This window comes from Pseudomonas sp. Q2-TVG4-2 (genome assembly GCF_013620795.1).
Taxonomy (GTDB): domain Bacteria; phylum Pseudomonadota; class Gammaproteobacteria; order Pseudomonadales; family Pseudomonadaceae; genus Stutzerimonas.
The window spans coordinates 340,467-396,850 of the sequence record NZ_LGLW01000004.1 but is presented as its reverse complement, the minus strand read 5'-3'; the positions used below and the strand labels follow the sequence as shown (position 1 = coordinate 396,850).

The following is a 56,384-nucleotide window of genomic DNA, read 5'->3' as shown; positions in this document are numbered from 1 at the left end:
ACGCGGATGATATCGTTCGAGGAAATCTGCACGCTGGCCACCAACGACAGGATGGTGTCCTGGAAGATCAGCATCAGCACCGCCGCCATGGCACCAAGCCCGGACAGCAGAATCAGCGGCGAGCGGTCGATCAGCGTGGCGATGATGAGGATGGTGGCGATTGCGTAGACCACGATCTTGACGACCTGCAGGTAGCCCTTGATCGGGTGCACATGCGCATCGGCCCGGCGCTGGTACATCAGGTTGATGATATCCAGCAGCGCGCCCAGGGCTAACGCGATGGTGAGGACGATGAAACCGCCACAGACGTTGCGCACCACGGTCACCGCCGCCTCGGGCAGGCCGGGAACGGCGTTCACACCGATTGACAGCACCAGCGCCGGGACAATGTTGGACAGCCGGCGGATGATCCCGAAGTCTTGCAGCTCGGTTTCACGGGCGTGGCGCAGCACCTTGTAGAGGCCACGCACCAGGATTCGCTTGACCACCCAGTTCGCAAACCAGGCGGCGAACACCAGCGCGGCGCTGGCCACCAGTGTCTGCAGCTCGGCGTGCTCGCTCAGCCATTCCAGCCAGACGTTCCATTCTTCCTGCATTGCGGCTCTCCGTCAGTTGGCAGTGGGCAGCAGCTGCCCTGGAACATCTGTATCAGCGGATGAACTCGCGACTGATACTGCGAAACAGCTCGGTCCCGGCCTGCTCCATCCATTCGAAGGCGACCATCTCTCGCGAGACGATGCAGGCCCCGGCCTGCTGCATGCGCGCCAGGCCCAGCGCCTTGTCGCTGGAGCGCCGCGAGCCGACGGCTTCTTCGACGACGAACACTTGATTGCCGCGGGCCAGCAGGTCGAGCACGGTCTGCAACACGCAGATGTGGGTTTCGATGCCGCTGACAACGAATTGCTTGCGTTCGCCACCGGGGCGCTTGAACAGTTCGCCGTCGCGCGCCGCAGAGAAGTGCAGTTTCTCGATAATCACCTCGTCGGCCATGCCGCCGCGCAGCGAGGCGATCGTCGGGCCCAGCCCCTTGCTGTACTGCTCGGTGAGGAGCACCGGAACGCCGACACGCTGGGCGATGTGCATCAGCCAGGCGCTGTGCTCGGCCAACGCCGTGTGACCCTCGATGGCGGGAAACAGGCGCTCCTGGATGTCGATGATGAGGAGGGTGGATTCCCTTACATTGATGAGCATGTCGTTTCCTTGAAGGACTGAAATCAGGGTTTGAACGCACCGATGAAGATCGACGGGTCGATGCGCGCGTCGTTGAGGCTGACGTTCCAGTGCAGATGAGGGCCAGTGGCCCGGCCTGTTGAACCGACTTTGCCCAGCACGGCTCCACGCGAAAGCTCGTCGCCAATCTTCACGTCTATCTGCGAGAGGTGACAGAACATGCTGACTAGCCCTTGACCGTGGTCGACGAACACTGTGTTGCCGTTGAAGAAATAGTTGCCGGTCAGGATCACTTTACCGGCCGCCGGAGCCTTGATCGGCGTGCCGGCCGGGACGGCGAAATCCAAGCCGGAGTGCGGATTGCGCTCCTCTCCGTTGAAGAAGCGGCGCAGTCCGAACGGTGACGAGAGCGGACCTTCGACCGGCTTGTCGAACAGGAGATTGCTCGGCTGCCGGGAACTGAACTGACGGTAGGCCCGGGTCTGCTCGTCCAGCTCGCGCTGGATGCGCTTGAGATCGGCGGGGTTGGGGTTGACCTGCCGCTTGTTCTTCAGGGTTATGCGCTGTTCGCGATAGGTACGGGGCTCCACACGGAAGCGCTTGGATTGGCCATCGACATCTAGCGACTGCTGGCCGGCTTTCACCGTTAGTGGAATCCCGACAATGGCAATCCAGCGTTGATCGTCCTCGCGCACCACCAGCACAGGCTTGCCGTCATAACGCGCCCTCGGCGCGCTGGCATCGTTGCCCAGGTCGATCACGACTACGCCACCTGGCACAGGTTTGTTCAGCAGGCGAGTGAGAAAGCCTTCGGCATGGGCGGGGAGTGTCAGGCAGAGGAGCAGGGCAAGGGCGAAGCGCATGGGAATCCTGAGTAAGGGGTGGGTCAGTCCAGCAATGACAAGGTGACTGGCGTCTGGTGATTGTCTTCGACCCGCACGTCCAGCTCGCCGTTTCCCAGACGCGCCTTCAGGCGCTGGCCGGGTTGGGTCTGGTCGGCTCGGCGAATCGCCTGGCCGCGCTCATCAAGCAGAATGCTGTAGCCGCGTGACAGCGTGGCGAGCGGGCTGACCACGTTCAGCGTCTGCGCCAGATTCTGAAGCTGGTAGCGATGGCCTTTTAATCTGTCCTGTATGGCGCGCGGTAGCCTGCTGGATAAATGCTCGAGGCGCTGGCGCAGCAAGTGCAGCGTTCTGCCCGGGTGTTGTCCCGCAAGCCGGGTATCGAGGCGCGCCAGGCGTTCCTGGCCGGCGCAAAGCCGACGATCGATACCGCGCAGCAGCCGCTGCTCCAGATCGTCGATGCGCTGCGCCTGCTGTTGCAATCGCTCGCCGGGATGACGCAGGCGCCGGGTCAGACCGTCCAGGCGCGCGGCATCGCGATGCAGGCGATCCCGTATGCGCAACAACAACCGCTGGCGCAGGCCCTGCAGGCGCTGGTGCACATCGGCACTGCTGGGGGCCAGTAGCTCGGCCGCGGCGGAAGGGGTTGGTGCGCGAACGTCGGCGACGAAATCGGCGATGGACACATCGGTTTCATGGCCGACGGCACAGACGATTGGCGTTTCACAGGCGGCAACGGCGCGCGCGACCACTTCTTCGTTGAAGCACCAGAGATCTTCCAGCGAGCCGCCGCCGCGCGCCAGAATCAACGCATCGAAGCCGCCACGATCGGCCAATTCCAGCGCGCGGACGATCTGTGCGGTCGCTTCGCGGCCTTGGACCGGCGTCGGCACCAAGGTCAGGGCTACGTGCGGCGCACGACGGCGGAACACTGAAATGATGTCGCGGATCACTGCGCCGGTGGGCGAACTGACGATGCCGATGCGCCGTGGATGAATGGGCAGGGCGCGCTTGCGAGCGGCATCGAACAAGCCCTCGGCGCTGAGCTTCTCTTTCAGCGCTTCAAAGGCCAGACGTAGCGAACCGTCGCCCGCTGGCTCGACATTATCGAGAATCAGCTGGTAGTCGCCACGACCTTCGAACAGCGAAACCCGTCCGCGCACCTTTACTGCCAGGCCGTCGCGCAATGCTTGGCGCACGCGCAAGGCGTTCTGCCTGAACAGCGCGCAGCGCACTTGGGCATTCTTGTCCTTGAGCGTGAAATAAATGTGGCCGGATGCTGGCTTGGCCAGGTTGGAAATCTCGCCTTCGACCCAGACCTGGGCGAACACGTCTTCGAGCAGCAGCCGCGCGCGACCGTTGAGCTGGCTGACGGTCAGCACTTCGCGGTCGAGGTTGAGGCGTTGGAAGGGATCTTTGAGCATGGCGGCGATGATAAGCCGCGTACGGCCGTGCGGGAACCGAAACTGTGGCGCGTCCGTCAGGCGCGCTTGACCAGCTTGGGCGGGGCGCTAAGCTGCGCGGCTTTCCTTCACCTTCCGTTCGAGCCTTATGAGCCACAGCCAAGCCATCGTCGTGCCGCGTATTTCCACGTTTCCCGGCCATGAAGCCAAGGCGCGAACCATCCTGCGCTGGCTTGCCGAGCGGCGCATCATCGAGGCACTGCCAACCACCTGCGGTCGCGGAGTCGGTGGCATGGGTTATGCGGTTGCACAAGGTGCACGTCGTGTCGTATTGCATCCTGACCGGCTGCCCTTCGGCGAGGCGATCAATGGACTGGAGGTGGTGACCAAACGCTGCATCTACACGCCGACTCGGGACTTCGCTGAGGAGGCGGGCTGCCCCGAGTGTCGCCGCGAGATCGGTGAAGCGCTTTTCGAAAGTCTGGATGAGTGGATGCCTGGCCGGACCGACAATTTCACCTGCCCCGAATGCGGCTTCGAGGATGATATCAACGGCTTTTTGTTCATCCCCGCCTGTGGGTTCTCCAATCTTGGCTTTATCTTCAATGGCTGGGCAGACGCATGTTTTCAACCGGCATTTCTCGATGAGTTCGCTGAGCGCCTAGGCTTCGCGGTAGCGTTGGTGGCTGATCGCGTCTGACCGGCTGGTCATTTCTCGGCGCCTTGTTCGATCGGGCGCGCGATAGCTCGCACAACCGCATTGAGCGCAAGGGCCCCCGTGGGTATAATGCCGCGCTTCCTTTTTCCCGCCTGGGAGCCCCCGCCATGCTGCGTATCAGCCAAGAAGCCCTGACTTTCGATGATGTTCTCCTGATCCCGGGATATTCCGAGGTCCTGCCGAAGGATGTCAGCCTCAAGACCCGCCTGACCCGCGAAATCGAGCTGAACATTCCCCTCGTTTCGGCGGCAATGGACACCGTCACCGAAGCCCGCCTGGCCATCGCCATGGCGCAGGAAGGCGGCATCGGCATCATTCACAAGAATATGAATGTCGAGCAGCAGGCTGCCGAAGTGCGCAAGGTCAAACGCCACGAAACGGCGATCGTTCACGATCCAGTGACGGTCACCCCTGAAACCAAGATCAGCGAGCTGCTGCGCAAGGCCAACGAGCTAGGCTTCTCCGGATTCCCTGTGGTGTCGGGCAAGGAGCTGGTCGGCATCGTCACCGGCCGTGACCTGCGGTTCACGCCGAACGCTGGTGATTCCGTGGCTGCGATCATGACGCCCAAGGAAGAGCTGGTCACCGTTCAGGAAGGCACCGGGCTCGAAGAAATCAAAACCAAACTCTACGAGCACCGCATCGAAAAGATGCTGGTGGTCGATGGCAATTTCCATCTGCGAGGCCTGGTCACCTTCCGCGATATCGAGAAAGCCAAGACTTACCCGCTGGCATCCAAGGATGATCAGGGTCGCCTACGCGTCGGTGCCGCCGTCGGTACTGGTGCCGATACCGCCGAACGTGTCGAGGCGCTTGCAGCGGCCGGCGTCGATGTCATCGTCGTCGACACCGCTCACGGCCATTCGCGCGGCGTGCTCGATCGCGTGCGCTGGGTCAAAGACAACTTCCCGCACGTGCAGGTGATCGGTGGCAACATCGCGACGGCCGAAGCCGCGCTGGACCTGGTCAAGGCTGGCGCCGATGCGGTCAAGGTCGGTATCGGCCCGGGCTCGATCTGCACCACGCGCATCGTCGCCGGTGTTGGCGTACCGCAGATTTCCGCCATCGCCAATGTCTCCGCCGCGCTGGAAGGCACCGGCGTCCCGATGATCGCCGACGGGGGCATTCGCTTCTCCGGTGACCTGTCCAAGGCCATCGTCGCTGGCGCCAACGCCGTGATGATGGGTTCGATGTTCGCTGGTACCGAAGAAGCCCCAGGCGAGATCGAGCTGTTCCAGGGCCGCTCCTACAAGGCCTACCGCGGCATGGGCTCGCTGGGTGCGATGTCCCAGGCGCAGGGCTCTTCGGACCGCTATTTCCAGGATTCCTCTGCCGGCGCCGAGAAGCTGGTGCCCGAAGGGATCGAAGGGCGGGTGCCGTACAAGGGCTCGCTGGCAGCGATCATTCACCAGCTGATGGGCGGCCTGCGTGCCTCCATGGGCTATACCGGCAGCGCCACCATCGACCACATGCGGACCCATCCGCAGTTTGTACGTATTACCGGTGCCGGCATGGCCGAGTCGCACGTACATGACGTGCAGATCACCAAGGAAGCGCCGAACTACCGGGTCGGCTGAAAATCGATCTGACGCTGCTGGGCTAGGTCATGCTGCGTTGGAGAAAACTTGACACTGGCTTGCCAGTGAACGTCTGAGATGACGGCTCGGAGGGCGAACGAAGTGGGTCAATGCTCGTTTGCTCCGGCAAACTCCGCTTTCTCGTTTCTCTCCGCCTTGCCTGCCGGTCGCTTGCGATGCGGCAAATCGATTTTTGAAGTATGAACAACGGGGCTGTTCGATCAGCCCCGTGTCATTTGTGACTACCACGAGAGATGCCCACATGGCTCATCCTGACATTCATGCTCACCGCATCCTGATCCTGGATTTCGGTTCGCAGTACACGCAGCTGATCGCCCGTCGCGTCCGTGAAATCGGCGTCTACTGCGAGCTGCACCCGTTCGACATGAGCGATGAGGACATCCGCGCCTTCAATCCGCGCGGCGTTATCCTCGCTGGCGGCCCGGAGTCAGTGCATGCCGAGGGCAGCCCACGCGCACCGCAGGCGGTATTCGATCTGGGCGTGCCACTGTTCGGCATCTGCTACGGCATGCAGACCATGTCCGAGCAGCTCGGTGGCAAGGTCCAGGGCTCGGATGAGCGCGAATTCGGCTATGCGCGCGTCGATCTGGTTGGCAAATCCAAGCTGTTCGACGGGATCGAAGACCATATGGACGACGACGGCGTGTTCGGCCTCGACGTCTGGATGAGCCACGGCGACAAAGTGACGAATCTGCCGGAAGGTTTCCACATCCTCGCTAGCACCCCGAGCTGCCCCATCGCCGCCATGGGCGACGATGATCGTCGCTACTACGGTGTGCAGTTCCATCCGGAAGTGACTCACACCCGTCAGGGTGGACGCATCCTGTCGCGCTTCCTGCTGGAGATCTGCGGCTGCGAAGCGCTGTGGACGCCGTCCAATATCGTCGACGATCTGGTCGAGCAGGTGCGCACTCAAGTAGGTTCGGCCAACGTGCTGCTGGGCCTGTCCGGCGGTGTCGATTCCTCAGTGGTCGCGGCGCTGCTGCACAAAGCCATCGGCGATCAGCTGACCTGCGTGTTCGTTGATAACGGCCTGCTGCGCCTGCACGAAGGCGACCAGGTGATGGCGATGTTCGCCGAGAACATGGGTGTCAAGGTTATCCGCGCCGACGCCGAGGCGCAGTTTCTTGAGAACCTGGCGGGCGAAGCCGACCCGGAGAAGAAGCGGAAGATCATCGGCCGCACCTTCATCGACGTCTTCGATGCCCAGGCCAGCAAGCTCGACAATATTCAGTTCCTCGCTCAAGGCACCATTTACCCGGACGTCATCGAGTCCGCCGGTGCCAAGAGCGGCAAGGCCCACGTGATCAAGTCACACCACAACGTCGGTGGCCTGCCGGAGGAGATGAATCTCAAGCTGGTCGAGCCGCTGCGCGAGCTGTTCAAGGACGAGGTCCGCAAGATCGGTCTGGAGCTCGGCCTGCCCTACGATATGGTCTATCGCCATCCGTTCCCGGGGCCCGGTCTGGGCGTGCGGATCCTCGGCGAGGTGAAAAAGGAATATGCCGACCTGCTGCGTCGTGCTGACCACATCTTCATCCAGGAGCTGCGCAACTTCGACTGGTACCACAAGACCAGCCAGGCCTTCGTTGTGTTCCAGCCGGTCAAATCGGTGGGTGTGGTCGGCGATGGCCGCCGCTACGCCTGGGTCGTTGCACTGCGCGCCGTGGAAACAATCGATTTCATGACCGCACGCTGGGCGCACCTGCCCTACGAGCTGCTGGAGAAAGTCTCCAACCGCATCATCAACGAGATCGAAGGCATTTCGCGCGTCACCTACGACGTATCGAGCAAGCCACCAGCGACGATCGAGTGGGAGTAACTGACGCCCGATAGATCAAAAAGCCCCGGTTATACCGGGGCTTCGTCTTGTTGGGTGCCGGCTAATGCATGACTGCGGGCATATCGATACGGCGCCAAATCGCTTCGGAGAAGCTGTAGACGGCGAAGGCGACCAATCCGAGACCAACCAGTGAAAGCCAGAAGGTTCCAAATGGCAGGCTTTGCAGCGCGTTCAGCGCATCTTCCAGGCTGGGTGGATCGGTGGGTTTGTAGCGCGCGCCGCCGCTGAAGAGCATGCCGGCAACAATCAGGAAGGCGATGCCTCGTGCAATCAGACCTGCGCGTGAAATCGGCCGCACCCAGCGCATGACATCTTCGGAGGCATAGAAATACTTTTCGAACTTGGCTTTCCAGCCTTTGACGATATGCGCGATACCCACGCCAAGCGGAACGAGAGCGACCAGGTAGACCAGATAGTTCGAATACTCCCAGCCGAGCAGACCTGTAAGGAAGTCACTACCGCCGGAGCCACCTCCACCACCGGCGGACTCGCCGATCGAGCTGCCAAGCAGGCCAAGGGTGAACAGCGCCAGAAGGGTATAGGCAACGGCGCTGCCGATCAGTCCCGCTCTAATCAACAGGCCTTTGGCGTCGGTGCCATGCCCCTCTGGGTCGGTAATCGCCTGCGTCAGGCGCCAGGCCATATAAGCCGCCAGGCCAACGACCATGATCCAGAGCAAGGTTTCACCGAAGGGTTGCCCCAACAATTGCTGGATGGCGCCCTTGGTTCCAACGGTTTCACCGCTGCCGATGCCGGCCAAGAACGCGAACGCACCGACTATCAGATAAACGACACCTCGCGCGGCGTAGCCGCTGCGGGCGAGCCAGACGATGCCTCTGCTGACTTCGCCTTTGGCGTGGGCTGCAGTGGTCTGCATGGAGGCCTCCTGTTGATTCGTATGGGTGTCACTTCAGTAGACGAGTGTCGGCCAGGAGGGTTCGTTCCGATTTACGGATGGCTTGGAAGGTGCGGCAGAGATGTTCGATGCGGCGGGAAGCTGTAGCATGTCGCAAATGCGAGCTATTCCTTTTTAGCCGAAGGCCGGCTCGTAGCCGTTTTTTATGGGATTCACGATGACATTTAGCCGAAGAGAAATACTGACGGGCCTGGCCGGTTTGGGTGTGCTGGGCTTGATCGGTGGTGGCGCGCGCTACTGGCTCGGACGCCCGGCCGATCCGACCACGCACGATTACGAGCTGATTGCCGCACCGCACGACGTGGAGCTGATCGCCGGGCATCAGACGCCCGCCTGGTGCTACGGCGGACAGGCGCCCGGCTTCGAGCTGCGCGCGCGGCAGGGTGATTGGCTGCGGGTGCGCTTTATCAATCATCTACCGGAACCTACCACCATTCATTGGCATGGCATCCGCCTGCCTTTGAACATGGACGGGGTGCCCTATGTGTCGCAGTTGCCGGTGCTGCCAGGCGAGTCCTTCGACTATTTGTTCCAGGTGCCTGATGCCGGCAGTTTCTGGTATCACCCGCACACCGCCAGTGCCGAGCAGCTGGGTCGCGGTCTGGTTGGGCCTTTGATCGTCGAGGAGCGCGAGCCGAGTGGTTTCCTCCACGAACGCACACTCAGCCTGAAGAGCTGGCACGTCGATAAAGAGGGTGCTTTCACCGCCTTCAGCGTGCCACGAGAGGCCGCCCGGGGCGGGACGCCAGGGGTGCTCTCAAGCGTCAATGGCGAGCACGCACCGACGCTGGAGCTACCCGCGGGGCAGGTAGTGCGCTTACGCATCCTCAACCTCGACAACACCGTGACTTATCGACTCAATCTGCCCGGTGGCGAAGCACGCATTTATGCGCTCGATGGCAATCCGGTCAAACCGCGCCCGCTCGGCAAGAACTACTGGTTGGGTCCGGGCATGCGCGTAGACCTGGCGTTGAAGGTACCGCCAGCCGGAGAGGAATTGTCGCTGCGTAATGGCCCGTTGCGGCTAGCGACCCTGGCATCGGTGGGCGGCGGCGGGGTCGAGGGCGAATGGCCGGCACCGCTTCCAGCCAACCCGGTGGCCGAGCCAGATTTGCAGCAGGCTGAAACCCTGCGCTTTAACTTCGAGTGGGCCGGTATTTTATCCAGCGACGCGGGGCAGGGCGACGGATTCACCTTCTGGCAGATCAATGGACAGGCCTGGGACATCAACGACAAGACCTGCGCGGAGCGGCCTATCGCGACATTGAAGGAGAATGGTCACTACATTTTCGAGCTGCGTAATCTCAGCCAGTATCAGCACCCGATTCACTTGCACGGCATGACCTTCAAGGTCATCTCATCCAATCGCAGGAAAATCGAGCCCTGGTTCACCGATACTTATCTGCTAGGCAAGAATGAGACCGCCAGAATCGCCTTGGTGGCAGATAATCCAGGCGTGTGGATGTTTCATTGCCATGTGATTGACCATATGGAAACCGGGCTGATGGCCGCCATCGAAGTGGTTTGAAGGCATCTGTAGGCCGATGTCGGACGTTGATGTGGGAGAGAAGCGAATGGGGCAGCTGGAGTTGGGTCGGAAATGAAAAGACCTGTGATCATCGACCGCTCTCATGACGACGACTTCATGCGCGAAGCGCTGGCCCTGGCCGCTGAAGGGGCTCGTCTGGGGGAGGTCCCGGTGGGCGCCGTGATCGTGCAGAACGGCAAAATCATCGGCCGTGGCTTCAACTGCCCGATATCCCGTCATGACCCCAGCGCTCACGCTGAGATGGTGGCGATCCGCGATGCCGCGTTGCGAATGGAGAACTACCGGTTGCCGGGCTGCACGTTGTACGTGACCCTAGAGCCCTGCAGCATGTGCGCAGGCTTGATCGTGCACTCGCGCATTCAGCGCGTGGTGTACGGCGCTACGGAGCCCAAGGCAGGCGTTGCGATCAGTCGCGGCCAGTTTTTTTCCCAGGCGTTTCTCAATCACCACGTGCTGGTCGAGGGCGACGTGATGGCTAAAGACTGCAGCGAAGTGCTGAGTGAGTTCTTTCGGATCCGCCGCCTCAAGGCCCGCAGCGGTGATGCTTTGCGGAGCTCGGTGGATGGCTAGGCGGCGCGCCTGAGATCAAACGCTGCTGCTGTAGCGACGCACACCCGCTTCTGGCAGTTTTTCATAGGCGGCGATGCTGCCCTGCGCGGGAAATACCACCAGATGATCGGCGGCGATGGCGATGCCAACTTCCTGTCCGGTCGGGTAGTCAGCATGGCTGGGAAATATGCCTTCGAGCAGATTGCCGGTCGGCAATTGGAGGCGATACAAGGTCGAGGCACCGAGGAAAGTCTTGCCGACGATAAGCGCCTTGAGTGCGCTCTGTGGCGAATAGATGATGTCATCCGGACGCAGCAGAACATCCACTGAGCTGCCGGCCGGCATGGTGTAGGCGCGGTTACCGCGAATGACGCCGAGCTCGGTCTGTACAGTTTCCGGATCGATCAGCTGGCCGCGAATGAAATATCCTTGACCGATGAAGCTCGCCACGAACGGGGTAAGCGGCTCGTGGTAGAGATTGAAAGGCGTGTCCCACTGTTCTAGCCGTCCATCCTTGAACACGCCGACCTGATCGCTGACGGCGAAAGCCTCTTCCTGATCGTGGGTGACGAGAATGGCGCTGGTGCCGCGCTTCTTGAGAATCTCACGCACCTCATGACTCAGGCGACGCCGCAGGTCGCCATCGAGGTTGGAGAAGGGCTCGTCGAGCAACAACAGCTCCGGTTCGGGCGCGAGCGCGCGGGCGAGGGCGACGCGCTGCTGTTGACCGCCTGAGAGCTCGTGCGGGTAACGCTTGGCCAGCGGCGATAGATGCACCAGCTCGAGCATCTCGCGGACGATGCGTTGGCACTGCGGATGCTTACGTACCCCAAAGCCGATGTTTTCCGCCACCGTCAGGTGAGGGAACAGGGCATAGTCCTGGAACACCATGCCGACTCGGCGTTTCTCTGGCGCGAGGGTAAAACCGCGCCGAGACAACACGGCGTCACCCAGTTGGATCTCGCCTTCGTTGACGTGCTCGAAACCGGCGATGGCCCTTAGCGTTGTGGTCTTGCCACAGCCGGATGGCCCCAGCAGGCAGCCGATGTCACCACGATTCAGGTGCAGATTGAGGTTCTGCACGATGCTCTGGCCACCATAGCCGCAATCGAGATTACGCAGCTGCAGGAGTGCTTGGTGGCTCATGCGTGGTGGTAAGCCGGCTCGACCAGAAACTCAAGCAATGCCTTCTGTGCGTGCAATCGGTTCTCGGCCTGCTGCCAAGCCACTGCGCGCGGATCATCGAGCAGATCGTGACTGATCTCCTCGCCGCGGTGAGCTGGCAGGCAATGCATGAAGAGCACTTCGTCGGTCGCCTCGTCGAGTAAGGCCCGGTCGACCTGGTAAGGCCGGAAGGTGGCAATACGTGCCGCCACCTCATCTTCCTGGCCCATCGAAGCCCAGACGTCAGTGCTGACGAGGTGAGCCCCGTTTACCGCTTCGCGCGGGTCACGGAATATCTGCACCCGATCACCAGCCTTAGCCAGTAGCTGGCCCTTGGGCTCGTAGCCTTCAGGGCAGGCGATGCGCAGCTGGAAGTCGAACTGGATCGCCGCCTCCATATAAGAGTTGCACATGTTGTTGCCGTCACCGACCCAGGCCACCGTCTTGCCCGCGATATTGCCGCGGTGCTCATGAAAAGTCTGCATGTCGGCCATCAGCTGGCAGGGGTGCAGATCGTCGGACAAACCGTTAATAACCGGCACCGACGAGTGAGCGGCGAACTCGGTGAGTGTCGCGTGGGCAAAGGTGCGGATCATGACCGCATCGAGCATGCTGGACATGACGATGGCCGAGTCGCTGATCGGCTCGCCGCGGCCCAATTGCGTGTCGCGGGGCGAGAGAAAGATCGCCTGGCCGCCGAGCTGAATCATGCCGGCCTCGAAGGACAACCGGGTCCGCGTTGAGGCCTTTTCGAAAATCATCCCCAGAACCCGGTTCTTCAGCGGCTCGAACAGAATTCCGCGCTCGCGCAGATCCTTCAGCTCGATGCCGCGACGAACCAGGCCGAGTAGCTCCTGGGGCGTGCAGTCCATCAGTGAGAGAAAATGCCTTGCGCTCATATCAACTACCTTTATTGCCGCAGTCGAGGCCGGCGGTTTTCGAGGAAAAAAGAAGGGCCTGCGACAGCGGGGTCGCACGAGAAGCGACGAAACGGGAAAGGCGAGATCTTATCCAGAAAGCCTTCGTGGGCGCAAATCGGCCTCCGAGTGCCAGAACATGCTCCACGCGCGTGCATTCACTGACGGTTGGGGAGAAAAGCCGAGCCCCCGACTCGGCTTTTACAACGCTGTTCCTGTACAATGCGCGCCAACCGTGACTAGCCGAGGTGCCCCATGGATATCATCGAAACCATTAAAGAGCAGATCGAAAAGAACCCGGTGCTGCTGTACATGAAAGGCTCGCCCAATGCGCCGCAGTGCGGCTTCTCCGCCCGCGCGACACAGGCTGTGATGGGCTGCGGCGAGAAATTCGCTTACGTCGACATCCTGCAGAATCCCGAGATTCGCACCAACCTGCCGAAATATGCCAATTGGCCGACCTTCCCGCAATTGTGGGTCAGCGGCGAACTGGTCGGCGGCAGCGACATCATTCTGGAGATGTTCGAGAAAGGTGAGCTGCAGCCACTGATCAAGGAAGCCGTGCAGAAAGCCGGCGTCTGATCGCAAGAGTGTTCCGAACCCGCCAATTGGCGGGTTTTTTTATATGCCGATTTCCCGTTCTCTTAGGGGCATGCGATACACCCAGAAACGAAAACGGGAGCCAATGGCTCCCGTTAATGCTTCGGCCAGGCAGGCGGTCAATCATCCATCTGCGACTGCAGATAGTTTTCCATGCCCACCTTGTCTATCAGGCTCAGCTGGGTTTCCAGCCAATCGATATGTTCCTCTTCCGACTCGAGGATGTCTTCCAGCAGCTCACGACTTCCATAATCGCCAACGCTCTCGCAGTAGGCGATGGCCACCTTTAGATCCTGGACGCCGCCCTGCTCGAGCTTGAGGTCGCAATCGAGCATTTCCCGCGTGTTCTCGCCGATCAGCAGCTTGCCGAGGTCCTGCAGGTTGGGCAGGCCTTCGAGGAAGAGAATCCGCTTGATCAGTTTGTCGGCATGCTTCATCTCGTCGATGGATTCGTCGTACTCATGCTTGCCAAGCTTGCCGAGCCCCCAGTCTTCGTACATGCGTGCATGCAGGAAGTACTGGTTGATGGCGACCAGTTCGTTGGCGAGGATCTTGTTGAGGTGCTGAATAACTAACTTGTCGCCTTTCATGTCGGTGTCCTGATTCGAATTCGAATGCGTCTGATGCGATCAGTCTGGCCACGAACCACTAGGCTGTCAAACCTAAGTCATTGAATGCAAAAGGGTAAAACCGAATAAGAATACGTCTGTTCCGCGACTGGGAGGCAACGCATTGATTTGATGGCAGAAAAAAGCCGGGCATAGGCCCGGCTCGGAAAGCACTGTCTGTATTATCAGGCGGGAACAAAACTGACGGGGTAGGCGAGGGAGGCTTGGGCTCCCTGTACATTGCTTAGTGTCTCTCGAACGACCTGCTTGGCTACACATGCGCATTTGCCGCATTGGCTGGCAACACCGGTAGCTTCGCGCACCTCACGATAGCTGCAGCAGCCTTCGTAGATGGCTTCACGGATTTGACCGTCGGTAACACCCTGGCAAAGACAGACGTACATATAAACTACCCGTTGGGTCTGTGATGGTTGGGATGCTAAACAGAATGAGAATGATTGTCAAAGATCGTTCGTCGGGAAACGCTCGCTGGGTTTGAAGCCGTTCGTCGCCAGCGAGCGACTCCGCAGATCGCTCCCGGCAATGCTATGGGCAAACGAATAGGTCGTGGTGCGATGCGGTAAACTGCCTCCCCTTTTTCCGCGCCTGGAGCCGTCATGGCCCTGCAAGCCACGCCCTATAAAGTCGAAATCAACCTCACCGACCTCGATCGGCACGTTTATCAGGATTTGCGTTTTACCGTGGCCCGCCACCCATCCGAAACCGAGGAGCGTTTGGCGGCTCGGCTCATTGCCTATGTGCTTTGGTACAGCGAGCACTTGGCGTTCGGGCGAGGGTTATCGGACGTGGACGAGCCTGCTCTCTGGGAAAAAAGCCTGGACGACCGCGTGCTGCACTGGATCGAGGTTGGGCAGCCGGATGCCGAACGCATCACCTGGTGTTCCCGTCGCACCGAGCGGTTCAGCCTGGTGGCCTATGGCAACCTGCGTGTCTGGCAGACCAAGGTGCTCGACTCCGTGCGCAGCTTGAAGAAAATCAACGTGGTAGCGGTGGGGCAGGAAGCTTTGGAGCAAGTTGCGCGCGATCTGCCACGTTCGATCAACTGGAGTGTGATGGTCAGTGAAGGGGCACTCTTCATTACCGACGAGCGCGGCCAGCATGAAGTGCCTCTCGAATGGATGATCGGCGGACGCGATTAAGCCGGCCGAGGGATGGGACCCGCCGGGATGCGATTACCCCGGCAGGCGTCGACTCAGGACTGCCAGAACTGCAGCAACGCACTAAACGACAGCACCACACCCACCGCCGTGGCGACCATCGCCAACAGGCCGAACACCAGCATCCAGGTCGGGTGGCGATATTCACTGCCTACAATACTCGGCTTTTTCGCTGCCCAGAGGATGCAGCCCAGCGCCAAAGGCAATACCAGCGCATTCAGCGAGCCGGCGATGACCAGTACCTTGACTGGCTGTCCCACAAGGCTGTAGATCAGCGTCGAGCAGGCAATGAAGGCGATTACCACCCACTGGTTGTTGCGCTGGACGCTTTCATGCAGCGAGTACATGAACGTCACGCTGGTATAGGCCGCGCCGATTACCGAAGACACCGAAGCAGCCAGCAGTACCACGCCGAATATTTTGTAGCCAACCGTGCCCATCGAGTGTGAAAACACCGACGCGGCTGGGTTGCCCGGGTCCAGGCTGAGCCCCTGGCTGACGACGCCGAGCGCAGCGAGGAACAGGCAGATCCGCACGACACCCGTCGTCGCGATACCGGTTACAGCCGCGCGCGTTACCACGCCCACGTTCTGCACACCGGTGATGCCAGCTTCCACCAGGCGGTGACCGCCTGAGAACGAGATATAGCCCCCCACAGTGCCGCCGACCAGTGTCACGATCGGCAGCAACAGAATCAGCGGATCATCCGGGTTGAAGCTGCGGCTCAAGGCCTCCATGACCGGCGGGCTCGACTGCAGCATGGCGTAGCCGATCATGCACAGCATCACCAACCCGAGCACCTGCATCACGGAGTCCATGACGCCCTTGGCGTTGCGCAGCAGGAAGATGCCAATAATCAGGACTGCTGCGATCAGCGATCCGATCACCGGCGGCACGCCGAAAATCACGTTCATCGCCAGCCCGGCGCCACCGATATTGCCAATATTGAAGGCGATGCCGCCGAGCACGATGAAGGCGGAAATAAGATGGCCGACGCCAGGAATGACGCGGTTTGCCACATCCTGCCCGCGCAGGTTGGCAACGGTGATGATCCGCCAGATGTTGAGCTGGGCGCCGATGTCGATCAGCAGCGAGATGACGATGGCGAAGGCAAAGCTGGCGAGGTATTTCTCGGTGAACAGTGAGGTCTGGGTCAGAAAAGCGGGGCCAATCGACGACGTTGCCATAATAAAGATGGCGCCACGCAAGACGTTGCGTTGCGACGCTGGGGTGGCGCTGGGTGTGGGATGCATTGGAATACCTTTCTTTTATTGGCGTTGGGGCAGGTAGGAATGCAGCCGGTGTAAGCCGGACTCTCTTGTAATTGTTGTTTTTTGGTCGTCGCGTGGTTTTCTCTGGGTCCGGTCATCCTCGAGTTGTCTACGCATCACCTGTAGGGCAGCTGACGGTAGGGGGTGAGATCCGTAGATTCGCTCTGTTAGCGAGGGCGACCGACTTATTGCCAGTTGCCAAGCAACTCGCGTTGTTGGGTCTGCGCGCGTTCCAGGGAAATTGGTTTGAGCATCAGGGTTGTTCCCGGCAAGCATTGGGCCAGGCGAGCGACCGACAGCGGCGTCAGTGCGCCGAGTCGCGGATAGCCGCCGATGGTCTGCCGATCATTGAGCAGCACGATCGGCTGCCCATCCGGCGGTACCTGGATGGCCCCCAGCGGTACGCCTTCAGAAATCATCGATTGACGCGCGCCGCGCAGTATCGGTCCGACCAGGCGAACGCCCATGCGGTCGGCGCGCTGGTCCACAGTCCATTCTCGATTGAATGCGTCGAACAGACTTTGGCCGCTGAAATCGCCGATCTGCGCGCCCAATACCACGGTCAATGTATCGGGCGCGAATAGCGACAGCGCCTGCGTGGCATCGAGTGCGCGCGGCTGTGGTGCCGTGCCATGCCAGTGCAGCCGATCGCCGGAGGCCAGTGGTCGACCGTCCCCGTGCAGACCGCCCAGCGCCTCACGACGCACCGTGGCACAGCTACCGAGCAGTTGCGGCGCGGTGAAACCGCCGGGCGCGGCAAGATAGGCGCGCACCCCCTGGCGAGGCTGAGCGAAGCTCAGCCGCTGGCCCTTGCGAATATTGAAGCTGCGACCTGGCGCGACGGGCTGTTCGTCCAGTGTGGCGCCTAGGTCGGCACCGCATAGCGCCAGGCAACTGTCGGTTTCGGCGAGCAGGGCGAAATTGCCCAGGGTGATTTCCACCGTTGCGGCCCGTAGAGGGTTGCCCAACAGCCAATTGGCCCACGCCTGTGACACCCAATCTGCGGCGCCGCCTTGGGTAACGCCCAGGTGGCGAACACCGAAACGGCCGCCGTCCTGCAGGCTGGCCAGCGCGCCGCTTCGTTCTATCAGCAAGCTCATGGTGTCACCCCGAATGGGCGATCGTCGCCACCGAGACGCACGAACTCAGCGCGTTCGATCGGTTGAAAACGCACCCGGTCGCCGGGCTGCCAGATGCTGTAGCCGTCCATGTCGCGATCGAACAGCTTGATCGGACTGCGACCGATCAGGTTCCAACCGCCGGGAGAAACGAGTGGATAAATGGCGGTCTGGCGGTCGGCGATTCCCAGGCTGCCGGCGGGTACCTGTTTGCGTGGCGTCTTGAGACGGGGGCTGGCGAGAATCTCATCGACCAGCCCCATGAAGGCGAACCCTGGCGCGAACCCGAGGGCAAACACCTGATAAATGCGCGCACTGTGCCGCGCAATCACGCCCGCAGTGCCAAGGCCGCTGCGTTGGCCGAGGGCTTCGAGCTCGGGGCCGACACTCGAGTCGTACCACACCGGAATGTTCAGTTCGCGGCCCTGGCCTTCTGCATCTGGCTGCAATTCATGTAGAGCGTCGGCAATACGTTGGCGCGCCTGGCGGTCGTCAAGTTGTGCCAGGTCGTACTGCACCAGCAGCGTCGTGTAGCACGGCACCAGATCGATCAGCGCTGGGCCGAAGCTGTCGTGCAGGCACCTGGCCGCAGCGAGCAGCCAGGGCATATGGGCTTCGTCGATTTCATCGAACAGGCGCAACATCAGGCTATCGATGCCAACGACTTCGATTCGCGGGGTCATGCTGCCAGGCCCCGCAGCGCCTGGCGGATGCGTTGTACCGCAGCGATCGAGCCCGCGTTATCGCCGTGTACACAGAGGGTGTCAGCGCGCAGAACCAGCGCGCTGCCGTCGCTGGCGGTCAATGGTTCGCCTTTGGCCAGGCTGAGTGCCTGGGTAGCCACGGTGTCGGCGTCGTGATGAACCGCGCCGGGCTGCGCGCGGGGGACCAGCATGCCCGCCGCGTCATAAGCGCGGTCGGCGAATACTTCGAACCACAGCGTCACGCCGAGCTCGTCAGCCATGATCTGGCTGGCGCTGTTGTCACGCGTGGACATCAACATGAGCGGCAAGGACGAGTCGTAAGCGGTTATGGCCGTCATCACGGCGCGCAACAACTCCGGCTGACGCATCATGTCGTTGTACAGCGCGCCATGAGGTTTGACGTAGCGAACCTGGGTTCCTTCGGCGCGGCAGATGCCTTCCAGCGCGCCGATCTGGTAGAGCAGCATGTTTTCCACTTCCTTCGGACTACAGGCCATGGAGCGACGACCGAAACCGACCAGATCGGGATAGGCCGGATGCGCGCCGATCTTCACGTCATGCAGCGTCGCCAGCGCAACGGTACGCCGCATGACCTGGGGATCCGATGCATGAAAACCGCAAGCGACATTGGCGCAATCGATGAAAGGCATGACCTCGGCGTCCATACCCATGGTCCAGGCACCGAAGCTTTCGCCGATATCGCAGTTCAGGAGCAGGGCGTTCATGGAGATCCTCTTTGACGGGCGTACCGGAGCGACAGGCGAGCAAGGAATACGATGATAAATTATCGATGATTTATCAATAAATATTTTTCGTAGCCGCTCCGACCGGTCCTTTCAGTGCGCATTGCTGTATGCTTGCGAACCCGATTCACCAGGGTGGCAGCCCGCTGTCGCCCCTCATTTCCAATGGTCCGCAAGATGGTTGACGCCAAATCCCCTCGTCCGTTGCGATCGTCCATCGTGGCGTCGGCGCATCTCGCCGAGCAGTCGCAGGAACTTTCAGAACTGGAATACGGCATCATCGTCGCCAGCGCCGCGCTGATGCGCTGGATGGAGCGATGCATGAAGGCTTCCGGCGCAGTGGAAATGAATGCGCTGGATGTCATGGTCCTGCATAACCTGACTAGCCGTGGCCGTGCCAAGCGTCAGGCGGACATCTGCCTCCTGCTGAATATCGAAGACACTCACACCGTGACCTACGCGCTGAAGAAGCTCGGCAAGCTTGGGCTGGTGGCGGGCGAGAAGCAGGGCAAAGAGATGTACTACCGGACCACCGACAAGGGCCGCGAGCTGTGCCAGGAATACGCTGACATCCGTCGCGAATGCCTGATCGCCTCCTTCGAAAATCTCAATATCGACCCCGAGGAGATTCACCGCCTCGCCGGGATGCTGCGCGCCATGTCGGGGCTGTACGATCAGGCTGCGCGCGCTGCAACTTCGCTCTGAACTGCCTCACGCTACAAACCGGATAACCATCAGATGCGCATAGAACCCCGCCCGCTACCTCAAGTGCTGCCCGACCTGGGCGACTTGCCGCCACTGCTGACGCGCCTCTACGCGGCGCGCGGCGTGCAATCGGCGGCGGAGCTGGACAAGGGATTGGCGCGCTTGATCCCCTACGGCCAGCTTAAGGGAATCGATTCGGCGGTGACGTTATTGGTCGAGGCGCTGGAAAAGCGTCAGCGCATCCTCTTCGTCGGCGATTTCGATGCCGACGGCGCCACCGCCAGTACCGTTGGCGTCCTGGGCCTGCGTCAGTTGGGCGCTGCGCATGTGGACTATCTGGTGCCCAACCGCTTCGAGTACGGCTACGGGTTGACGCCTGAGATCGTCGCCGTCGCCCTGGAGCGTCAGCCCGATCTGCTGGTGACGGTCGACAATGGTATCTCCAGCGTCGATGGCGTGGCGGCGGCCAAGGCGGCCGGGCTCAAGGTGCTGGTAACCGATCACCACCTGCCCGGGCACGAACTGCCAGCGGCGGACGCCATCGTCAATCCCAACCAGCCCGAGTGCGCCTTCCCTAGCAAGTGCATCGCTGGCGTTGGCGTCATTTTCTACGTGCTGCTAGCGCTACGGGCCCGGTTGCGCGAGTCGGGCTGGTTCGCCCGAAGCGGCTGGTCGGAGCCGAACCTGGGCGAGCTGCTGGATCTGGTCGCGCTGGGCAGCGTCGCTGACGTAGTGCCGTTGGATGCAAACAACCGCATCCTGGTGCATCAGGGCTTGGCGCGAATTCGGGCCGGTCGTGCGCGACCGGGACTGCGCGCGATCCTAGAGGTCGCCGGACGTGATCATCGGCGGATCACTTCGACCGATCTCGGCTTCATTCTTGGCCCGCGGCTAAACGCGGCGGGGCGCCTGGATGACATGGCGCTGGGCATCGAGTGCCTGCTCTGCGAGGACGAAGCGCTGGCGCGCGACATGGCGGTGCAGCTGGATCAACTCAATCAGGATCGCAAGGGCATCGAGCAGGGCATGCAGCGTGAGGCGCTGGCTCAGCTTAAGGACCTGCCGCTGGATGACATGCCGTTCGGTCTCTGCCTGTTCGAGCCGGACTGGCACCAGGGCGTCATCGGCATTCTCGCTTCACGGCTGAAAGAACGTTATCACCGTCCGACCATCGCCTTCGCTGATGCCGGCGAAGGTGTGCTCAAGGGCTCTGCGCGTTCGGTGCCGGGTTTCCATATTCGTGATGCGCTGGATGCGGTCGCAGCGCGCCATCCGGGTTTGATCAGCAAGTTCGGCGGCCATGCGATGGCGGCGGGGTTGTCGCTGCCTCAAGAGAACTTCGGCGCTTTCGCGGCCGCCTTCGATGCCGAGGTTCGCCGGCAGCTCTGCGAGGACGACCTGACCGGACGTCTACTGACCGATGGCCAGTTGAGCATCGAAGAATTCCATTTGGAGCTGGCTAAGGCGCTGCGCAATGCTGGGCCTTGGGGGCAACACTTTCCCGAGCCGGTGTTTCACGGCGTATTCCAGCTAGTACAACAGCGGCTGGTCGGCGAGAAACATCTGAAAATGGTGCTCAAGAGCGAGTGCGGTTCGCTGACCCTCGATGGCATTGCGTTCAACATCGACCGCGACCTCTGGCCCAACCCCACCGTGCATTGGGCCGATCTGGCCTACAAGCTGGACGTCAACGAGTTCCGCGGTCGGGAAAGCGTGCAGCTGCTGGTGGCCCATATCGCGGCGCGCTGATCACATAGACCTACACGCGCGTACTGCCTGGAGTAAGGGAGGGCTCCGACTCCTTGCTGGTGAATCGCAACTGCGCGGTCTTGATCTTGAGCAAGCTCGCTCCTACAAGAGCGGCGGACTTCGGCCTCGGTGCCGCTAGCTGCTCGTTTCTATGGGATTTGTGTTGGCAGGGCTTATTCGCATCGCAAGATCGGCCATCTGAATCAGACCCTATTTGCCGCGACGTGATTGATTGTTGCCTGCTCTGCGCGCGCCTAGAGTGATTGGATTACAAAAACAATCCTCCGGAGCCTGCGATGAGCGAATCGACCTTGCACCACCGTGCGTGCCATCTGTGCGAGGCCATCTGTGGCCTGACCATCGAAACTCGCGATGAGCAGATCGTTTCGATCAAGGGCGATCCGCAGGACAGCTTCAGTCGCGGCCACATCTGCCCTAAGGCTGTCGCCCTGCAGGATATCCAGAATGATCCGGATCGCCTGCGTCATCCCATGCGCCGGGTCGGCAGCGAATGGCAGGCAATCGAGTGGGACGCTGCCTTCGCGCTGGTCGCTGAGCGCCTGGCCGACATTCGTGAGCGCCATGGCAATAATGCGGTGGCGGTCTATCAGGGCAACCCCAGCGTGCACAACTACGGGTTGATGACCCACAGCAACTACTTCCTCGGCCAGCTCAAGACGCGCAACCGCTTTTCCGCCACCTCGGTGGATCAGCTTCCGCATCATCTGGCCAGCCTGATGATGTACGGCCACGGTCTGCTGATCCCGATTCCAGACATTGATCACACCGATTTCATGTTGATACTCGGCGGCAACCCGCTGGCGTCCAATGGCAGCATCATGACCGTGCCGGACGTGGAAAAGCGCCTGAAAGCTTTAAGGGCGCGCGGCGGCAAGCTAGTGGTGGTAGACCCGCGACGTAGCGAAACGGCCGCCATCGCTGATCAGCACCTGTTTGTTCGCCCGGGCGAGGATGCAGCGCTTCTGTTCGGCCTGCTCAATACGCTGTTCGCCGAAGGCCTGACTCGGGCCAGCCATCTCCCGGTCGAAGGGTTGGATGAGTTGCGCGCGGCCGCCGCCCCATTCCCGGCCGAGGCCATGAGTGCGCGCTGCGGCGTGCCGGCCGAGCAGATCCGACAGCTGGCGCGCGACTTCGCGGCGGCTGACAAGGCGGTCTGCTATGGTCGCATGGGTGTGTCCACGCAAGCCTTTGGCACGCTTTGCCAGTGGCTGGTGCAATCGATCAATCTGGTCACCGGCAATCTGGATCGGGTGGGCGGTGCGCTCTGCACCGAACCGGCCGTTGATCTGGTAGCGAATACATCCGGCGGACATTTCAACCGCTGGCAGAGCCGGGTGTCGGGGCTGCCAGAATATGGCGGTGAACTACCGGTCTCGGCGCTGGCCGAGGAAATGCTCACCGAAGGGGAAGGGCAGGTGCGTGCGCTGGTTACCGTTGCTGGGAATCCTGTGCTGTCCACACCCAACGGCCGCCAGTTGGAACAGGCGCTGGACGGGCTGGAGTTCATGCTCAGCGTGGATTTCTACATCAACGAAACCACCCGCTACGCCGACCTGATCCTGCCGCCGACGGCGCCGCTTGAGCACAATCACTACGACACCACTTTCAACGTTTTCGCGGTGCGCAACGTCACCCGCTTCAATGAAGCCGTGCTCGGCAGGCCGGCGGGTGCGCTGCACGACTGGGAAATCTTCGTCGGGCTGGCCAAGGCGTTCGCGGCGCGTACCGGAGCCGATCTCAAGCCGACCATGGCGCCCGAGCAAATGATCGATATGGGCCTGCGTGCCGGCCCGTATGGTGACTGCAGCGAGTCCGCGCTGAGCCTCGCCAAGTTGCGCGATTATCCGCACGGCCTGGATCTAGGAGCGCTGCAACCGAACCTCGCCGGCCGTCTAAAAACCGCCAACCAGCAAGTTCAGGCAGCACCAGAGCTGTTTCTCGGCGACCTGGCGCGTTTCGCGTCTGCAAGGTCGCCGCAAGGGGATCAGCTGATACTGATCGGGCGTCGTCATGTGCGAAGCAATAACTCCTGGATGCACAACTACCATCGCCTGGTCAAAGGCAAACCGCGCCATCAACTGTTGATGAACCCGGCCGATCTGTGCCGTCTCGGTCTGGCTGATGGCCAGCACGTGCGGGTCCGTTCCCGGGTCGGCATGATCGAAGTGGAAGTGGCCGCCAGCGACGAGATGATGCCCGGCGTGGTTAGCCTGCCGCATGGCTGGGGGCATGCACGGCCCGGTGTGCAGATGGGTATCGCCAGCAGCCAACCCGGGGCCAGCGCTAATGACCTGACCGATGAGCGCCGGCTGGACGTGCTGTCCGGCAATGCCGCGCTCAATGGCGTGCCGGTGCAGGTGGAGGCGGCGTAGCGGTCGAATGTGCTCGTGAGTGCCCGTTGCTTGTGTGCGGGCTTTCGCCTCCCCTCACCCTAGCCTTCTCTTTTAAGGGAGAGGGTCGGGTGAGGGGCGGAAGCAAGGCGTCGCGCTGCACCCTCGTCGTGTACCGATGGAGCGACCACAGCGAGCCATTGCAGCAAACGGTCACCGAATAGGGGCAGGCACTCCCACCGCCGAGCAAAGTCATCGAAACAGTCTGTACTGAAGGATGTCCAACGCGCATCCATCGCAGTGAGGTTTCCATGACACAGCTTTTCCAGCCGCTCACCTTGCGTCAGCTGACGCTGCCCAACCGCATTGCCGTTTCGCCCATGTGCCAATACTCGGCCAAGGCCGGGATGGCCAACGACTGGCATCTGGTTCATCTGGGCAGCCGTGCCGTCGGCGGGGCGGGGCTGGTCATCATCGAAGCCACAGCGGTGACAGCCAGCGGCCGCATTTCGCCCGAAGATTTAGGCATCTGGTCCGACGAGCACGTCGAACCGTTGCGTCGTATCACGCGTTTCATTGAGTCTCAGGGCTCGGTGGCTGGCATCCAGCTGGCGCATGCCGGACGCAAGGCGAGCACTTGGCAGCCCTGGCTGGGGCGTCATGGCAGCGTGCCGATTGCGGCCGGCGGTTGGACACCGGTGGGGCCGTCCACCATTGCCTTCGATCCGGAGCATGCGGTTCCGACGGCGCTGGATGAGGCCGGTATCACCGAGGTCATCCAGGCCTTCGTGCGCGCAGCCGAGCGTTCGCTGGCGGCGGGATTCAAAGTTGCCGAGGTGCACGCGGCGCACGGCTACCTGCTGCACCAGTTCCTTTCGCCGTTATCCAATCAGCGCCAGGACGCCTATGGCGGCTCGTTCGATAACCGTATCCGGCTGCTCCTGGAAGTCACTCAGGCGGTGCGGGCGGTATGGCCGGATGAACTGCCGCTGTTCGTGCGCCTGTCGGCGACCGATTGGGTGCAGGACGGCTGGAACGCAGAGGAAACCGTCGAGCTTGCGCGGCGCTTGAAGCCCTTGGGCGTCGATCTGATCGACGTCTCCTCCGGTGGGACAGCCGTCAATGCCGAGATACCGGTTGGCCCGGGTTATCAGACCCAGTTTGCCGAGCAGGTCCGTCGCGAAGCCGGCATTGCTACCGGCACGGTGGGCATGATCACCGAGGCGGTACAGGCCGAGCACATCCTGCGCACCGGGCAGGCGGATCTGATCCTGCTGGCACGGGAGCTGCTGCGCGATCCTTACTGGCCATTGCATGCCGCCGAGGATCTACGTGACGCCTCGGTTCCGTGGCCAGCCCAGTACGTACGCGCCGCACAACGAAACACGCCTGTCCGCCAGCTCCCCGATTCACTCGATTGAATCGCCCACGAAGACATTAAAGGTAACCCCATGAAAACCAGTGGTTTGCTCGATCAGCTACTCAAGTCCGGACAAGACCTGCTGCAGAAGCAGCAAGGATCGGCGGCTCATTCGCCAACGACTCGAAGCTCCGGTTCCCTTGGCGACGTACTATCCGGCGCGGGCGGCCCGCTAGGCAGTATTCTCGGCGGTGGCGGCGCCGGCCGTGGCGCGCTGGCTACCGGCGCCCTCGGCATGTTGCTCGGTAGCAGAGGTGGGCGTCGCCTGGGCGGCAAGGCAGTGACTTATGGAGGTCTGGCTGCGCTCGGCATGCTGGCATACAAGGCCTACGGCAATTGGCAGGCGCAGCAGGCCAATGCAGGGCGGGCAAGCACCACACAGGCCGAACCGAAGACGGTCGATAGGCTGCCGCCTGATCAAGTCGAAGAGCACAGCCGCGGTATTCTCAAGGCGCTGGTCGCGGCGGCCAAATCCGACGGCCATGTGGACGATCAGGAGCGCAAGATGATCGAGGCCGAACTCAGCCAGATGACCGATGACGGTGAGCTGCAGCGCTGGCTCGAGGCGGAGCTGAACAAGCCCCTGGACCCGGTCGACGTCGCTGCATCCGCGACCACGCCGGAGATGGCCTCGGAGATGTACCTCGCCAGCGTACTGATGGTTGACGAGGAGCAGTACATGGAACGGGCGTATCTGGACGAGCTGGCTCGTCAGCTCAAGCTAGATCCGCAGCTCAAGGCCGAGCTGGAAAGTCAGGTCCGCGGCGTATCCGCCTGAAACTCATGGTTGGGGCCGGGGCCGGGGTTCCCCCGGCGCTGGCTTCTTTTGCTGGTCGCCAACCGTCGTAGCCGCGGCTGCCGATGGTCCCGCACGGGCTGTCAGGGGCTGCCTGCTGCGCTATAATCGTCGGCTTTTCGCACCGTCCGATTGAGAGCTGCCTACCTATGGAAATCAACCCGATCCTTAACAGCATCAAGGACCTGTCCGAGCGCACCCTGTCAATTCGGGGGTATCTTTGACTACGATCAGAAGCATGATCGCCTCGTCGAAGTAAACCGCGAACTCGAAGACGCTAACGTCTGGAACAATCCTGAGTATGCCCAGAATCTGGGCCGCGAGCGCGCCACCCTGGCGCAGATCGTCGAAACCATCGACGAGCTCGACGGAGGCTTGGCCGATTCCCGTGACCTGCTCGACATGGCTGTTGAAGAAGACGACCAGAGCGCAGTGGACGACGTAGCTGCCGAGCTGGACCGTCTGCGCGGCATCCTCGAAGGGCTGGAATTCCGCCGCATGTTCAGTGGCGAGATGGATCCCAACAACGCCTACCTCGACATCCAGGCCGGTTCCGGCGGCACCGAGGCTCAGGACTGGGCCAACATGCTGTTGCGCATGTATCTGCGCTGGGCTGATAAACGTGGCTTCGACGCCACCATCATGGAACTGTCCGAAGGCGAAGTCGCCGGCATCAAGGGTGCGACGCTGCACATCAAGGGTGAATATGCCTTCGGTTGGCTGCGCACCGAGATTGGCGTGCACCGCCTGGTGCGAAAAAGTCCGTTCGACTCCGGCAACCGCCGCCACACCTCGTTTACCGCGGTGTTCGTCTCGCCGGAAATCGATGACAACATCGAGATCGAGATCAATCCGGCAGACCTGCGCATCGACACCTATCGCTCCTCGGGCGCTGGCGGTCAGCACGTCAACACCACCGATTCGGCGGTACGAATCACCCACGTGCCCACCAATACCGTGGTCAGCTGCCAGAACGAACGTTCTCAGCACGCCAACAAGGACACCGCCATGAAAATGCTGCGGGCCAAGTTGTACGAGCAGGAAATGCAGAAGCGCAACGCGGCATCGCAAGCGTTGGAAGACACCAAGTCCGACATCGGCTGGGGCCACCAAATCCGCTCATACGTGCTCGACCAGTCGCGTATCAAGGACTTGCGTACCAGCGTCGAACGCAGCGATTGCGACAAGGTGCTCGATGGGGATATTGACGAGTACCTCGAAGCCAGTCTCAAGCAAGGCCTATGAGCCCATGTGAGCGTGGACCGACTGTAGGGTGGGCTTCAGCCCACCAGAAACGGCACAGTCGGACGGTGGGCTGAAGCGGAACGCCGCCCGGCCCACCCTACGCACTGCGGGAATCACCCTTTTTCGATTTATTTTTACGCGCCGGGCATTGAAAAACTATGAGCGAACAACCGCTGAACCAGCACGCCATCCACGAGGAAGAAAACAGCCTGATCCTTCAGCGCAAGGAAAAACTGGCCGCCGAGCGCGCCAAGGGCAACGTCTTCCCCAATGACTTCCGTCGCGACAGCTACTGCAACGATCTGCAGCTGAAATACGCGGACAAGACCAAGGAAGAGCTGGCCGAAGCGGCGATCCCGGTGAAGGTCGCCGGTCGCATCATGCTCAACCGCGGCGCCTTCATGGTGCTGCAGGACATGAGCGGGCGCATCCAGGTTTACGTCAACCGCAAGACACTGCCGGCCGAGACCCTGGAAGCTATCAAACACTGGGACCTGGGCGACATCATCGCCGCCGAGGGCACCCTGGCGCGCTCTGGCAAGGGTGACCTCTATGTCGAAATGACCGACGTGCGGCTGCTGACCAAGTCGCTGCGTCCGCTGCCGGATAAGCACCACGGCCTGACCGATACCGAGCAGCGCTACCGCCAGCGCTACGTCGATCTGATCGTCAACGAGGAAACCCGCCACACCTTCCGCGTGCGTTCGCAGGTGATCGGCCACATCCGCAAGTTTCTCAACGAGCGCGACTTTCTCGAAGTCGAAACGCCAATGCTGCAGACCATCCCCGGAGGTGCCGCGGCCAAGCCGTTCGAGACCCATCACAATGCCCTGGACCTGCCGATGTTCCTGCGTATCGCGCCGGAGCTTTACCTCAAGCGGCTGGTGGTTGGTGGTTTCGAGCGCGTGTTCGAGATCAACCGCAACTTCCGTAACGAAGGCGTTTCGACCCGGCACAACCCCGAATTCACCATGCTTGAGTTCTATCAGGCCTACGCCGATTACGAAGACAACATGGACCTGACCGAGGAGTTGTTCCGCGAGCTGGCGCAGCTGGTTCTCGGCAGCACCGACGTGCCTTACGGCGACAAGGTGTTCCACTTCGGCGAGCCCTTTGTGCGGCTGTCGGTGTTCGACGCCATCCTCAAGTTCAATCCGGAGATCAACGCCGCCGACCTGCAAGATGTCGACACCGCCCGCGCCATCGCCAAGAAGGCCGGGGCCAAGGTGCTCGGCTTCGAGGGGCTGGGCAAGCTGCAGGTGATGATTTTCGAGGAGCTGGTCGAGCACAAGCTGGAGCAGCCGACCTTCATTACTCGTTATCCGTTCGAGGTGTCACCGCTGGCGCGTCGCAGCAATGATGATCCGAGCGTCACCGATCGCTTCGAGCTGTTTATCGGCGGGCGTGAAATCGCCAACGCCTATTCCGAATTGAACGATGCCGAGGATCAGGCCGAGCGCTTCCATGCGCAGGTGCGCGACAAGGACGCCGGTGATGACGAAGCGATGCATTTCGATGCCGACTTCGTTCGCGCGCTGGAGTACGGCATGCCGCCGACCGCAGGCGAGGGCATCGGCATCGATCGTCTGGTGATGCTGCTGACTAATTCACCGTCGATCCGCGACGTAATCTTGTTCCCGCATATGCGCCCCGAGGTCTGACCTCATCTGGCTACCCGCTCGGTGACGCCGTGCCGAGCGGTGGCTGTTCCCGCCGCTTGCATGTGCGGTCGCGCCGGAAATGCACCGCGCCAAGTAGAGAATCTCCGTATCAGCGTATTTGCCGCATGGCCTCTGTACGCATCGTTGTCGGCTCGATGGCTTCAGATCGGGTCCCGCCTGCCGACAGAGTGTACGGCTGACGCAAGTTGTTCGTGAACCGAACACGGAAGGCGATGGCCCACTGATGTATAACTTGAAGGCTACGGATCATCACTGACGAGGTACGGATGAATACCCGTAACAATCTCGATGAGTATCAGAGCACGGTTCGTGCGTTGTCCGATCGCATCGTCGAAGCGCAAACCCCGGTGCGGGTGCTCGACGCGGTGAAGTGGGACGACAATATCCACCAGGGCTTTTTTGCCGCTGGCGGTCGCGAGCTGCCCAAGGTCGATCGCGCTTATTACGAAGGCCGCCCGCTGGGCTTCGATTCCAGCGCGAAGAAAGAAGAGTTCCAGAACATCGAGCGTGATATTACCCGGCAGCTGGGGCAGTTCAACCCGGTCGGGCAGATCATGCGGCGCATGTGCAAGGAATACCGGATGGTGATTCGCATGCTCGAGGCACGCGGCACCGCCGACTTCGGCCTGATCTCACAAGAGCTTTACGGCGCCGCATCGGATGCTTTCCACGCTGGTGACCCGACGCTCGCCGATCTCGGCTTGATGCTCTCCGATTACCTGAACAACATCGCCGACCGTGGCGATTTGAAAGATGAAGCCAAGACCCTCAGCGCGCCGCAAGCGGTGAACATGCTCCAGACGCGGCTCGATTTGGTGTTCGGCGAAGGCGAAGGCGTGATCCGCGTCTTCGAGTCCGACGGCATCCTCGCCGATGCCGCCGCGGGCGCCGACTACATCAAGATTCGCAGCGATGCGATGTTCAACGAGCGCGATGTGCGCGCGCTGGAGGTTCACGAGGGCCTGGTACATGTCGGCACCACGCTCAACGGCCAGAACCAACCCATATGCACCTTTCTCGCCAAGGGCCCGCCGTCATCCACGGTGACCCAGGAAGGCTTGGCGATCCTGATGGAAGTCATCGCTTTCGCCTCTTACCCGACGCGTCTACGCAAACTCACCAACCGCACCCGTGCCATCCACATGGCCGAGGAGGGCGCGGACTTTCTCGATGTGTTCGGTTTTTTCCGCGATCAGGGATACGCCGAAGACGAGTGCTACAGCAACGCCAGTCGGGTCTTCCGCGGGTCGATTCCAAGTGGTTTGCCTTTCACCAAGGACCTGTCCTACCTGAAGGGCTTCATCATGATTTACAACTACATCCAGCTCGCGGTGCGCAAGGGTCGGCTGGAACAGATCCCGCTGCTGTTCTGCGGCAAGACCACGCTGGAAGACATGCGCACCCTGCGCCAGTTGGTTGACGAGGGCATGGTGGTGCCGCCCAAATACCTGCCGCAGCAATTCCAGGACCTCAATGCTTTGTCGGCCTGGATGTGCTTCTCCAACTTTCTCAATCACCTGAGCCTGGACCGGATCGAAGCGGATTACGCCAATATCATTTGATAGGCGCGTATGAAAAAGCCGGAGCATCTGCTCCGGCTTTTTCGTTCCAGCTGCCTGCAATCAGAACAGGGTGTCCGGCAGGTAGGTCGCGATCTCGGGAAAGGCCATGATGATGCCCATGCCGATGATATTGACGATCACGAAGGGGATGACCGACCAGTAGATGTCTTTCATCGAGATGCCGGGCGGGACGATACCTTTGAGGTAGAACAGATTGAATCCGAAGGGCGGCGTCATGTAGCCGATTTCCATGTTGATCACGAACAGCACGCCGAACCAGATCGGATCGAAGCCGAGCGAGGCGACAATCGGCAGGAACACTGGCAGCGTGATCAGCATGATGCCGACCGGGTCGAGCAGCATGCCCATGACGAACACGATGGACATCATAAAGATGATGATTGCCCAGCGGCCGCCGGGCAGGTCCATCATCAGCCCCTCGATCAGCGACTGCGCGCCCATACCCTGGTACGCGGAGCTGAACGCATGGGCCGCGAACAGGATCCAGGCGATCATGCCGGTGAGCTTGAAGGTGCGGATAGCCGCTTCATGCAGAATCGGCCAGTTCAGCTTGCGATACACGGCGGCAGAAATCAGCGCGCCGAATACGCCCATGGCGGCGGCCTCGGTCGGTGTCGTCATCCCGCCAATGATCGAGCCGAGCACCATCACCACGATGCCGATCGGTAGCAGCACGGCTCGGACCGCCCGAAGTTTTTCGGCCCAGGTGCCGCGTTCTTCCTTCGGCAATGCCGGCGCGAGGTGTGGCTGCAGGTAGGAGCGCACAAGTACGTAGGTGACCGTCAGCGTAACCAGCAACAGGCCCGGCAGAACGCCTGCGGCGAACATCTTGCCGACCGACTGCCCGCTGATCATCGCGTAGAGGATCATCATGATGCTCGGCGGAATCAGGATGCCCCAACCGCCGCCGGTGTTGATGCAGCCGAGTACCATGCGCTTGTCGTAGCCGCGCTCGAGCATCGCTGGCAGCGCAATAGTGCCCATCGCCACCACCGCGGCGCCGCTGATGCCGACCATGGCACCAAATACCGCGCAGATACCCAGCGTGCCGATCGCCAGCCCGCCGCGCATGCCGCCGCACCACAGGTGCATCATGCGATAGAGGTCGCGCGCCACGCCCGTTCGTTCGAGCAGCATGGCCATGAACACAAACAGCGGAATGGCGACCAGGGTGAAGCTTTCCATGGTGCCCCACATCTGCGAGGCCACCATATAGAAGGCATCGACGCCCCAGGTGAAGTAGAGGAACAGTACCGAGACGCCGCCCAGCACGAAGGCCAGCGGCAGGCCGAGCACCAGGAAGAACACCAGAGTAAGGAAGAACAGCAGCGTGGTGACTTCGATGCTCATTGGGCATCCTCCGCGTGCTTGGCGTCGCTGGCTTTTTCATGGCCCAGGGCGACGAGGATGTCTTGCAGCAGCTTGGCAATGCCCTGCAACAGCAGCAGGAGAGTGCCCAGCGGAATCATCGCCTTGATTGGCCAGATCGGCGGGTTCCAGGCTGAGTAGGAGGTTTCCATGCCTTGAATCGACTCCCAGGCCATGGAACTGCCGAAGTACAGCAGCGCGGCCATGAACAGGAAGAACATGCTTGAGGTGAAAATATCGATCCAGGCGCGAGTGCGTGGGCCGAACGAGGCATACAGCAGATCCACGTTCACGTGGTCGCGGTGAACCATCACATAGCCACCTGATAGCACTACGTAAGCGCCGAACAGCATTTGTCCGAACTCGTTTGTCCAGGACGTCGGGCTCGAAAACAGATAGCGCATGAACACTTCGAGCAGCAGCAGCGCGAAGATTAGAAAAATCAGGTAGGCCACCCAGCGGCCGATGAATTCGTTGAGCCGGGTGATGCCATTGATGTAGGCATGGATCAGGCGCATGACGAGCCCCACGAGCAAGGGTTGAGCGGATCAGCCGCCCGGCGCGGATGAGCGCGTCGGACGAGCCGATCAGGCGAGGGGTTACAGGTAACCGAGATCGCTGAGGAAGGTCTTGAGCTTCTGCAGGGCTTCGGCGGCCTTATCGCTGCGCTTGCCTTCTTCTTCCCAGGACTTCTGCGCGACTTCCCGCAGACGCTTCTGCACGTCGTCCGGCAGTGTGTTGACCTGAACGCCTTGTTCGTCGATGGCCTTACGCAGGGCGATCTGCTCCTGGTACAGATACTCGTTGGTGCGGTACCAGAACTGCTCGTCGAGGATCTGTTTGACGATCTCCTGGTCGCGCTCGGATAGTTTGTCGAGCGCCTTCTGGCTGATGATGATCACATCGGTGCCGGCGATGTTGAGCGCTGGTCTGACGTGATGTTTGGCCACTTCGTAGAAGCTCATGCTCGCCGCGCCTTGCACTGCGCCCCAGTGAGCGCCGTCCACCACACCGGTATCGAGTGCCGGATAGAGCTCGCCGCCGGGCAGGTAGGTGGTCGAGGCGCCGGCCTCGTCGAGGAATTTCTGCAGGGCGCCCGATGAGCGGATTTTCAGCTTGGTGAAGTCTTCCCAGCTGTTGATTGGCTTCTTCACCACCATCTCGGTCGGGTAGACCTTGTCGGTCGACCAATAAACCCCGTGTTGCGCCGCTTCTTCCTTGAGCATGTCCTCGAAGCCCATGTGCTTATGGAAGTAAGCGGTTTCCCAGACGTTCTGGAAGGCGAACGGCAGGCCGGAGGCGATGCCGGCGAGCGTAATCTTGTCCTGTGCGTAGCCGGGGGAGATGGTGCCCATCTGGATGATGCCGCGGCTGACAGCGTTGAAAGTTTCCTGTGGTTTGAATAGCGCTCCGGACTCGAACAGCTGCAATTGTAGGCGGCCTTCGGTGCGTCGTTCGATCTCGCGCTTCAGGCGCCCGAGGCTGTCCTCGTAGGAACTGCTGGCGCTCGGCCAGTGGGATTGGACCCGCCACTTGGTAACGTCTTGCGCGGCGGCCATTTGCGGTACAACCGCAGAAACCGCCAGGGCAACCAGGCTGGCTGGAACGAGTAGCTTCTTGAGCATCGATTTCATAACGCGTCCTCTTGTTGTAATTGTCTGGCTGACGGGCTTTTGTCTAGCACTCACATCGCTTCTGTTTCGCAGAGTAAAATTGATTTTTACAAAGGTATCCGAAAACTAACATAGCGTGCAGCTTTTTCAAGCACTAGCAGAACGCTATCGCCATCTTTCTTTTCTTGGCGATATGTCGAAGCGCTTGGCTGATTAGCGCTATGGCACTTCGACATTGATCTTAGACGGTTCTGTTTGTGGGTCATCATAATTCTGCCTGATGGAACTCGATTTCGAATTGACGCATCGTTTCGGTCATGCCAGCTTCAAAAGGAAGCGGACTCGCCATAAAAACAATCGAGAGGACTGGCTATGCGGCTCGACATCGGAAACATCCGGGGGGAATCGGCTCTTACCTGGGCATCTATCTTGGCGCCTCGCTCGAATCCAGTGCGATGACGGGGCAGGACGTGGACCCGCTCACGAGCGAAACCCCAATGAATGCCCTGCCGATCAGCGGTGGCAAGGACCTGCCGGGCTTCCATCAGGTGCTTGGCTATCGCCAGGTTTCCTGGACGGAAGACGAGGCGGTGATCGAGCTGGACGTGCAGGCCTGCCACCTGAACATGGCCGGTGTGCTCCACGGCGGCGTACTGACCTCCCTGCTCGACGTGGTACTGGCCGAAGCCGGTACCTACTGCCCCTATCCGGGGCGTGTGCGCAAGGCCATCACCCTGGTGTTGAACACCACCTTCACCGGCCAATGTTCGGACGGCGTTATCCGCGCCATCGGCAAGCGGCGTGCCGGCGGTACCCGAATATTCAATAGCTCCGGGGAGGTGCGCGACCAGGACGATCGCTTACTGGCGATCGGCGAGGCGACGTTCCGCCTGCGCTCCGGTAGCGAGCACCCGCAAGGGGTGCCGCTGACATTCCCAGCACAGGACAATAAGAAGGAAAACGGCGATGTATGAACTGACCGGTAAAGCGCTACAGCTGCATGAACAACTCACGACGTTCATGGATGAACACATCTATCCCAACGAACACATCCTTCATGAGCAGATTGCCAACGCAGAAGATCGTTGGGCACCGCCGCCGATCCTCGAAGAACTCAAAGCCAAGGCGAGGGCGCAGGGGCTATGGAATCTGTTCCTTCCAGAGAGCGAGTTCGGCGCAGGGCTGACCAACTTCGAATACGCCCACCTGTGCGAAATCATGGGCCGCGCGCATGGTGCCGCCGAGGTCTTCAACTGCTCGGCTCCGGATACCGGCAACATGGAGGTGTTGGCACGCTACGGCACGCCGGAGCAGCAGGAACAGTGGCTCAAGCCTTTGCTCAACGGTGAAATACGCTCCTGCTTTTCAATGACCGAGCCAGAAGTGGCGTCTTCCGATGCCACCAACATTGCCTGTGAGATCCGTCGCGAAGGTGACGAGTATGTGATCAACGGGCGCAAGTGGTGGTCGTCCGGCGCGATGACCACTACCTGCAAAATCGCGATTGTGATGGGCAAGACCGACCCCACCGCCGAGCGCCATCGGCAGCAGTCGATGATCCTCGTGCCGCTCGACGCGCCCGGCGTGGAAATCGTCCGCGCGCTCCATGTGTTCGGCTACGACCACGCGCCCCATGGCCATGCCGAAATCAACTACAACAATGTTCGCGTCCCGGCCAGCAACATACTGCTCGGCGAAGGCCGCGGCTTCGAGATCGCCCAGGGCCGTCTCGGCCCAGGCCGCATCCACCATTGCATGCGCACCATTGGCGTGGCCGAGCGGGCCTTGCAGGCCATGTGCGAGCGCGTTCATTCGCGTGTGGCGTTCGGCAGGCCGCTGGCCGACTTCGACTCGATCCGCAAGGACATCGCCCGCTCGCGCATCGAGATCGAGCAGACCCGTCTGCTGACCCTCAAGGCAGCGCGCATGATGGACACCGTCGGCAACAAGGTAGCGCGGCAGGAGATCGCCATGATCAAGGCGGCTGCGCCGAGCATGGCGCTGCGGGTGCTGGATCGCGCGATTCAGGTGCATGGCGCCAAGGGAGTCTCCCAGGACAGCTTCCTCGCGGCGGCCTGGGCCCACCAGCGGACCCTGCGTCTGGCCGATGGCCCGGACGAGGTCCATCTGGACACCATCGCCAAGCTGGAACTGAAGAACTACTCAAGCAAGCGCTGAGCTTCCGACAAAACCAACAAGAAGGATGCAGTCAGATGACAAATCCCTTATTCGATCTGTCTGGCAAGGTGGCGCTGATCACCGGTTCCAGCCGGGGCATAGGCCGTTCCATCGCCGAGGAGATGGCCAAGTGTGGCGCTCGGGTCGTCATTTCCAGCCGCAAGGCCGACGCCTGCGAGGCGGTGGCCGCCGAGCTCAAAGCCGCAGGCCACGAGGCCATCGCGGTGCCTTGTCACGTGGGCCGCAAGGAAGACCTGCGGAGACTGGTCGACACCACCCTGCAGACGTGGGGGCGCATCGATGTGCTGGTCTGCAACGCCGCTACCAATCCGGTCTACGGTCCGACCAGCGAGCTGACCGATGATGCCTGGGACAAGATCATGGACACCAACGTCAAGGGCACCTTCTGGCTGTCCAACATGGTCCTGCCACAGATGGCCGAGCGTGGCGAAGGTGCAGTGATCATGCTTTCCAGCATCGCCGGGCTGCGTGGCAACACCGTAATCGGCACCTATGGCGTGTCCAAAGCGGCCGAAGCCGCGCTGGCGCGCAACCTGGCGGCGGAGTGGGGGCCCAAGGGCATCCGCGTTAATGCTATCGCGCCGGGACTGGTGCGCACCGATTTCGCCAAGGCGCTGCTCGATGATCCGGAGCGGGTCCGCCGCGCGGCCGAGAAGACCCCGCTGCGCCGCATTGGCGAGCCGGTGGATATCGCCGGTCTCGCGGTATTCCTGGCGGCGCCAGCCAGCGCTTACATCACTGGGCAGGTGATCGTCGCGGATGGCGGCGAAACCGCATGCTGAGGGCGCGGCGATGAACGAACCCGAGCTGATCGAGGTCTTGCCGGCGCATCGCTTCGATGAGGCTGCGCTGGCGCGGTACCTACGTCTACACCTGCCGGAGATGGAGGATGACTTGAGCATCCGGCAGTTCCAGGGTGGCCAGTCCAACCCTACCTATCTATTGGAAAGCGCCGGGCGTCGCTATGTGCTGCGCAAGAAGCCGCCGGGCAAGGTGCTGCCCTCGGCGCACATGGTCGAACGCGAATACAAGGTGATTCGCGCGCTGTCCGAGCACACCGGTGTGCCAGTGCCGCGCGTGCATCTGCTGTGCGAGGACGAAGGCATCATCGGCACCGCCTTTTATGTAATGGATCACGTGGCAGGGCGGATCTTCAGCCACCCGGCGCTAGACGGGCTGCACGTTGAGGATCGTCAGTCGATCCACTTGGCTGCCGTTGATACCCTCGCCGCGCTGCATCAGGTCGATGTCGAGGCGGTGGAGCTGGGTGACTTCGGCAAGGCCCAGGGTTATTTCGCCCGTCAAGTGAAGCGCTGGTCCGGCCAGTATCAGGCCTCCCGGACCGGTGACATGCCGGCGATGGAGAAGCTGATGCAATGGCTGCCGGAGCAGCTGCCGCAGCGCGACGAATGCGCCATCTCCCACGGCGATTACCGCCTTGGCAATCTGATCTTCGAGCCGCGGGAGGCGAGGGTGGCGGCGATTCTCGATTGGGAACTGTCGACCCTCGGCCATCCGCTGGCTGATCTCGCCTATTTCTGCCTGCCATACCACCTGCCAGCTGGAGTGGACGGGCTGCGTGGACTGATTGGCATCGATCTGCAGGCGCAGGGCATTCCCTCCGAGCGGCAGGTGTTGGAGCGTTATTGTCTACAGAGCGGGCGTGCCGACGTGGCGGACTGGCATGTCTTCGTGGCGTTTTCGCTGTTCCGACTGGCGGCGATACTGCAGGGCGTCTATGCGCGAGCGCTGCAGGGCAACGCCAGCAACGCCGACGCACTGCAGGTTGGCCAGCGTGCCGGTCTGCTCGCCGAAGCGGGCTGGCGCATCGCCCAGGGCGGCGAAGGGGGAGCATCGGCATGAGCGGTCCATTGCTTCGCCGCGTCCTGCTGACCAACGACGACGGCATCGCTGCGCCGGGGCTGGCATTGCTCGAGCAAATCGCGGCGCAACTGGCCGAGGAGGTCTGGGTGGTCGCCCCCGAGCATGACCAGAGCGGCACCGGTCAGGGCATTTCGGTGCATTCGCCGCTGCGGGTGTATCGCCATGGTGAGCGGCGCTTTGCCGTCTCCGGTACGCCATCGGATTGCGTGATGTTCGCCATGGCTGAGTGGCTGCAGGAATCGCCACCTGACCTGGTGCTGTCCGGCATCAACAGCGGGGCGAACATAGGCGACTCGGTGCCTTATTCGGGAACCCTCGGTGCGGTACTCAGCGCCGATCTGTTGGGGATGCCGGCCATCGGTCTGAGCCAGGCCTTTCTCGATCGCGCGGCGATCGATTGGTCCTGTGTTGAAACCTATGCGGAGAAAACGATTCGCGCACTCTGGATGCGCCGCGAGAACGGCGGTTGTTGCTGGAACGTGAACTTCCCTGCCTGCTCGGCTGATGCCGTCAGCCATCTGCGAATGACCCAGCAATCACGTGGTTCTATTACTCGACCACGGCTCCAGGCGGGCCGGGACGGTCGGGGCCTGCCGTACTGGTGGCTCGGTTTCGAACATTCCTCGGCGCACATCGTCGCGCCTGAAGCGGACGTCACTGCGCTGCGCGAGAAACGCATCGCCATCACACCCTTGCGCGACACCCGGGGCTGGCTCGAGTGGGGCGAAGAACGGGCCATGGCTGAACTGGCCCTCTAATAGCGATTCAGGAGTTCTGTAATGTTCACTCGTCATCATGCGGTCTGGCCCGAGGATCTGCCAAAACACCTGACGGTGCCGGAAACCAGCCTGTTCGCCAATCTTGAGATCTCCGCGCGGCGCTTCCCGGACAAGACGGCGATTGTCTACTACGACACCCTGATCAGCTACACCGAGCTGTTGCGCGAGGTGGAAGCGCTGGCCGGCTACCTGCGGCACCTTGGCGTGGTCAAGGGCGATCGGGTCCTGTTGTACATGCAAAACTCACCACAGTTCACCATCGCCTACTACGCGATCCTGCGTGCGGACGCCGTGGTGGTGCCGGTCAACCCGATGAACCACAGTGCCGAACTGGAGCACTACCTGCACGATACCGGTGCTGCGGTGTGCATCTGTGGCCAGGAGCTGACCGATTTCATTGCACCGCTGGCCGGCACTGCACAGCTGCGCCAGGTGATCGTCGCGGCCTATTCGGAATATCTGCGACAGCCCACCGACTTGGCACTGCCCGCCGAAGTGCAGGCCGCGCCGATACGGCCCAATTTCGCCGGTGGCGTTAGCTGGGCCGAGGCGTTGAACGCTGGTCATGCGCCGGGCCCACATACAGCCGGCCCGGACGATCTCTGCGTGTTTCCCTACAGCTCCGGCACTACCGGCGCGCCGAAGGGCTGCATGCACACCCATCGTTCGGCCATGGCTACCATCGTTCATCGCCTGGTCTGGACCAACAGCACCAGCGAATCGGTGATCCTCGCGACGCTGCCGTACTTCCATGTCACCGGAATGCAGGGCGCCATGAGTGGCCCGATCTACAACGGCAGCACCGCGGTGATCATGACCCGCTGGGATCGCAAGGTGGCGGCCCAGTTGATCGAGCGCCACGCCGTGACCGGCTGGGTCAATATCGCCACCATGGCCATCGACTTTCTCGCCGATCCGGACCTGGAACAGTACGACCTTTCAAGCCTGGTCAGTATTGGTGGCGGCGGGGCAGCAATGCCCAAGGCGGTTGAAGAAAAGCTGCATCGGCTCACCGGCCTGCGCTATGTCGAGGGCTACGGGTTATCCGAAACCATCGCCGCCACTCATATCAACCCGGTGGCGCGCCCTAAAGCGCAGTGCCTCGGCATTCCGGTGTTCGATGTCGACAGCCGCATCATCGATCTGAATACTCAGGCCGAACTCGGCCCCAACGAAGTGGGCGAAATCATCAGCTACGGTCCACAGCTGTTTCGCGGCTACTGGAACCGGCCAGAGGAGACCGAGCGCGCGTTCATCGAACTGGACGGCAAGCGTTTTTTCCGCACCGGGGACATGGGCTACTACGATGAGGAGGGCTATTTCTTCCTCGTCGACCGGGTCAAGCGCATGATCAACGCCTCGGGCTTCAAGGTCTGGCCGTCTGAGGTCGAAAGCCTGATGTACCGCCACCCGGCGATCCAGGAGTGTTGCGTCATCTCACGGCCTGATCCAAAGCGCGGGGAGACGGTCAAGGCCTGCGTGGTGCTGCGTGATGGGCAGGCCGGGTTGGTAAGCGAGCAGGACATCATCGACTGGTGCAAGGCGGAAATGGCAGCGTACAAGGCCCCGGTTTACGTGGAAATCGTCGCCTCGTTGCCTCGTTCGTCCACTGGCAAGCTGATGTGGCGCGCCTTGCAGGAAGAAGAGAATCGCAAGCACGCCGCCAGCGCACAGGAGGCCTGACACCAGCGTAGCGGTTGCGGGCCATGCGCCACCTGGCGCCTTCGAAACCAATGGAGAAGATGCTATGCAAGATTCAACGCCGACGAATCGGGACGCGGAATGGCAGGTGCGCAAGGACCTCGCTGCGGCGTATCGACTGGTGGCGCACTTCGGCTGGGACGATCTGGTTTTTACTCACCTGTCGGCGCGCGTACCGGGTCCTGATCATCACTTTCTAATTAATCCGTACGGCCTGCTATTCCAGGAAATCACCGCCTCGTCGCTGGTGAAGGTCGACCGTGACGGGCAGATTGTCCAGAGCGGCAGCCTGCACCGGGTTAATCCGGCTGGTTTCACTATTCACAGCGCCATTCACATGGGCCGTGAGGACGCCGGTGCGGTCATGCACCTGCATGCCCCTGATGGGGTGGCGGTATCCGCGCATCGTGATGGATTGTTGCCGTTGAGTCAGACGGCGATGCTCTGCCTCGATCATCTCTGTTACCACGAGTACGAAGGTGTCGCGCTGGATCTCAGCGAACGCGAGCGGCTGATCCGCGACCTCGGCGACAAACAGATGATGATGCTGCGCAACCATGGCGTGCTCACCGCCGGCGGTACCGTCGCCGAAGCCTTCACCTACCTGTATTTCTTGATGAAGGCCTGCGAGATTCAGGTGCGCGCTCAATCCTGCGGCCCGACTCATTTGCCATCCGCCGCGGCCATTGAAACCACGCGCCAGCAGTCTGCGGAGTTGGGCAGCGCGGCCAAGCTGACCTGGCCGGCCTTGTTGCGCCTGTTGGAGGCCAACGGTCACGTCTATGCGATATAGCTCTCGGCTGGCGCCACGGGCCGCCTGCTGGGCAGGTGGCCTCTTTTTTTCAACAGAGCAGAAGTAGAGTGCCCATGAAAATCCTTTTCGTTGCCGCCGATCCCAAACCGGAGCGCTGGACCAATCTAATTCAGCAGCACCTGCCGGAGGCGCAAATTCAGGTCTGGCACTCGGACATGCCGAGCTGCAATGCCGATTACGCCATCGTCTGGCACCCACCGGCGGCGCTGTTCGACAGGGAACCGCAGCTCAAGGCCGTCTTCAACCTCGGCGCTGGCGTGGACGCGCTGGTGCAGGTACCGAACCTGCCGCGCAATATCCCGGTGGTGCGTCTTGAGGACGCGGGCATGGCGGTGCAAATGGCCGAATACGTCGCTTATCACGTCATCGGCATCTCTCGCGACATGGACGTCTATCGTGAGCAGCAAGCCGCGGGCCAGTGGAAACTCCGCCGGCCGATTGAACGCAGCGAGTGGCCGGTCGGCGTGCTCGGGCTGGGTCATATCGGCCAGCGTGTCGCGCGCACCCTGGCGGGACTGGAGTATCCCGTGTGCGGCTGGGCGCGCTCCACTTACGCCATCGACGGCGTCCGCAGTTTTGCCGGCGAGGCGGAACTCGACGGATTCCTTGGTGAGACCCGAGTACTGATCAACACGCTGCCACTGACTGACAGCACGCGCGATCTGATCGATCACTCGCTGCTGTCGCGGCTAAGACCCGATGCTGTGGTCATCAACGTCGGACGCGGCGAGCATCTGGTGGACCAGGATCTCTGTCGCGCCATCGAAGAGGGCCGCGTATCGCGCGCCGTGCTCGACGTCTTCCGTGAGGAACCGCTGCCGACGACGCATCCGTTCTGGAGCATGCCGCAGGTGAACATCACCCCGCACGTCTCGGCACGCACCCTGCGCGAAGCGACTATTGCCCAGATCGCTGGGAAGATCGCCTCGCTGGAACAGGGCCAAGCCATTAGCGGCGTCATTGATATCGACCGAGGCTATTGAGAACGCCATGCTCGGAGCGCTTCGGTGGGAGGCGCGACCCGTGGCGAAAGCACACTCTCTGCCGGCTCAAAGCCAAAAGCTTCGCCCCGAGGCGGGCCTCCTACAAAAATCCACAGCACACTGCCGAGGCCTGCACCGGAGCAGCGGGATTGTCATCCGCCTGCCCGGTGGTATGGCTGGTCTGCTTAGTCCACGGCGCCGTGTTCAGCCAGATAGCGATCGCGCAGCTCCCGCTTGAGCACCTTGCCAATGGCGCTACGCGGCAGCTCGTCAGTCAGTTCCATATGTGCTAGCCGCTGGGTCTTGCCGACGCGACCGTTGAACCAATCCAGCAGCGCCTCGGACGTTTCCGCGGCACCGGCTGCACGCACGACGAAGGCTACGGGCGTCTCGCCCCAGCGCGTGGACGGCACTCCGACCACCGCTACGTCGGCGATTGCCGAATGCTCGCGCAGTATTGCCTCGAGATCGCTCGGATAAAGGTTGAAGCCGCCCGAGATGATCATGTCCTTCTTGCGGTCGAGCAGGGTGAGAAAGCCCTCATCATCGAAGCGGCCGATGTCGCCGGTGCGGATGAAGCGCTTGCCGCTGGGGTCGTACCATTCGGCTTCGGCGGTTTTTTCCGGCTTGTTCAGGTAGCCGATCATCATCGCCGGGGAATGCCCGACGATCTCGCCGATGGCGCCCTTGGGCAATTCCTTGCCCTCGTCGTCGATCACGCGGATGTCATGCCCTTCGGCCGGTCTGCCGACAGTGTGCAGCTTGTCGGGGTATTCGTGGGCGGCGAGGATGCAGGTACCGCCCCCTTCGGTCATTCCGTAGGTGTCTATCAACCCACCTGGCCAACGCGCCAGCACATCAGCTTTGAGCGCCGCTCCGAACGGTGCACTGGTGCACATCTTGTAGCGGAAGCGGCTGAGGTCGTACTGATCGAAGTCGTCGCGCGCCATGATCCGCTGGTATTGCACCGGCACCAGCATGGTATGCGTGACGCCGTGTTGCTGCGTCAGTCGCAGGTATTCGCCGGCCTCGAACTTGCTCATCAGCACCACGGTGCTGCCCAGCGCCAGTGTCGGCAGAAAGGCCACCAATGTGGTGTTGGAATACAGCGGCGTGGAGATCAGCGTGGTGGCATTTTCGCCATATCCGTAAGCAGCGCTGCGGCGCACATGCGCCCAACGCATCGCATGGGACTGCACGATGCCCTTGGGCTCGCCGGTGGTGCCGGAGGAATAGATGATGTTGAACGCCCAGGCTGGCTGGATCGCTACCGGTTCCGGCGTCGCATCGCTCAGCCACGCTGACAGTCCGTTCGCTGCGGTCTGATCCAGTCGCAGGGTTGGACAGGGCAGCTGCGCGGTCACCGGCTCCAGGTGCTGCGCCGAAGGCGCGTCGACGAACAGCAGGCGCGGCGAGGCGTCCGTCAGCATGGTCAGCAGGCTTTCGGCACTGGCCGAGGGCGCCAGCGGCGCCACGGCGACACCCGCGCGCAACGCGCCGAGAAATACTGTCGCGTAGTCAATGGAATTGAAGGCGCAGATCGCCAGCGCGTCGCCGGGTTTCAAGCCGTCGCGCTGCAGCGCGGCAGCAACGCTGTTCATGCGCGCGTCAAGCTGGGCGAAGCTCAAGCGACACTCGTCTTGGATCAGGGCGGGATGATCGGGCCGATACTTTGCCCAGTGCGTGATCAGCGCGGGAATAGCTGTAAAGGGCTGATCAAGGACTATGGCGTCGGGGCGGGCGGAGATATCCATGGCGGGCTCGTCCTGTCGAATGGAGTGGTATGGCGCCGTGCAGCAGGCATAGCAGCACACCGAATTGGATCAACCATCAGGTCTAATCGCACGCGCGTGAAGCGTTATTCGCAGCGGCGATGGCAGGCAATCACCAGAAGCAAAGCTTGCTGGCACAAGGGTGGCCATGTTCGCTGCTGAACCTTGCTCCGAACGCGGCGTGTTCGATTTGTCGGCGCGGCCTTGGCCCGTGGCGGGTCAATTTTGCGACAATGCCGCCTCTTTGATCAGGCGAGCCCGTCCATGTCCGAACGTAACCCCATTCCGCTGATCCTCACCGCCATCGGCAGCGTCATCGGTACCGTTGCGGTGCTGTTTTATTATGGTTACTTGCATGTTGCCAAGCCGGAGGACGCGCTTTTGTTGGCCGACTACACGATGCTCAAGACCGTTCCCGGCGAAGACTATCGCGTCTCGCTCAAGCCGGCGCCGCAGGTAGCCGAATGCATTGATGGTGTGCTGGTGCTTTTCGACACCGAGCAGAAGGGGCTGACCGGTGTGCTGGTCGACGGCCGCAAGCGTGCTGTTCGTTGCATGGGGCAGAAGGCGCCGACCGCTAAGGAGCCGACAAACAAGCCCTGATCCAGGACTCGCCTGTCGTTTGGCACGTCTACCCTCTATGGTTATCCCCCACCCCGCGAGACGGTGTGGGGGGTACCATCTCATTGGCCCGCCATGAGCGCGGGCTGCGGCAGTTGCCAAATGCTATCGCCGGCTTTCCGGCGAGGCATTTCTTCACTCCATGGATGAGCGCGGCGCGACGCGCTGGTTGTCGTTGGAAATCGTCACTTCAACGCGACGGTTGATCGCCCGGCCGGAGTTCGAGTCGTTGCTCGCTACTGGATACTCTTCACCGTAGCCGACCGTCTGGATGCGCTGCGCATCGACCCCAGCGTGGGTCAATGCGCGCCTGACGGACTCGGCGCGGCGTTCGGAAAGCTGCTGGTTATAGGCATCCGAGCCGGTGCTGTCGGTATAACCTTCAACCACTACCTTGCGCTCGGGGTTCTCACTGAGGAACTCGGCGAGCTTGTGCACCCCGCGCATGCCGCTCGGCTTGAGTTGCGCCTTGTTGAGGTCGAACAGCACGTCACCGAAGGTCACAAGCGTGCCGCGTTCGGTCTGCTTGGCTTGCAGATCCTGTTGCAGCTGGCGGATCTCGTCCTGCTGGCGCTTGAGTTGCTGCTCGCGGGATTCGAGTCGGGCTTCGGCGCGTTTGGCCGAAGCCTTCTCAATTTCCTGCTCGGCAGTGCGCAGCGCGATGGTCTGCTCGGCCAGCTCTATTCGGCGCTTGGCCAGATAGGCCAACTGATCCACCTTTTCCTCGTTCGCGTCGTTCAGATAAGCCTGGTTGGCTTTCTCCAGCATCTTGCCTGCGTCTTCGGTTTCCAGCGCGGCCAGGCGGCTGGAGCGGGCGTCGGCCTGCAGTTGCGAATACTGCCCGCGTGCTTGCTCGAGGTTGTCGTTGGGCTGCGACGAACAGGCTGCCAGCCCGATGGTCATGGCCAGCGCGGTAGGGAGAGTCAGTAATTTATTCATAACGAATCATCCTGTATGGAAGGGAAGGCATTGAGAGTTGAACGGTGCGATCACTGAACGCCGCGCATGCTTTCTTCGCGCAGTTCTTGGATCCCCCGGTTGGCGTCCTCTACCGCCTTCTGCGCCTTGGCTGCCTGGGCTTTGCGCTCGGCAACGCGTGCGTCCCACTCGGCCTGTTCGGCGAGCTTGCGGGCCTCGTCGTAATTTTCCTTCTGCATGGCCAGTTCGGCCTGCTTCCATTTCTCCTGCGCGGCGCGCATTTCCACCGCGGCGTATTCGGCACCGCCAGCGCTGACTGCGCTACGCACCGCTGATTCGGTTACGGCGAACTGTTCGTTCGGTGGATTGCCAGCACAACCAACCAGCAGCAGACCGCCCAGCGCAACGGCGGCCAGCTTGGGTAACTGAAAACGCGACAGGGGGCTTTTGATGGTGTTCATTTTCATGGCCAGTCTCCAATGGAGGATCGGGAAAACGGTACCCGCGAGCCTTGTGTCTGCCCTGACGGGAAGGGCCGGCAATCAGAACGGGCATGTTTTTGTGAGGGCATCGGGCCGCATTCGTTCCAGCGGAAAAGCAAACGAAACGCCTGGACGAGGCTTTTTAGAGCCGTCGAAGAGAGCGAGGCGGCCCTGCGGGACACCTCGGATCGATGGTTGTCAGATCAGGACTGTTCCGATTGCTCGGCAAGCAGGCGCTCGAGATGCTTGCGCGAAAGGGCAAGAAAACGCGGCGTCGGACCAACGTCTTCGTAGACCGGATCGCCTTGCTCGTCGGTGGCGATAACCTTACTGCCCCGTTGATAGGGAAGGCTGGTCTCGATGGCCTCGAGCGCGGCGCCGACCAGTTCTCCCAGCAGCTCTTCTGTGCTGCGCTTTGGATACATCTCCGCCAGAGCAGCCAGCCGGGCAGCGCTTTCAACATCCAGTGGAATGTTGTAGTGCTGGGTGCTCATGCGGCCGGTAGCGCTACTTTCCCATTCCCGGACCAGTTCTGAAATCTTCATCTAGCTCCATCCTTAGCTCGCCGTGGCGAGCGATAGTGGCGTGTAAGGCGAGCGGCCGTCGGACAGACTTCTCTTGCCATGCCTTGTCTTCGACGAACACGCTGGGCACTCTGTTTGGAGGGTTCTTAAAGCGTAGCCGTTCAGCATCGGTTGCATATCGGTTGTGAGCCTTAAGTGGCGCGGCCTGGGGAGACACGAACATGGCGAAGATCGACGCGCGACTGCGCGAGAACGTTCACCTGCTTGGCGAACTGCTGGGTAACACCATCCGTGAACAACACGGCGATGCCTTCTTCGACAAGATCGAACGCATTCGCAAGGGCGCAAAGAGCGCGCGCCGTGGGTCGGCCGACGGGGCCAGGCTGTTGCAGGAGACCCTTGATGGGTTGGCTGATGACGAGCTGCTGCCGATGACCCGTGCTTTCAACCAATTCCTCAATCTGGCCAACATCGCCGAGCAGTATCACCAGGTGCGTCGCCGCCGGCCCGGCGAGCCGGCTCCGTTCGAATCCGGCGTGCTGAGTGGGCTGCTCGAGCGGCTAAAGGGGGAGGGCTTTGGCCAGGAATTCCTGGCCCGGCAAGTAGGCCGTCTGGAGATCGAACTGGTGCTGACGGCACACCCGACCGAAGTGTCGCGGCGTACCCTGATCCAGAAATACGACGCTATCGCCGCTCAGCTAGCGGCACGCGATCACACCGATCTCGGTGCGGCGGAGCTGGCCGGGATCGAACTGCGCTTGCAACGCCTGATCGCCGAGGCTTGGCACACCGAGGAAATCCGTCGCAGCCGGCCGACGCCGGTGGAAGAGGCGAAGTGGGGGTTCGCTGTCATCGAGAACTCGCTATGGCAGGCGCTGCCGAATGTGCTGCGCCAGACCGATCAGGCACTCAAGCGCAGCACCGCCCTGCACTTGCCGCTGGACGCGGCGCCAATCCGCTTTGCATCCTGGATGGGCGGCGATCGCGACGGTAATCCCAACGTGACGGCGAAGGTGACCCGCGAAGTGTTGCTGCTGGCACGCTGGGTAGCGGCTGATCTGCTTCTGCGTGACATCGAAGGGCTGATTACCGCGCTGTCGATGCAGACCGCCAGCGAAGAACTGCTGCGCCACAGCGGTGAGTCAGCCGAACCTTACCGGGCGTTGCTCAAGGGCCTCCGTGAGCGCCTGCAGGCCACGCGCGACTGGGCCAGCGCCGCGGTCGAGCACGACCACCCGGCGCCACTGGCAGTGCTGCAGGACAACCGTGAGCTACGCGAACCGCTGGAACTTTGCTACCACTCGCTGCATGCCTGCGGCATGGGCGTCATCGCCGACGGCATCTTGCTCGACACGTTGCGCCGGGTTGCGGCGTTCGGTCTGTTTCTCGTACGCCTCGATATTCGTCAGGATTCGGCTCGGCATGTCGCGGCCTTGGCGGAGATCACTGATTATCTAGGGGTTGGTCACTATGATCAGTGGGACGAGCAGCAACGCCTGGAATTTCTCCAGCGCGAGCTGAACAACCGCCGCCCGCTTTTGCCCCCGCACTTTCAACCATCGGCCGAAACCGCCGAAGTGCTGGCGACCTGCCGCGTGGTGGCGCAGGCACCGGGTGCATCGCTTGGCTCGTATGTCATCTCCATGGCTCGGGGCGCCTCGGACGTGCTGGCAGTTCAGCTGCTGCTGAAGGAGGCCGGTCTGCAACGACCGATGCGCGTCGTGCCGCTGTTCGAGACCCTTGACGACCTGAACAACGCCGGCCCCAGCATCGATCAGTTGCTGGGGTTGCCCGGCTATCGCCAGCGCCTGCATGGCCCGCAGGAAGTTATGATCGGCTATTCGGACTCGGCCAAGGATGCCGGCACTACAGCAGCCGCCTGGGCGCAGTACCGCGCGCAGGAAAGCCTCGTCGAGATCTGCCGCGCGCACCAGGTCGAACTGCTTTTGTTCCATGGTCGTGGCGGCACAGTAGGTCGGGGCGGCGGTCCGGCCCATGCGGCGATCCTTTCGCAACCACCCGGCTCGGTGGCAGGGCGCTTCCGTACCACTGAACAGGGCGAAATGATTCGCTTCAAGTTCGGGCTGCCCGATATCGCCGAGCAGAACCTCAGCCTGTATCTGGCCGCGGTACTGGAAGCGACCCTGCTGCCGCCGCCAATGCCCGAGCCGGACTGGCGCGAGACCATGGAGCAGCTGGCCGCTGAAGGCGTCAAGGCATACCGCAGTGTGGTGCGCGAACATCCGCAGTTCGTCGAATACTTTCGCCAGGCCACGCCCGAGCAGGAGCTCGGGCGCCTGCCGTTGGGCAGTCGGCCGTCGAAGCGCCGCGAGGGTGGCGTCGAAAGTCTGCGGGCGATCCCCTGGATATTCGCCTGGACCCAGACACGGCTGATGCTGCCCGCCTGGCTGGGCTGGGAACAGGCGCTACAAACCGCGCTGGACCGCGGCGAGGGCGATCGCTTGCAGCTGATGCGACAGCGCTGGCCTTTTTTCAGCACCCGCATCGATATGCTCGAAATGGTGCTGGCCAAGGCAGACGCTGATATTGCCAGTCGCTACGACGAACGTCTGGTCACCGCGCAACTGCACCCGCTGGGTCGCGATTTGCGTGACAGATTGTCGCAGGCGGTGGAGGCGGTGCTCGGGCTGACCGGTCAACCCGAGCTTCTCGCACACAGTCCTGAAACGCTCGAGGCATTCAGCCTGCGCAACACCTATCTAGACCCTCTGCACCTGATGCAGACCGAGCTGTTGGCCCGCTCACGGCAGCAACCGGATCCGGCAGAAAGCCCTCTGGAACAGGCGCTGCTGGTCAGCGTCGCGGGTATCGCGGCTGGGCTTCGCAATACAGGATGAGCCTGAGCGAAAGCCGTCGCGTCGCGCCAGATAGACGTCATTACGGCTGTCTGGCGGCATTTTCCTGTCTCAGCGTGCGGCTGCAGGCCGGCCAAGCACAGGCCAAGGGAGCCGCTTGTCTGCATTCTGTGCGCTGTGTATCGTGTTCAACCTTTTGTCGCATGGCGGCAAACCAGAATTTTTGATTCGCCAGAGGTGGGGTTGCAGACAATCCTGGCGGCATCCCTTTGCAAACTTGAGGACTCATCCATGCGCGTAATTCTGCTGGGAGCGCCCGGTGCCGGGAAAGGCACACAGGCTCGCTTCATTACCGAGAAGTTCGCCATTCCGCAAATTTCCACTGGCGACATGTTGCGTGCAGCGGTCAAGGCCGGCTCGCCGCTGGGCTTGCAGGTCAAGGACGTCATGGATAGCGGTGGTCTGGTTTCCGATGAAATCATCATCGCGCTGATCCAGGAGCGGCTCCAGCAGGCCGATTGCTCCAACGGTTTCCTCTTCGATGGCTTCCCTCGCACCATTCCCCAAGCCGAAGCGCTGCGTGATGCTGGCGTAAAGCTGGACCACGTGCTGGAAATCGCCGTGGACGACGAAGAGATCGTCGGTCGCCTGTCTGGCCGCCGTGTGCATCCGGCTTCCGGTCGCGTCTACCACACCGAGCACAACCCGCCGAAGGTTGCCGGGGTCGACGACCTCACCGGTGAGGAACTGATTCAGCGCAAGGATGACCTGGAAGAAACCGTTCGCCATCGTCTGGCCGTCTACCACTCGCAGACCAAGCCGCTGGTAGCCTTCTACCAGAACCTTGAAACGACCGAGGGCACGCCCAAGTGCAGCCGCGTCGAAGGCGTCGGCTCGGTGGAAGACATCACTGCGAAGGTGATGGCTGCGCTCAGCTGAACGGTTATTTTGCAGTCAGCCAACGGCCCGCTTTTGCGGGCCGTTGTCGTTTTAGGGCAAATCGGGTGGTTAGGTAATCGAAGGTCGCTTTCGGAGCAGCAATTTTTCTCAGGCCCGCTAGGGTCAGTTGTCTGGTCTATACCAGATGGCTATTTCCTCAGCAAAAAGGAACGCAGGAGCGCGTATGAGAACTATGCGGACGTGGGTGATCGGGTTGGCCATGAGTGTCATGGCCCTAGGCGTTTCAGCCGCCACCGAGTTACAGCACTGGCCCAGCGAGGCGGCGGTGCAGATCGAAAAAATGATCGCCGCCAATACCGACAAGGGTGCCTATGCGGTGTTCGATATGGATAACACCAGTTATCAGTTCGATATCGAGGAGTCCTTGCTGCCCTACTTGGAGATGAAGGGCGTTCTCACCCGCGAAAACATGGACCCATCGCTCAAACTGATCCCGTTCAAGGACAGCGAAGGCTTCAAAGAAAGCCTCAACAGCTATTACTACCGCCTATGCGAAATCGACGACCTGATCTGTTACCCCTGGGTTGCGCAGATATTTTCTGGCTTCACCCTGCGCGAGCTGAAGGGCTATGTCGATGACGTCATGGCCTACGACAAGCCGGTGCCGATCAACTATTACGACGGTGACAAGGTGGTAGAGGGCAGCGTCACGCCGCCGAAGATCTTCGCCGGCATGCAGGAGCTGTACAACCGCCTGCAGGAAAACGGCATTGAGGTCTATGTAATGACCGCCGCCAGCGAAGAGATCGTGCGCATGATCGCCAGCGATCCGAAGTACGGCTACAACGTCAAGCCTGAGAATGTTATAGGCGTCAACATGCTGCTCAAGGACCGTAAGAGCGGCGCCCTGACCAGCTCACGCCTGCAGATCAAGGCCGGCAGTTACGATCCAGCCGCTAATCTCGACCTGGAATTGACCCCGTTCCTGATGAATCCCATGACTTGGTACGAAGGTAAACTGGCCACGATTCACGGCTGGATCGACCAATGGAAGATGCCGGTGCTGGTGGCGGGCGACACGCCGTTGTCCGATGGCTATATGCTGTTCAACGCCACCGACATGGAAAAGGGCGGGCTGCGCATCTGGGTCGATCGCAAAGCCAAGTACACCCAGCAGATCAAGGATTGGCAGGTCAGCGCGGCCAAGCGCCAGGCTGAACTGGGTCAGGCGGTGACCGCCGATAAGAACTGGATCGTAGTCAAACCCGACCAGATCCATTGACAGGCCGCTGCGCTACTGCGCGCAGCCAGGTGGTTTGAAAGGAGCCCCGGCATGCTCATGCACAGTTCCTACACACCGCTTGCTCGGCTGATTTCGTCTTGCCTGGCCCTCGCCCGCTAGGTTTTCGACGGCCTGCAATGCTGTGACCCGTCGCTCGACGGGCCGCAGCGCTGGCAAAAAAAAACCTAAACCGTTTTAATGCCCGCCCACTCGGCAACCTGCATAAATCATCATGACCACTCTGTTGGCGCTGGATACCGCGACCGAAGCCTGCTCCGTTGCATTGCTGCATGAGGGCAAGGTAATCAGCCACTACGAAGTGATCCCACGGCTGCATGCGCAACGGCTGCTGCCGATGATCCAAACCCTTTTGGCCGAGGCGGGCATCGCCCTGTCGGCGGTCGATGCGCTGGCGTTCGGCCGCGGACCCGGTGCGTTCACCGGCGTGCGTATCGCCGTTGGCGTGGTACAGGGCCTGGCATTTGCATTGGAGCGTCCGGTACTGCCGGTCTCGACCTTGGCGACCATCGCCCAGCGGGCACACCGCGAGCACGGCGTGGAACAGGTGGCGGTGGCTATCGACGCGCGCATGGGTGAGGTCTATTGGGGTTGCTATCGTGTACATGAGGGCGAGATGCAGCTGGCCGGAATCGAAGCCGTTCTGCCGCCGGAACAGGTCAGCCTGCCGCGCGACGGCTCGGAAAACTGGTTTGCTGCCGGCACGGGTTGGCGTTACGGCGAGCGTCTAGCGGTACAGCCAGCCGCAGTGGACGCCACGCTGTTGCCGCATGCCGAAGACCTGTTGCGGCTGGCGACTTATGGCTGGCAGCGCGGGGAAGCGGTGGAGGCCGATGAGGCCCAGCCGATCTATCTGCGTGACAATGTCGCCACCCCGAAGGCCCCTCGGTGACAAGCGGCATTGCCAATTACTGGGCGGCTCGCTAGAGTCGGCCAAATTGAACAGGTGAATGATGCGCCTCAACGGTCTTGCCCCCTCAGCCTATCCCATCGAACGTCCTGCCCCGCGTGGCGGTGCGCCGGTACCCTATCGGGAAAGTGAAAGGGCTGCGGAGCAGGCGCGCGAGTCGATTGCCACACCGTCGAGCCAGACCGATTCCACCTACGAACACCTCTCCCGCCGCAACCGTAGCGAATCCATCGATTACGCCTCGGCGATCTCCGGCGACTTCATGCCGGCGCGCTTCGAAGCCATGATGGAGCGCCCGCTGAACAGCCGTGCGGCGCAAGCGCTGCAAAGCTATGGCATCACCGCCAGCTTCAGTGCCGATCTTGATGCACACGAGGTGCTTGGTCTGGATCTCTACGCCTGAGGCGTAGCGAACCGCGCTTGAGTCTTCCCTATTTTCTCGGTTGTCCCTCCTGGAACGAAGCCGCATGGCGCGGGTCGCTCTATTCGCCGGGATTACAGGCGACCGAGTATCTGGCGCGCTATTGCTCGGTCTTCAATACCGTGGAGGGCAACACCACGCTTTATGCCTGGCCGTCGGAGCAGAAGATCGAGCGCTGGGCGGCGTTGATGCCGGACGGATTCCGCTTCTGTGCCAAGCTGCCGCGCGAGATCAGTCAGGCATCGGATCTTCGCGACGTGCTGGAAATGGTGCTGTCGTTCCGTTCGTTGCTGGCGCCGCTGGGGCGGCGGGTCAGTCCGTTCTGGCTGCAGCTGCCCGCTACCTTTGGCCCGGCTCGCCTCGCTGAGCTGGTGCAGCTGATCGATACGCTGGACCGGCCGCTGGCGGTTGAAGTGCGCCATAGCGCATTTTTCGCCAAGGGCGAGGAGGAGCGGGCGCTGAATCGATTGCTGCGCGAGCGAGGCGTGGAGCGCATCTGCATGGATACCCGTGCGCTGTTCAGCTGCCAATCGCGCGATCCGGCGGTACTGCATGCCCAGAGCAAGAAGCCGCGACTGCCGGTGCGGCCAGCAGCGTTCAGCGACGCTCCACAGCTGCGTTTCGTCGGGCATCCCGAGCTGGAGGCGAATGATCGTTTTCTCGCGCCCTGGCTGGACAAGGTGGCGGCCTGGATCGAATCGGGCAAGCGCCCGCATGTCTACCTGCATACCCCGGACAATCGGCTGGCGCCTGATCTGGCCATGCGTTTTCATGAGCAGCTCGGTGAGCGCCTGCCAGGCTTGCCGCCGCTGCCGGTAACGGCCATGCAAAGCGAGTCGCAGCTGTCTCTGCTGGATATCGCTGACCTGACAGGCCGATAGCGGACGCATTGCAACCTTGAAGCGCCAGCGTTGCCGAAAGCGGTATGACTTTCGGCCGTTTCTTCCTGTTGCTGCTGCTCGCATTGGGCGGGTTCGTCTACGCGGTATCGCGCGGTCACGTCGACATCCCGCCGAAATGGAACCCCTGGGCCCCGCTGGATATCCGCGAGGCGCCGAACTTGCTTACGTCCTTCAAGTTACAGCGCTTGCAGGACGACCGCGCGCTGTGCGAGCAGGCGTTGACGACTTCGGATCTGGACTATGTGGCCGTGCCAGACAGCACGCCGCAACCCGGCTGTCCGGTCGAGAATGCCGTGCGCGTCACCGGCTCGGCAGTGCGTTTCAACGGCGCGTTTCTGGCGACCTGCCCGTTGGCCGCCGCTTATGCCTTGTTCGAGCGGCATGGCCTGCAACCCGCGGCGCAGGAGGTGTTCGGTCAGCCGGTGGCGCGCGTCGATCACTTTGGCAGCTTTGCCTGCCGTAACATCGCGCGCAGCAACAGGCGCAGCCAGCATGCCTCGGCCAATGCGCTGGATCTGGCCGGGTTTCGTCTGCAGGACGGCACGCGCATCACCGTCGCGCGCGACTGGAAGGGCGGTGATGACAAGGCGCGCTTTCTTCGCCAGGTCAAGGCGGCGGCCTGCGATGCGTTCAAGATCACTCTGAGCCCGGAATACAACGCCGCCCACCATGACCATTTCCATGTCGACATGGGCGGTTTCGGCATGTGCCGCTGAGGCATGCCGGCCTCGCCTCTGGCAGAATGCGGCGTTTTCCGCTCGCGAGCTCCGTATGACTGCCTCATCCCCGCTGGTCCGTGTCGAAGCCCTTGCTCCTCGGTTCGCCGATGTGGCGCGCACCTGGGCGGCGCGATTGGGCTTGCCGCTGCAGGCGGACGAGGCGGAGTTCGCCCTGCAACTGGGTGAAAACGGGCTGCAGTTGCAATTGCTCGGTCCGCAGGCGCCAGGGCCGGTACGGGTGGATTTCGTCGAAGGCGGCGCCGCGCATCGTCGGCAATTCGGCGGTGGCAGCGGGCAGATGATCGCCAAGGCGGTGGGTCTCCAGCCTGGCATCCGCCCCCGCGTGCTGGACGCCACGGCCGGGCTTGGTCGCGATGCCTTCGTGCTGGCGGCACTGGGCTGCGAGATGGTGTTGTTCGAGCGCCAGCCATTGATCGCCGCACTGTTGGAGGACGGTCTGGCGCGAGGGAGCGAAGACGCCGATGTGCGGCCTATCGTCCAACGCATGCACTTGCTTCAGGGTAATGCTATCGAGCTGATGGAGCACTGGCAGGGCGATCCACCACAAGTCATTTATCTCGATCCGATGTTTCCGCACCGTGAAAAAAGTGCGCTGGTCAAAAAGGAGATGCGCCTGTTCCGACCCTTCGTCGGGGACGACCTGGACGCAGGCACCCTGCTCGAACAGGCGTTGGCGCTGGCCAGTCACCGTGTGGTGGTGAAGCGGCCGCGCAAGGCACCCGCCATTGAGGGTCTCAAGCCGGGCTACAACCTGGAGGGTAAATCCAGCCGTTACGACATCTACCCAAAGAAGAAATTGTCCGGTTGATCGTCTGCACCTGAAGCCGTGCCGTTGCGTTGGCCTTGCTTAATCTCGCCAACAGTGGCATTCCTAGCTCAGGCCGTTTGTGGCTGAACGGTGGTTACCTAGGTCGCGTAGAGGGAAGAACATATGCAGATCCAAGTACACAGCGATAACCACATCGAAGGAAGCGCCCGTCTCGTAGACTGGGTCAGCGGAAATGTTGCCGATAAGCTGGATCGTTTCGACGACGAAGTCACCCGCGTCGTGGTGCACCTGAACGACGAGAACGGCGTCAAGGCCGGCGCTCAAGACAAACGATGCCAGATCGAGGCTCGGCCCAAAGGCCAGCAACCGGTCTCCGTCACGCACAAGGCGGCGTCTGTGGAGCTGGCCGTAGATGGCGCCATCGACAAGCTCAACAACGCCCTCAAGCATCAGTTCGGCAAGCTGCGCAGCAAGCGTGCCTCGGCGCCGACGCCTATCGAAGGCGATATTCTGGAAGTGGAAGACCGGGATGCACTGCTGGAGGCAGATTTCCTGGCTGACGAGCAGCTGCGTACCTCCTGATTCCCACCGTCCCCGGTCTTGCCGAGCGGACCTGATGCAAGCCCATCGCAACGCTGTCCTTGAAGCAGGCAGGCACCGCACCGCGGTGCCTGCGCTTTCTATCGAACCAAGTCCCGCCCCGCACGAGCGCTCCGCTCGATCACAACGCTGCGCTGAGCGACCACCGGACCTTTCGGACGCCAGCGTGTGTGCTATACCCAATTGGAGGTACCGTACGGGGAGCGCCAATGGGTGGCGCGCTAGGCTCGTGCGGACCCTGACGACAGGGGGTTTCAATCGGCCGTGTGGGCGTCGCTTCAAGAGCTGCCCACGGCATTAGCAGAGAGGTAACACCATGACCATGATGCAATGCGAATACCGCGATCACGTCATTACCGCCGAAGTAATGGAGCATCCCGGCACACCGACTCCATGGGCCGGCGGTTGCCGGATCAGTAACGCTCAGGGGCAGGTCACTCGGCGTATGGCGCTTCCGGTCGGGCACGCCTTCATGGCGGAACTCGAGAAGGCTCAGCGGGCGTCTATCGCTCACGGCAAATGGCTGGTGGATCAATATCTGGATCAGGGCAGGCATCTGTTCGACAAGGCGGCCTGAGTCTTTGCGGGCTGCGCCTCTGGCGGGGCCCGCTTCTTAGCTCCTGGCTACCCTGGGCTGAGCGTTCCGTTGAACTGTTGATGGCCCTGAAGCCTCTACTGGAAACACCCGCCTGCACCCGGCAGGCGCCAGATAGATCAGCCCGAGGAGCCGCTTGATGGAGCTTTCCAACAAAGACATGAGCACATTGTTCGAGCAGCTGGGCCTGCCGTCAGACCCGGCCAGTATCGACGAATTCATCGCCAACCACGCCCCAATGCCCAACCACGTCAAGCTTGCCGAAGCGCCATTCTGGAATGCTGCGCAACGTGCCTTTCTGGCCGACGAATGGATAGAGGACGCCGAGTGGGTGCCGATCGTCGATGAGCT

General features: G+C 61.6%; 55 protein-coding genes (2 of these 55 cut by a window edge). 35 read left to right on the top strand and 20 right to left on the bottom strand.

Going from position 1 to position 56,384, the window contains the following annotated elements; all coding sequences use genetic code 11:
• The 4 genes in view from H3028_RS10050 to xseA are tightly spaced (at most 52 nt apart) and all read right to left on the bottom strand, a layout consistent with a single transcriptional unit that may run on beyond the window.
• Positions 1-596 carry the start of a mechanosensitive ion channel family protein gene (locus tag H3028_RS10050; protein WP_181296875.1) on the bottom strand. Its footprint begins 709 nt before the window's first position, so 596 of the gene's 1,305 nt are visible here — the first part of the coding sequence; it begins with the start codon at positions 594-596; the stop codon falls past the left edge of the window.
• 52 nt (positions 597-648) lie between these two features.
• Complete coding sequence (locus tag H3028_RS10045; RefSeq protein WP_181296874.1) at positions 649-1,191, bottom strand: hydrolase; 543 nt, start codon at positions 1,189-1,191, stop codon at positions 649-651.
• A 23-nt stretch (positions 1,192-1,214) separates the two neighbouring features.
• Positions 1,215-2,033: a M23 family metallopeptidase gene (locus H3028_RS10040; RefSeq protein ID WP_181296873.1), complete on the bottom strand. Its 819-nt coding sequence runs from the start codon at positions 2,031-2,033 to the stop codon at positions 1,215-1,217.
• A 23-nt stretch (positions 2,034-2,056) separates the two neighbouring features.
• Positions 2,057-3,436, bottom strand: a complete 1,380-nt coding sequence (gene xseA / locus H3028_RS10035; RefSeq protein WP_181296872.1) for an exodeoxyribonuclease VII large subunit — start codon at positions 3,434-3,436, stop codon at positions 2,057-2,059.
• Positions 3,437-3,563: 127 nt separating this feature from the next.
• Here xseA and H3028_RS10030 point away from each other — a divergent pair, with 127 nt between their 5' ends.
• The 3 genes from H3028_RS10030 to guaA all read left to right on the top strand — a co-directional run bounded on the left by H3028_RS10030 (position 3,564) and on the right by guaA (position 7,553).
• Positions 3,564-4,115 (top strand): sugar ABC transporter ATPase, encoded by a 552-nt coding sequence (locus tag H3028_RS10030; RefSeq protein WP_181296871.1) that lies wholly within the window; start codon positions 3,564-3,566, stop codon positions 4,113-4,115.
• Positions 4,116-4,240: 125 nt separating this feature from the next.
• Positions 4,241-5,710, top strand: coding sequence for an IMP dehydrogenase (gene guaB, locus H3028_RS10025; protein WP_181296870.1), 1,470 nt, complete (start codon positions 4,241-4,243; stop codon positions 5,708-5,710).
• Between the two features lie 262 nt (positions 5,711-5,972).
• On the top strand, positions 5,973-7,553 hold the full coding sequence (guaA, locus tag H3028_RS10020; protein ID WP_181296869.1) for a glutamine-hydrolyzing GMP synthase: 1,581 nt from the start codon (positions 5,973-5,975) through the stop codon (positions 7,551-7,553).
• A gap of 61 nt (positions 7,554-7,614) precedes the next feature.
• Here the strand turns inward: guaA and H3028_RS10015 are convergent, their stop codons facing one another.
• A complete protein-coding gene (locus tag H3028_RS10015) occupies positions 7,615-8,451 on the bottom strand; it encodes a DUF1206 domain-containing protein (RefSeq protein WP_181296868.1) in 837 nt (278 codons plus the stop codon).
• A 196-nt stretch (positions 8,452-8,647) separates the two neighbouring features.
• On the opposite strand from H3028_RS10015, the gene H3028_RS10010 reads away from it, so the two are divergent.
• Both H3028_RS10010 and tadA read left to right on the top strand, forming a co-directional pair.
• Positions 8,648-10,018 (top strand): multicopper oxidase family protein, encoded by a 1,371-nt coding sequence (locus H3028_RS10010; protein WP_181296867.1) that lies wholly within the window; start codon positions 8,648-8,650, stop codon positions 10,016-10,018.
• 72 nt (positions 10,019-10,090) lie between these two features.
• Complete coding sequence (gene tadA, locus H3028_RS10005) at positions 10,091-10,609, top strand: tRNA adenosine(34) deaminase TadA (RefSeq protein WP_181296866.1); 519 nt, start codon at positions 10,091-10,093, stop codon at positions 10,607-10,609.
• A 15-nt stretch (positions 10,610-10,624) separates the two neighbouring features.
• Here the strand turns inward: tadA and H3028_RS10000 are convergent, their stop codons facing one another.
• On the bottom strand, positions 10,625-11,734 hold the full coding sequence (locus H3028_RS10000; protein WP_181296865.1) for an ABC transporter ATP-binding protein: 1,110 nt from the start codon (positions 11,732-11,734) through the stop codon (positions 10,625-10,627).
• Positions 11,731-12,651 carry an ornithine carbamoyltransferase gene (gene argF, locus H3028_RS09995; protein ID WP_181296864.1) on the bottom strand — a complete coding sequence of 307 codons (921 nt, stop codon included), beginning with the start codon at positions 12,649-12,651 and terminating at the stop codon, positions 11,731-11,733. Before argF ends, H3028_RS10000 begins: the two co-directional genes overlap by 4 nt.
• Before the next feature lie 273 nt (positions 12,652-12,924).
• On the opposite strand from argF, the gene grxD reads away from it, so the two are divergent.
• Entirely contained in the window at positions 12,925-13,251 is a 327-nt protein-coding gene (grxD, locus tag H3028_RS09990) for a Grx4 family monothiol glutaredoxin (protein ID WP_181296863.1), read from the top strand.
• Between the two features lie 137 nt (positions 13,252-13,388).
• Here grxD and bfr read toward each other — a convergent pair whose 3' ends face one another.
• Complete coding sequence (gene bfr, locus H3028_RS09985) at positions 13,389-13,859, bottom strand: bacterioferritin (protein ID WP_181296862.1); 471 nt, start codon at positions 13,857-13,859, stop codon at positions 13,389-13,391.
• Positions 13,860-14,062: 203 nt separating this feature from the next.
• Positions 14,063-14,281 (bottom strand): bacterioferritin-associated ferredoxin, encoded by a 219-nt coding sequence (locus H3028_RS09980; RefSeq protein WP_181296861.1) that lies wholly within the window; start codon positions 14,279-14,281, stop codon positions 14,063-14,065.
• Between the two features lie 213 nt (positions 14,282-14,494).
• Between H3028_RS09980 and H3028_RS09975 the strand changes: the two genes are divergently transcribed.
• Positions 14,495-15,037 (top strand): YaeQ family protein, encoded by a 543-nt coding sequence (locus tag H3028_RS09975; protein WP_181296860.1) that lies wholly within the window; start codon positions 14,495-14,497, stop codon positions 15,035-15,037.
• Positions 15,038-15,090: 53 nt separating this feature from the next.
• Here H3028_RS09975 and H3028_RS09970 read toward each other — a convergent pair whose 3' ends face one another.
• The 4 genes from H3028_RS09970 to H3028_RS09955 form a co-directional block, all read right to left on the bottom strand.
• Positions 15,091-16,308 (bottom strand): NRAMP family divalent metal transporter, encoded by a 1,218-nt coding sequence (locus H3028_RS09970; RefSeq protein WP_181296859.1) that lies wholly within the window; start codon positions 16,306-16,308, stop codon positions 15,091-15,093.
• A 203-nt stretch (positions 16,309-16,511) separates the two neighbouring features.
• Positions 16,512-17,426 carry a biotin-dependent carboxyltransferase family protein gene (locus H3028_RS09965; RefSeq protein ID WP_181296858.1) on the bottom strand — a complete coding sequence of 305 codons (915 nt, stop codon included), beginning with the start codon at positions 17,424-17,426 and terminating at the stop codon, positions 16,512-16,514.
• Entirely contained in the window at positions 17,423-18,127 is a 705-nt protein-coding gene (gene pxpB / locus H3028_RS09960) for a 5-oxoprolinase subunit PxpB (protein ID WP_181296857.1), read from the bottom strand. The genes H3028_RS09965 and pxpB overlap by 4 nt, the downstream gene beginning before the upstream one ends.
• Positions 18,124-18,873 carry a 5-oxoprolinase subunit PxpA gene (locus H3028_RS09955; RefSeq protein ID WP_181296856.1) on the bottom strand — a complete coding sequence of 250 codons (750 nt, stop codon included), beginning with the start codon at positions 18,871-18,873 and terminating at the stop codon, positions 18,124-18,126. The genes pxpB and H3028_RS09955 overlap by 4 nt, the downstream gene beginning before the upstream one ends.
• 195 nt (positions 18,874-19,068) lie before the next feature.
• Between H3028_RS09955 and H3028_RS09950 the strand changes: the two genes are divergently transcribed.
• The 8 genes from H3028_RS09950 to H3028_RS09915 all read left to right on the top strand — a co-directional run bounded on the left by H3028_RS09950 (position 19,069) and on the right by H3028_RS09915 (position 30,401).
• A complete protein-coding gene (locus H3028_RS09950) occupies positions 19,069-19,596 on the top strand; it encodes a winged helix DNA-binding protein (protein WP_168424226.1) in 528 nt (175 codons plus the stop codon).
• A 33-nt stretch (positions 19,597-19,629) separates the two neighbouring features.
• Positions 19,630-21,345: a single-stranded-DNA-specific exonuclease RecJ gene (gene recJ, locus H3028_RS09945; RefSeq protein WP_181296855.1), complete on the top strand. Its 1,716-nt coding sequence runs from the start codon at positions 19,630-19,632 to the stop codon at positions 21,343-21,345.
• Between the two features lie 296 nt (positions 21,346-21,641).
• Positions 21,642-23,738, top strand: a complete 2,097-nt coding sequence (locus H3028_RS09940; RefSeq protein ID WP_181296854.1) for a molybdopterin oxidoreductase family protein — start codon at positions 21,642-21,644, stop codon at positions 23,736-23,738.
• A gap of 269 nt (positions 23,739-24,007) precedes the next feature.
• On the top strand, positions 24,008-25,117 hold the full coding sequence (locus tag H3028_RS09935) for an NADH:flavin oxidoreductase/NADH oxidase (protein WP_181296853.1): 1,110 nt from the start codon (positions 24,008-24,010) through the stop codon (positions 25,115-25,117).
• A 30-nt stretch (positions 25,118-25,147) separates the two neighbouring features.
• Entirely contained in the window at positions 25,148-25,894 is a 747-nt protein-coding gene (locus H3028_RS09930) for a tellurite resistance TerB family protein (protein WP_181296852.1), read from the top strand.
• 167 nt (positions 25,895-26,061) lie between these two features.
• Positions 26,062-27,157 (top strand): peptide chain release factor 2 gene (prfB, locus tag H3028_RS09925; RefSeq protein WP_181296851.1). Its coding sequence is split into 2 segments (ribosomal slippage): positions 26,062-26,133 and positions 26,135-27,157, totalling 1,095 coding nucleotides; the frame shifts between segments, so codons are not numbered across the junction.
• A gap of 158 nt (positions 27,158-27,315) precedes the next feature.
• Entirely contained in the window at positions 27,316-28,818 is a 1,503-nt protein-coding gene (gene lysS / locus H3028_RS09920; RefSeq protein ID WP_181296850.1) for a lysine--tRNA ligase, read from the top strand.
• 287 nt (positions 28,819-29,105) lie between these two features.
• Positions 29,106-30,401, top strand: coding sequence for a flavohemoglobin expression-modulating QEGLA motif protein (locus H3028_RS09915; RefSeq protein WP_181296849.1), 1,296 nt, complete (start codon positions 29,106-29,108; stop codon positions 30,399-30,401).
• Between the two features lie 60 nt (positions 30,402-30,461).
• On the opposite strand, the gene H3028_RS09910 is transcribed toward H3028_RS09915, so the two are convergent.
• The 3 genes from H3028_RS09910 to dctP form a co-directional block, all read right to left on the bottom strand.
• On the bottom strand, positions 30,462-31,772 hold the full coding sequence (locus H3028_RS09910) for a TRAP transporter large permease subunit (protein ID WP_181296848.1): 1,311 nt from the start codon (positions 31,770-31,772) through the stop codon (positions 30,462-30,464).
• Positions 31,769-32,308, bottom strand: a complete 540-nt coding sequence (locus H3028_RS09905) for a TRAP transporter small permease subunit (RefSeq protein WP_181296847.1) — start codon at positions 32,306-32,308, stop codon at positions 31,769-31,771. Before H3028_RS09905 ends, H3028_RS09910 begins: the two co-directional genes overlap by 4 nt.
• 81 nt (positions 32,309-32,389) lie before the next feature.
• Entirely contained in the window at positions 32,390-33,424 is a 1,035-nt protein-coding gene (dctP, locus tag H3028_RS09900; protein WP_181296846.1) for a TRAP transporter substrate-binding protein DctP, read from the bottom strand.
• Positions 33,425-33,900: 476 nt separating this feature from the next.
• On the opposite strand from dctP, the gene H3028_RS09895 reads away from it, so the two are divergent.
• The 8 genes from H3028_RS09895 to H3028_RS09860 all read left to right on the top strand — a co-directional run bounded on the left by H3028_RS09895 (position 33,901) and on the right by H3028_RS09860 (position 41,763).
• Entirely contained in the window at positions 33,901-34,377 is a 477-nt protein-coding gene (locus H3028_RS09895; protein ID WP_181297110.1) for a PaaI family thioesterase, read from the top strand.
• Positions 34,370-35,581 carry an acyl-CoA dehydrogenase family protein gene (locus H3028_RS09890; RefSeq protein WP_181296845.1) on the top strand — a complete coding sequence of 404 codons (1,212 nt, stop codon included), beginning with the start codon at positions 34,370-34,372 and terminating at the stop codon, positions 35,579-35,581. Before H3028_RS09895 ends, H3028_RS09890 begins: the two co-directional genes overlap by 8 nt.
• A 35-nt stretch (positions 35,582-35,616) precedes the next feature.
• Entirely contained in the window at positions 35,617-36,384 is a 768-nt protein-coding gene (locus H3028_RS09885) for an SDR family NAD(P)-dependent oxidoreductase (RefSeq protein ID WP_181296844.1), read from the top strand.
• Between the two features lie 10 nt (positions 36,385-36,394).
• Positions 36,395-37,465 (top strand): phosphotransferase, encoded by a 1,071-nt coding sequence (locus H3028_RS09880; protein WP_181296843.1) that lies wholly within the window; start codon positions 36,395-36,397, stop codon positions 37,463-37,465.
• Positions 37,462-38,244: a 5'/3'-nucleotidase SurE gene (gene surE, locus H3028_RS09875; RefSeq protein ID WP_181296842.1), complete on the top strand. Its 783-nt coding sequence runs from the start codon at positions 37,462-37,464 to the stop codon at positions 38,242-38,244. Before H3028_RS09880 ends, surE begins: the two co-directional genes overlap by 4 nt.
• Before the next feature lie 21 nt (positions 38,245-38,265).
• Complete coding sequence (locus H3028_RS09870) at positions 38,266-39,948, top strand: long-chain fatty acid--CoA ligase (RefSeq protein WP_181296841.1); 1,683 nt, start codon at positions 38,266-38,268, stop codon at positions 39,946-39,948.
• Between the two features lie 64 nt (positions 39,949-40,012).
• Complete coding sequence (locus H3028_RS09865; RefSeq protein WP_181296840.1) at positions 40,013-40,759, top strand: class II aldolase/adducin family protein; 747 nt, start codon at positions 40,013-40,015, stop codon at positions 40,757-40,759.
• A gap of 74 nt (positions 40,760-40,833) precedes the next feature.
• Positions 40,834-41,763, top strand: coding sequence for a glyoxylate/hydroxypyruvate reductase A (locus H3028_RS09860; protein WP_181296839.1), 930 nt, complete (start codon positions 40,834-40,836; stop codon positions 41,761-41,763).
• A gap of 185 nt (positions 41,764-41,948) precedes the next feature.
• On the opposite strand, the gene H3028_RS09855 is transcribed toward H3028_RS09860, so the two are convergent.
• Positions 41,949-43,517, bottom strand: a complete 1,569-nt coding sequence (locus H3028_RS09855) for a class I adenylate-forming enzyme family protein (protein ID WP_181296838.1) — start codon at positions 43,515-43,517, stop codon at positions 41,949-41,951.
• 282 nt (positions 43,518-43,799) lie between these two features.
• Between H3028_RS09855 and H3028_RS09850 the strand changes: the two genes are divergently transcribed.
• Complete coding sequence (locus H3028_RS09850; RefSeq protein ID WP_181296837.1) at positions 43,800-44,138, top strand: hypothetical protein; 339 nt, start codon at positions 43,800-43,802, stop codon at positions 44,136-44,138.
• 153 nt (positions 44,139-44,291) lie between these two features.
• On the opposite strand, the gene H3028_RS09845 is transcribed toward H3028_RS09850, so the two are convergent.
• The 3 genes from H3028_RS09845 to H3028_RS09835 all read right to left on the bottom strand — a co-directional run bounded on the left by H3028_RS09845 (position 44,292) and on the right by H3028_RS09835 (position 46,101).
• Positions 44,292-45,095 (bottom strand): OmpA family protein, encoded by an 804-nt coding sequence (locus H3028_RS09845; protein WP_181296836.1) that lies wholly within the window; start codon positions 45,093-45,095, stop codon positions 44,292-44,294.
• Between the two features lie 50 nt (positions 45,096-45,145).
• Positions 45,146-45,541, bottom strand: a complete 396-nt coding sequence (locus tag H3028_RS09840) for a DUF4398 domain-containing protein (RefSeq protein WP_181296835.1) — start codon at positions 45,539-45,541, stop codon at positions 45,146-45,148.
• Between the two features lie 218 nt (positions 45,542-45,759).
• Complete coding sequence (locus H3028_RS09835) at positions 45,760-46,101, bottom strand: pilin assembly protein (protein ID WP_181296834.1); 342 nt, start codon at positions 46,099-46,101, stop codon at positions 45,760-45,762.
• 200 nt (positions 46,102-46,301) lie between these two features.
• Between H3028_RS09835 and ppc the strand changes: the two genes are divergently transcribed.
• From ppc to H3028_RS09780, 11 genes are all read left to right on the top strand, one after another.
• Complete coding sequence (ppc, locus tag H3028_RS09830; RefSeq protein ID WP_181296833.1) at positions 46,302-48,938, top strand: phosphoenolpyruvate carboxylase; 2,637 nt, start codon at positions 46,302-46,304, stop codon at positions 48,936-48,938.
• A 249-nt stretch (positions 48,939-49,187) separates the two neighbouring features.
• Entirely contained in the window at positions 49,188-49,835 is a 648-nt protein-coding gene (gene adk, locus H3028_RS09825; protein WP_181296832.1) for an adenylate kinase, read from the top strand.
• Positions 49,836-50,028: 193 nt separating this feature from the next.
• Complete coding sequence (locus H3028_RS09820; protein WP_219920093.1) at positions 50,029-51,078, top strand: haloacid dehalogenase-like hydrolase; 1,050 nt, start codon at positions 50,029-50,031, stop codon at positions 51,076-51,078.
• 232 nt (positions 51,079-51,310) lie between these two features.
• Entirely contained in the window at positions 51,311-51,988 is a 678-nt protein-coding gene (gene tsaB / locus H3028_RS09815; protein WP_181296830.1) for a tRNA (adenosine(37)-N6)-threonylcarbamoyltransferase complex dimerization subunit type 1 TsaB, read from the top strand.
• Between the two features lie 58 nt (positions 51,989-52,046).
• Complete coding sequence (locus H3028_RS09810) at positions 52,047-52,409, top strand: hypothetical protein (RefSeq protein ID WP_258237745.1); 363 nt, start codon at positions 52,047-52,049, stop codon at positions 52,407-52,409.
• 17 nt (positions 52,410-52,426) lie between these two features.
• The gene (locus H3028_RS09805) at positions 52,427-53,308 is read left to right on the top strand and encodes a DUF72 domain-containing protein (RefSeq protein WP_181296829.1); all 882 of its coding nucleotides are present in this window, start codon (positions 52,427-52,429) and stop codon (positions 53,306-53,308) included.
• A 44-nt stretch (positions 53,309-53,352) separates the two neighbouring features.
• Entirely contained in the window at positions 53,353-54,045 is a 693-nt protein-coding gene (locus tag H3028_RS09800; protein ID WP_181296828.1) for an extensin family protein, read from the top strand.
• A 55-nt stretch (positions 54,046-54,100) separates the two neighbouring features.
• The gene (locus H3028_RS09795; protein WP_181296827.1) at positions 54,101-54,877 is read left to right on the top strand and encodes a class I SAM-dependent methyltransferase; all 777 of its coding nucleotides are present in this window, start codon (positions 54,101-54,103) and stop codon (positions 54,875-54,877) included.
• Positions 54,878-55,000: 123 nt separating this feature from the next.
• Positions 55,001-55,420 (top strand): HPF/RaiA family ribosome-associated protein, encoded by a 420-nt coding sequence (locus H3028_RS09790; RefSeq protein ID WP_168424099.1) that lies wholly within the window; start codon positions 55,001-55,003, stop codon positions 55,418-55,420.
• A 334-nt stretch (positions 55,421-55,754) separates the two neighbouring features.
• On the top strand, positions 55,755-56,015 hold the full coding sequence (locus H3028_RS09785; protein WP_181296826.1) for a hypothetical protein: 261 nt from the start codon (positions 55,755-55,757) through the stop codon (positions 56,013-56,015).
• Positions 56,016-56,172: 157 nt separating this feature from the next.
• A protein-coding gene (locus H3028_RS09780) for a DUF2789 domain-containing protein (protein ID WP_181296825.1) crosses the window boundary here: on the top strand, positions 56,173-56,384 show its 5' portion. 37 nt of this gene lie beyond the right edge of the window; 212 of the gene's 249 nt are visible here — the first part of the coding sequence; the start codon lies at positions 56,173-56,175; the stop codon falls past the right edge of the window.

What these genes read in the sequence shown, in the direction of transcription:
- H3028_RS09790 (WP_168424099.1), top strand. Translation starts at nt 55,001, where the DNA reads ATGCAGATCCAAGTACACAGCGATAACCACATCGAAGGAAGCGCCCGT.
- pxpB (WP_181296857.1), bottom strand. Translation starts at nt 18,127, where the DNA reads ATGACCCCGCGAATCGAAGTCGTTGGCATCGATAGCCTGATGTTGCGC.
- H3028_RS09895 (WP_181297110.1), top strand. Translation starts at nt 33,901, where the DNA reads ATGAATGCCCTGCCGATCAGCGGTGGCAAGGACCTGCCGGGCTTCCAT.
- guaA (WP_181296869.1), top strand. Translation starts at nt 5,973, where the DNA reads ATGGCTCATCCTGACATTCATGCTCACCGCATCCTGATCCTGGATTTC.
- H3028_RS09965 (WP_181296858.1), bottom strand. Translation starts at nt 17,426, where the DNA reads ATGAGCTTGCTGATAGAACGAAGCGGCGCGCTGGCCAGCCTGCAGGAC.
- H3028_RS09935 (WP_181296853.1), top strand. Translation starts at nt 24,008, where the DNA reads ATGACACAGCTTTTCCAGCCGCTCACCTTGCGTCAGCTGACGCTGCCC.
- guaB (WP_181296870.1), top strand. Translation starts at nt 4,241, where the DNA reads ATGCTGCGTATCAGCCAAGAAGCCCTGACTTTCGATGATGTTCTCCTG.
- H3028_RS09955 (WP_181296856.1), bottom strand. Translation starts at nt 18,873, where the DNA reads ATGAACGCCCTGCTCCTGAACTGCGATATCGGCGAAAGCTTCGGTGCC.
- H3028_RS09785 (WP_181296826.1), top strand. Translation starts at nt 55,755, where the DNA reads ATGACCATGATGCAATGCGAATACCGCGATCACGTCATTACCGCCGAA.
- H3028_RS10040 (WP_181296873.1), bottom strand. Translation starts at nt 2,033, where the DNA reads ATGCGCTTCGCCCTTGCCCTGCTCCTCTGCCTGACACTCCCCGCCCAT.
- H3028_RS10015 (WP_181296868.1), bottom strand. Translation starts at nt 8,451, where the DNA reads ATGCAGACCACTGCAGCCCACGCCAAAGGCGAAGTCAGCAGAGGCATC.
- H3028_RS09980 (WP_181296861.1), bottom strand. Translation starts at nt 14,281, where the DNA reads ATGTACGTCTGTCTTTGCCAGGGTGTTACCGACGGTCAAATCCGTGAA.
- H3028_RS10045 (WP_181296874.1), bottom strand. Translation starts at nt 1,191, where the DNA reads ATGCTCATCAATGTAAGGGAATCCACCCTCCTCATCATCGACATCCAG.
- H3028_RS09930 (WP_181296852.1), top strand. Translation starts at nt 25,148, where the DNA reads ATGAAAACCAGTGGTTTGCTCGATCAGCTACTCAAGTCCGGACAAGAC.
- H3028_RS10000 (WP_181296865.1), bottom strand. Translation starts at nt 11,734, where the DNA reads ATGAGCCACCAAGCACTCCTGCAGCTGCGTAATCTCGATTGCGGCTAT.
- H3028_RS09880 (WP_181296843.1), top strand. Translation starts at nt 36,395, where the DNA reads ATGAACGAACCCGAGCTGATCGAGGTCTTGCCGGCGCATCGCTTCGAT.
- H3028_RS09835 (WP_181296834.1), bottom strand. Translation starts at nt 46,101, where the DNA reads ATGAAGATTTCAGAACTGGTCCGGGAATGGGAAAGTAGCGCTACCGGC.
- recJ (WP_181296855.1), top strand. Translation starts at nt 19,630, where the DNA reads ATGCGCATAGAACCCCGCCCGCTACCTCAAGTGCTGCCCGACCTGGGC.
- H3028_RS09820 (WP_219920093.1), top strand. Translation starts at nt 50,029, where the DNA reads ATGCGGACGTGGGTGATCGGGTTGGCCATGAGTGTCATGGCCCTAGGC.
- tadA (WP_181296866.1), top strand. Translation starts at nt 10,091, where the DNA reads ATGAAAAGACCTGTGATCATCGACCGCTCTCATGACGACGACTTCATG.
- lysS (WP_181296850.1), top strand. Translation starts at nt 27,316, where the DNA reads ATGAGCGAACAACCGCTGAACCAGCACGCCATCCACGAGGAAGAAAAC.
- surE (WP_181296842.1), top strand. Translation starts at nt 37,462, where the DNA reads ATGAGCGGTCCATTGCTTCGCCGCGTCCTGCTGACCAACGACGACGGC.
- adk (WP_181296832.1), top strand. Translation starts at nt 49,188, where the DNA reads ATGCGCGTAATTCTGCTGGGAGCGCCCGGTGCCGGGAAAGGCACACAG.
- H3028_RS10030 (WP_181296871.1), top strand. Translation starts at nt 3,564, where the DNA reads ATGAGCCACAGCCAAGCCATCGTCGTGCCGCGTATTTCCACGTTTCCC.
- tsaB (WP_181296830.1), top strand. Translation starts at nt 51,311, where the DNA reads ATGACCACTCTGTTGGCGCTGGATACCGCGACCGAAGCCTGCTCCGTT.
- H3028_RS09975 (WP_181296860.1), top strand. Translation starts at nt 14,495, where the DNA reads ATGGCCCTGCAAGCCACGCCCTATAAAGTCGAAATCAACCTCACCGAC.
- H3028_RS09800 (WP_181296828.1), top strand. Translation starts at nt 53,353, where the DNA reads ATGACTTTCGGCCGTTTCTTCCTGTTGCTGCTGCTCGCATTGGGCGGG.
- bfr (WP_181296862.1), bottom strand. Translation starts at nt 13,859, where the DNA reads ATGAAAGGCGACAAGTTAGTTATTCAGCACCTCAACAAGATCCTCGCC.
- H3028_RS09915 (WP_181296849.1), top strand. Translation starts at nt 29,106, where the DNA reads ATGAATACCCGTAACAATCTCGATGAGTATCAGAGCACGGTTCGTGCG.
- H3028_RS09885 (WP_181296844.1), top strand. Translation starts at nt 35,617, where the DNA reads ATGACAAATCCCTTATTCGATCTGTCTGGCAAGGTGGCGCTGATCACC.
- dctP (WP_181296846.1), bottom strand. Translation starts at nt 33,424, where the DNA reads ATGAAATCGATGCTCAAGAAGCTACTCGTTCCAGCCAGCCTGGTTGCC.
- H3028_RS09855 (WP_181296838.1), bottom strand. Translation starts at nt 43,517, where the DNA reads ATGGATATCTCCGCCCGCCCCGACGCCATAGTCCTTGATCAGCCCTTT.
- ppc (WP_181296833.1), top strand. Translation starts at nt 46,302, where the DNA reads ATGGCGAAGATCGACGCGCGACTGCGCGAGAACGTTCACCTGCTTGGC.
- H3028_RS09910 (WP_181296848.1), bottom strand. Translation starts at nt 31,772, where the DNA reads ATGAGCATCGAAGTCACCACGCTGCTGTTCTTCCTTACTCTGGTGTTC.
- H3028_RS09795 (WP_181296827.1), top strand. Translation starts at nt 54,101, where the DNA reads ATGACTGCCTCATCCCCGCTGGTCCGTGTCGAAGCCCTTGCTCCTCGG.
- H3028_RS09850 (WP_181296837.1), top strand. Translation starts at nt 43,800, where the DNA reads ATGTCCGAACGTAACCCCATTCCGCTGATCCTCACCGCCATCGGCAGC.
- H3028_RS09870 (WP_181296841.1), top strand. Translation starts at nt 38,266, where the DNA reads ATGTTCACTCGTCATCATGCGGTCTGGCCCGAGGATCTGCCAAAACAC.
- H3028_RS09845 (WP_181296836.1), bottom strand. Translation starts at nt 45,095, where the DNA reads ATGAATAAATTACTGACTCTCCCTACCGCGCTGGCCATGACCATCGGG.
- H3028_RS10010 (WP_181296867.1), top strand. Translation starts at nt 8,648, where the DNA reads ATGACATTTAGCCGAAGAGAAATACTGACGGGCCTGGCCGGTTTGGGT.
- H3028_RS09970 (WP_181296859.1), bottom strand. Translation starts at nt 16,308, where the DNA reads ATGCATCCCACACCCAGCGCCACCCCAGCGTCGCAACGCAACGTCTTG.
- argF (WP_181296864.1), bottom strand. Translation starts at nt 12,651, where the DNA reads ATGAGCGCAAGGCATTTTCTCTCACTGATGGACTGCACGCCCCAGGAG.
- H3028_RS09810 (WP_258237745.1), top strand. Translation starts at nt 52,047, where the DNA reads ATGATGCGCCTCAACGGTCTTGCCCCCTCAGCCTATCCCATCGAACGT.
- H3028_RS09890 (WP_181296845.1), top strand. Translation starts at nt 34,370, where the DNA reads ATGTATGAACTGACCGGTAAAGCGCTACAGCTGCATGAACAACTCACG.
- H3028_RS09950 (WP_168424226.1), top strand. Translation starts at nt 19,069, where the DNA reads ATGGTTGACGCCAAATCCCCTCGTCCGTTGCGATCGTCCATCGTGGCG.
- H3028_RS09840 (WP_181296835.1), bottom strand. Translation starts at nt 45,541, where the DNA reads ATGAAAATGAACACCATCAAAAGCCCCCTGTCGCGTTTTCAGTTACCC.
- grxD (WP_181296863.1), top strand. Translation starts at nt 12,925, where the DNA reads ATGGATATCATCGAAACCATTAAAGAGCAGATCGAAAAGAACCCGGTG.
- H3028_RS09940 (WP_181296854.1), top strand. Translation starts at nt 21,642, where the DNA reads ATGAGCGAATCGACCTTGCACCACCGTGCGTGCCATCTGTGCGAGGCC.
- H3028_RS09905 (WP_181296847.1), bottom strand. Translation starts at nt 32,308, where the DNA reads ATGCGCCTGATCCATGCCTACATCAATGGCATCACCCGGCTCAACGAA.
- xseA (WP_181296872.1), bottom strand. Translation starts at nt 3,436, where the DNA reads ATGCTCAAAGATCCCTTCCAACGCCTCAACCTCGACCGCGAAGTGCTG.
- H3028_RS09865 (WP_181296840.1), top strand. Translation starts at nt 40,013, where the DNA reads ATGCAAGATTCAACGCCGACGAATCGGGACGCGGAATGGCAGGTGCGC.
- H3028_RS09860 (WP_181296839.1), top strand. Translation starts at nt 40,834, where the DNA reads ATGAAAATCCTTTTCGTTGCCGCCGATCCCAAACCGGAGCGCTGGACC.